Below are 57,518 nucleotides of genomic sequence, written 5' to 3'. Positions count from 1 at the left end.
TCCAGCAACGTGGTGGCCCCGGTGATGGTGCTGTGGGTGCCGTAGGCGGCGATGAAGTTGATCAACGACTCCGGATGCTTCAGGTGCTGTACCAGGTCGACCCAGCTGGTGTACGGCTTGAGCTGGGTATCGCCAGTTTGCGCGTAGATGTCCCGACGCACTGCGTTCAGCGAAGGGATACCGACGTCGCGGCCCCGAGCGATGTTGATCGCCGGCAGGTCCAGCGGCAGGCCGAGCAGGTTGTTGCGCAGCGCCTCGGTGACGAACTCATCGATTTCGTTACCGGCCTGGCGGGTTACCCCGCGCACGATGGCGCTGGTGGCATCCTCGGGGGTGACGCCACTGGCGGCATACGCCAGCGGGTTGAGGAACGCCGCGATCAGGCCCAGTTGCTGGTCGGGGTTGGCGCTGGCCGGGTCACTGATGACGGTGAAGTCGACGTCGAAGCGGTCGACGGTTTCGGTCAGCATCGAGTGGCCGAAGCGGTACACGGTGTGGGCGAATTCGGCCACGATCGACGCATCGAGGTCGACGTCATACACCTGGGTCGGGGCGAAGAACAAGTCGACCCGCGGCTGCACGGTACGGGCGAACTCCTCGAACACCAGGTGCTGGTACTGCATCTCGGTACCGAACTTGGCGGCCTGGAACAGCCGCTCGCCATTCCACACCAGTGCGTCGATCTCGGCCTGGTTGGCCGGCAGCGCGCTCAACGGGTTGAGCAGCCACTCGTTGATGAAGGCCAGGTCACCCGAGTCGAGCACGGTGTCCATGGTCTGCGCCACCAGCCGGTTGTGCTCGGAGTGGAAGATCGCATGCACGGCGGTCAGGCCGATGTTCTCGTTGACCCTGCCGTCGCCGGCGATGTAGTGCGCATCGAGCAGCTCGTTGTCGTAGGCCAGGTTGGCGCCAGTCTGCGGGTTCACCGGCACGGCGTTGCCGACATCGGTATCAGCATCAGGCACCAGCACGCCATTGCTGAACACCGGCACGGCATTGTGGGCGATGTCGGCAAGGAACTGGTGACCGGTGCGCACGGCGTTGGTCAGGTCGATCGGCGCCAGCGGGTTGCCCTCGACCTGCTGGTCGTCGGCCGTGCCGGCAATGCCGTCGGCGCCTTTCATGATCACCATCGGGAAGCCGTTGGGCCCCTTGATGAAGTTGCCGTAGGCATCGGTCGCCAGCAGCGGCACGTTGTCTACGTCTGCATCGGTCAGGTTTATGCCCAGTACGTCACGAGCTTGGGCCTTGACCACCTTCCAGGTCGCCATGCCACCAATTTCGGTGTCGTCGGCGGTACCGTAGCGGCCGTCGGCGCCCAGGTCCCGGTTGGTGATCAACCGGCCGGTGGCAATAGGCCCGTCGTCAGTCAGCACATAGCCGCGCAGGAACACCTGGTGCGAGGGGTGCGAGCTGTAGGTCTGGTTCTGGTCCACGAACGGCGAGGTGGTATTGGTGTGCTCGTGGATGTCGTCGGCCGTGCCAAGCACGCCGTCCGGTCCAGGCTGGTTGGTCGCACGTGTCACCACCATGAAGTTGGTGAAACCGCCCTCCACGTACAGCGGGTCATCCGGTTGCAGCGGGATGTAGATGGTGCCCGAGCCCCCCTTGGTGACCAGGTCCAGGCCATGGTCGAAGAACTGCCCGAAGAAGGTCATCCAGGCGTTGAACGGCGCGGACAGGCCGGCATCGGCGGCGGTGTTCTCGAACAGGTAAACGTCGTGATCGTCGTCGGTGCCGAACTGGCCGTCCAGGCCCGGGCTGGCGACAATGCGCACGCCGTCCTTGAGCACGTCGTCATTGCCCTCGACGCCGAAGTTGAGCACGCCGTCCGCACCCGGATCATACGCGGTGGCATAGGCCGCCGGGTTGTTGGAGGTCTGGTCGACGATCAGGTTACTGATGGTGCGCGGCTGCGAGTCGAATACCGGGCCACTGGTCTGCTCGTACGACGAGCCCGGAATGGCCGGCGAGCCAGGGCCGAAGAAGCCGGCCGGTGCACCTTCGGCCGGGTTGAACACCGGGTCGGTCACGCGCGGGAAGACGTTGTCGGCCGCACCGAACTCGGTGTTGTTGATGCCGTTGAGGTTCATCAGGTTGTTGTTCGAACCATCCACCGCCCGCAGGCCGAGTGGCGCACGAATGTTGGGCAGCAGCGAGAGGATGTCTGCCCCGTTGGCGTCGGCCTCGGCGATCTTGATCTGCTCGAGGATGAAGTTGAGGTCGGAGCGCACCATGTGCAGCCCGGCACCGCCTGCGGTGGCATCCACCACCGGCGTGACTGGCGTCGGTACCACAGGCGCGCCCGGTTGCACCACGGTGGTGGGCTGGGAGAACAGCACTTCGGTGGTGCCATGGGCGTCCTGGTAGATCGCCTTGACCCGCAACGACAACCCGGCCAGGTCCGGCGACACCTTGAACGTGGTGCCGTCGGCGCTCTGGAACGCCAGGTCGCCTGCCGGCAGCAGGATGATGTCTTCGAACACACCGCTGCCCGGGGTGGCCTCGAACTGCCAGTAGTACGACACCGAACGGTCAGCGAGTGTGCCAAGCGGGTTGCCGGCGCTGATGTTGTCGGCATCCCGCACGCCGGCCACGTTTACCGTAAGGAGGTCGCCCACGGTAATCGCGCCGCCGTTGTTATCAGTAACGGCCGGGCTGCCGACAGGCTGCGCATTCTGCCCTTCCACCAGCACCCGCTGGCTGTCGGAGAACTGCAGGCGCTCGATGTGCAGCAGGGTATCGACACCATCGCGGCCGGCCACGTTGTCGGTCACCGTCCAGACATCATCGGAAGTGTCCAGCGTACCTTTGGTGTTCTGCGTCACCGTGTACTCGCTCTGCACCCCCGAGAACACCGCCGTGTCGAACGCCGCCCCACCCGTCGAGGTGCCGGGCAGGATTTCCCGCACGGCCTTGAGCTGGCCAGGGTTGTAGGTGCGGTCGAGCATGAACGGAATCATGTCGACCATGCTGTCGAAGCTGGCGATTTCAGGGCCGGTGTGGTTGACGTCTCCCGGCGCGTACACGGCGATGCGCACGTTGAGCCACTTGTCGCCGTCGATCAGGTCATCACCGCCACGGCCTTCGATCAGGTCGCTGCCGTTGCCGCCGAGCATGATGTTACCGGTGGCAAAGCCGGTGGTCGGCAATCCGGCATCGGCCAGGAACTGCTGCAGGCCACGGATCAGCGCCACGTTGGTCAGCGCACTACCGGTAGCACCACCATGGTTGAGGATGGTCACGGCATCGACATTATCGCCCTTGAGCACATCGGCGAAGTTCGAACCGGACACGCCCTCGACCTCGGCGAAGCGGTCGAGGATTGAGGCCGGCGAGGCGCCGACCGGGTTGAAAATACCGGTGTTCTGGTTCGGTGCGTTGCCATGAGGCTGAGCCAGGGCGGCCAGGGTCAGGTCGACGGTGACGCCGACCTGGTCATTCTTGTTGGTAACCCAGTCGAAACCGGACATGCCATCCATCTTGTCCTGGGCATCGCTGCCGACAAAGATGTCATCGCCGCCCTCGCCGATCATTTCGTCGAAGCCGCCACCACCGACGAAGATGTCGTTGCCGACCACTTCGTCACCCAGCAGCGGCGCAAAGTTGTCGCCGGGCGCACCGTCCTGGGTGCCCTTCTCGATCCAGTCGTCACCCTCGTTGCCGGTCGGTGGCAGGTTGGTCTTGGCGCCGAGAATGAAGTCGTCGCCCTGGCCGCCGAAGGTGGTGCTGATGTCTTCGGTGGTGATGATGAAGTCCTGGCCGTTGCCGCCCAGGATCAGGTTGCCGCCCACCAGCATGCTGCCGGCGACGATCACATCGTTGCCGTCGTTGCCTTCCAGGCGGTTGTCGCCGAACGAGTCGGTGATGATGTCGTCACCGGCGCCGCCCAGTACCGCATCGTTGCCCGCACCGCCTTCCAGGGTGTCGTTGCCGGCGTCACCGTATAGGGTATCGTCGCCCTCACTGGAGATGATGATGTCGTTGCCGGAGGTGCCGCCCAGCACCACGTGGTCTTCGCCGGTGTAATGCAGGAAGTTGGTGTCGGTACCCACGGTATCGGGGTTGTCGCGAATCACCAGCGGCACCACTTCGACACCGTTGATCATGATGCCGCCCGTCGGGTCGGCCCGGCCGTCGGCGCCCAGGCCGGTGAACTGCTTGGTCTGGTCCACTTCCAGGGTGAAGGTGGGCGTGAGGAACACGGTGTTGGACAGGTGGGTGACATCGGAGTTGAGCATGATCAGCTTGGCGAAGGAGTTGTTCTCCAGCTCGGTGCCAAAGTTCATGCCCGCGGTGCGCGACAGGTAGTAGAACCGGTCGCCGTTCTGCAGGGCTTCCAGCTGGGTCTCGAAGACGAAGTTGAAGCTGGAGCCGAGCATGCCGCCGAATGGCATTTTCTGCTCGGCCAGGCCGCCGACCCAGAAGTCGATGGCATCGACACCGGTCACGGTCACCCCGGTGATGTCATCGGCGGTGCCGGCGATGCCGTCGGCACCGGCCAGTGTCACGTTGGCATAGGCGCCGGTGCCGTTGAGGAAGTCCAGGCGGTCCGCTGGCGCGCCGTCACCGCCAAGCACCAGCGCCACGGCAGCGGCGCGCTTGGCCGCTTCGGTGCCCGCCCCGGTGATGGTGGCGTGGGTACCGTAGGCGGCGATGAAGTTGATCAGCGACGCCGGGTGCTTGAGGTGGTCGGCAAAGTCGGCCCAGCTGATGTAGGGCTTGAGCTGGCTGTCGCCGGTCATGGCGTAGAACTCGCGGCGCGCCTCGTTCAGGGTGGGGATGCCGGTGTCACGGCCACGCGCGATGTTCAGCGCAGGCAGGTCCAGCGGCAGGCCGAGCAGGTTGTTGCGCAGCGCTTCGGTGACGAACTCGTCGATTTCGTTGCCCAACTGGCGGGTGACACCGCGGATGATCGCACCGGCCGCTTCATCGGCAGTGGCGCCACTGCCGGCGAATGCCAGCGGGTTGAGGAAGGCAGCGATCAGGCCCAGCTGCGGGTCGTCATTCACCGTGGCGAACGTCGGGTCGTAGCGGTCGACGGTTTCGGTCAGCATCGAGTGGCCGAAGCGGTAAACCACGTGGGCGAACTCGGCGAGGATGGCCGGGTCGATCGAGGTGTCATAGCCGTTGGGGGCGAGAAACTCGTCGATCTGCGGCTGAATGGTGCGGGCGAACTCCTCGAACACCAGGTGCTGGTACTGCATTTCGGTGCCGAACTTGGCAGCCTGGAACAGCCGCTCGCCGTCCCATACCAGCGCGGCGATTTCGGCGGGCGTGGTGGGGATGGCAGCGACATCATCGATCAGCCACTGGTTGAGAAACGCCAGGTCACCGGCGGCCAGCAGGGTGTCCTTGGTCTGCTGCACCAGGCGGTTGTGCTCGGAGTGGAACACATGGTGCACGGCAGTCAGGCCGATGTTCTCGTTCACCCGGCCGTCGCCGGCGATGTAGTGGGCGTCGAGCAGTTCGTTGTCGTAGGTCAGGTTGTTGCCGCCAGGCCCGGTTGGTTGCGCGTTGCCGACGGCAATATCGGCGTCGGCCTGCAGCACACCGTTCACGATCACCGGCGCGGCGTTATGGGCGATGTCGTCAAGGAAACCATGCCCGGTGCTCACGGCATTGGCCAGGCTGATAGGCGCGTCGCGGTTGCCTTCGACCAGCGTGGTGACGTCGTCGGCGGTACCGGCAATGCCGTCGGCACCATTGTTCACGCGCATCACCACCTGTGGCATGCCGTTGGGCCCACGCAGGAAGTTGCCGTAGGGGTCGGTGGCCAGCAGTGGCACGCTGTGCACATCGGCGTCGGTCAGGTTTATGCCGAGCAGGTCGCGGGCCTGGGCCTTGACCACTGCCCAGGTGGCCATGCCACCGCTTTCACCATTGCCATCGTCGGCGGTGCCGAAGCGGCCATCGGCGCCCAGGTCACGGTTGGTGATCAACCGCCCGGTGGCTACCGGGTCGCCTGCGGCATTGAGCGTGTATTCACGCAGGAACACCTGGTGCGAGGGGTGCGAGCTGTAGGTCTGGCTCTGGTCGACAAACGGCGAGGTAGTGTTGGTCTGGCCATCGTCGGCAGTACCCACCACACCATCGGCGCCTGCAGTACGCACGGCGCGCGGCAGCACCATGAAGTTGGTCGGGCTGCCTTCGACGTACAGCGGGTCGTCCGGCTGCAGCGGGATGAACACGACGTCGGTGCTGCTCTTGGTGACCAGGTCCAGGCCGTGGTCGAAAAACTGGCCGAAGAAGGTCATCCAGGCGTTGAAGCCGGCGGTCAGGCCGACGTCGGGCGACACGTTGGGGATGAAGAACACCTCCGTGTCGTCAGCGGTGCCGAATACCCCGTCGATGCCGGGGCTGATCACCGGGGCGGCGCCGCCATTGGCTTCGACCGCTGCCGGGTTGTTCGCCGTCTGGTCGACGATCAGGTTGCTGATGGTGCGTGGTTGCGAGTCGATGACCGTACCGGTGCCGGCGTAGTCGCCGGTGAAGGATGGGCTGAGCAGGCGCAGGAACGAATTGTCGGCGGCGCCGAACTCGCTCTGCCCGGTCACCAGGTTGTTGTAGCTGCCGTCCACGGTACGCAGGCCGAACGGCACCTGGCTGTTGGGCAGCAGGTCGATCAGGCTGGCGCCATCGGCATGCGCTTCGGCGATGAAGATCTGCTGAAGGATGAACTCCAGGTCCGACTTGCTGAAATCTGCCATTTCAATTGCCCTCGATCTGTCGGGAGATGACTCAGGGCAACAGGGTCCTTCCCGCGCCCAGTCAATGTGACGTGCGCAGTTCTGATTTTGGGTTCTGGGGCAGTTGGGCACTACGGTGCTGCGTTATCGCCACTGGCCTCATCGCCGGCAAGCCGGCTCCCACAGGAACGGCGGGAACCTTGTAAATGGTGCGATACAGATTGGTACCGCACACACATCGACCCCAGCTCGCACAGGGTCCGAACACATCAGACTAAAGTCGTAGAAGAAAAGCTTGTCAATATCCCGTCAAAAATTCACGCAACGCCGACAATGCTATACAACTTACTGTTTTCACGGCACTTATGAAAAGTTCAAAGATTTTATAGAGCAAAACGATATTACCGAGTGTTTCACTGCAACCTACGCTCCAGCATGTGGGAGCAACGCAGCGTTTTGGACCATTCGCCCTCAGAGCGACCCGCCTGCGAGCCGACCAGAAGCCACAACTACCGCTGTACGGGCCGCCGCAAGGGCTTCCCGTTTGTGATAAAGGGAGGCCCCGATGCACAAGCCACCACGCACTCGTTCCGAGTTGGCCGACGTGCTGTTCCGCCTGCGCCGCAGCTTTTTTGCCCTGGCCGCCTTCAGCGGCGTCATAAACGTCATGATGTTGACGCCAGCTATTTATATGTTGCAGGTGTACGACCGCGCCCTGGTCAGCCGCAACGTCACCACCCTGACCATGCTCACCTTGCTGGTGATCGGCCTGTTCATGCTGATGTCGGCCCTGGAGATGGTCCGCACCCGCGTACTGATCCGGGTCGGCAACTTCCTCGACATGGATCTGAACCGACGCATCTTCAGCGCTGCCTTCGAACGCAACCTGAGCCGCGCCGGCGGCAACCCGGCCCAGGCCTTGCAGGACCTGGCCCAGGTACGGCAGTTTCTCACCGGCAACGGCCTGTTCGCTTTCTTCGATGCCCCGTGGACACCGATCTACCTGCTGGTCTGCTACCTGATCCACCCACTGCTGGGGCTGGTGACGCTGATCGGTTCGCTGATCCTGGTGGGCCTGGCCTACCTCACCGAGAAGGCCACGCAAAAACCCTTGGCCGAGGCCAACCAGGCGGCCATGTCGTCGGCCAGCTATGCCAACAACAACCTGCGCAACGCCGAAGTGATCGAAGCCATGGGCATGCTGCCAGCGATCGGCAAGCGCTGGTTTCAGGGCCATTTGCGCATCCTGCAGATGCAGACCCTGGCCTCCGACCGCGCGGCGATCATCAGTAGCACCGGGCGCTTCGTGCGCATTACCTTGCAATCGGTGATCCTCGGCGCCGGCGCACTGCTGGCGATCGAAGGCAAGATCACCCCCGGCATGATGATCGCCTGCTCGATCCTCACCGGCCGCGCCCTGGCCCCGGTAGAACAGGTGATCGCCGCGTGGAAGCAACTGCAAGGCAGCCGCTCCGCCTGGGGCCGGCTCAACGATCTGCTGCACGACTATCCGCAGCGGCCACCAAGCATGTCGCTGCAACGGCCAATGGGCATGCTGGCCGTGGAAAACGTGGTCGCCAGTGCTCCCGGCACCAGCAACAGCATCGTGCGCGGGGTCAGCTTCAGCCTGGTCCCGGGTGAAAGCCTGGGCATCATCGGCCCGTCGGCTTCGGGCAAATCCACCCTCGCCCGCCTGCTGGTAGGCGTGTGGCCGACCCAGGCCGGCAAGGTGCGCCTGGACGGCGCCGACATCTTCACCTGGAACAAGGCCGAACTCGGCCCGTGGCTCGGCTACCTGCCGCAGGACGTGGAGTTGTTCGAGGGCACCATCGCCGAAAACATCGCACGCTTTGCCGAAGTGGACAGCGAAGCGGTGATCCGCGCTGCCCGCAGCAGCGGTGTGCACGACATGATCCTGCGCTTCCCGCAGGGCTACGACACCCGACTGGCAGCCGACGGCAGCCCGCTGTCCGGTGGCCAGAAGCAACGCATCGCCCTGGCCCGTGCGCTGTATGGCGAACCGAACCTGGTGGTGCTGGACGAGCCCAACGCCAACCTCGATGACGTTGGCGAAAAGGCCCTGGTCGATGCGCTGGCCGAACTCAAGGCGCGCGGTGCCACGGTAATCCTGATTTCCCACCGGCCCAATGTGCTGTGCGCGGTCGACAAGGTGCTGATGCTGCGTGACGGTGCCGTGCACATGCTCGGCAGCCGTGACGAAGTGTTCGCGGCGCTGCGCAAGGCCAGCGTGATCCCGACGGCGACCGCTGCGCCGCTGGCGTCGGTAAAAGTACGGGAGTGACCGATCATGCAGATGACCCAACACACCGAGTTGATTCCCGCCGAGGCTCGCAACGAGATCGACCTGGACATTCATCGGCCGGCACGCTGGGGCGTGTGGCTGGTCGTCGCCGGCTTTGGCGGTTTCCTGCTGTGGTCGGGCCTGGCGCCGCTGGATGCCGGTGTGGTCGCCACCGGTACCGTCAAGGTCAGCAGCAACCGCAAGGCCGTACAGCACCTGACCGGTGGCACGGTCGAGGCGATCCTGGTGCGTGAAGGCGATGTTGTGAAGAAAGGCCAGGAGGTGGTACGCCTGGACGCCCTGCGCTCGGTGGCCGAACAGGGTGCGGTCAGTGCCCAGTACATCGTCAGCAAGACCGTGGAGAACCGCCTGGAAGCCGAGCGCGATGGCCGCGACCAGGTTACCTTCGACCCTGCCCTGCTCGAGCACTACGGCGACGACCCGCGCCTGCTGGCAGCCATGGACCTGCAACAGCGCCTGCTGGACACCCGCCGCGCAGGCCTTGCCGGCGAACTGAGCATCCTCGAGGAAAACCTGGCTGCCACGGCGGTGCAGCTCAAGGGCCTGCAGCAGGTGTACGGCGCCCGCGCCTCGCAGATCGGCTTCCTCAACCAGGAACTGCAAGGCACACGCGTGCTCGCCGCCGAAGGCTATGTACCACGCAACCGCCTGCTGGAGCTGGAGCGCAACAATGCCGACCTGTCCGCCGGCCAGGCCGAAAACCTCAACAACATTGCCCGGGCGCGCAGCCAGGCCACCGAGATCAAGCTGCGCATCCTGCAACGCCAGCACGACTACCTCAAGGAAGTGGAATCGCAGCTGACCGATACCGCCAAGGAGAACACCACCCTGGCCGATCGCCTGCGCGCGCTGGACTACGAAGTGACCCATACGGTGATCCGCTCGCCGATCGACGGCATGGTCCAGGCCCTGAGCATCGCCACGGTCGGCGGCATCATCCAGCCAGGGGCCAAGATCATGGAGGTGGTACCGCTGGACCAGCCGTTGCAGGTGGACGCGATGATCCCGGTGCAGGCCATCGACAAGATGGTGCCGGGCTTGAACGTGGACCTGGCCTTCCCGGCCTTCAACCATGCGAAGACGCCGAATATCCCGGGGCGGGTCAAGACCATCTCCGCCGACCGCCTGATGGACGAAGAAAGCAAGCAACCGTACTACCTGGCCCAGGTGGAAGTGACGCAGGACGGCATGGCCCTGCTGGGCAGCAACCATATCCGCCCCGGGATGCCGGCCACCGTCACCATCAAGACCGGCGAGCGCAACCTGCTCAGCTACCTGCTCAAGCCGATGCTCGAACGCGTGGACGCCTCGTTCAAGGAGCAATGACATGAATCGCCCGTGCCTGATGTTGTGCCTGTTGGGGTTGTCCGTACAGGCCAGTGCCATGGACCTGAAGCAAGCCTGGGACCTGCTGCAGTACCAGGGCCCGATCTACCGCGCCGCGGTGCACGAGAAGGAAGCCGGCAGTGAGAACCGCGCCATCGGGCAGGCCGGCCTGCTGCCGCAGATCAACGCTGCGGGCTACTTCAACAAGGTCAATGGCAGCCAGCGTCAGAGTGGACGGGATAGCGACCTGGACTATGACTCCAAGGGCGCCAACGTGCGTTTGCGCCAACCGCTGTTCAACAAGCAGAAGATGGCCGAATACCACCAGGGCCAGCAGCGTGCCGACTACAGCGTGGCGGTGTTCGATGCCAAGACCCAGGACGCTGCGGTGCGCCTGGCCGAAGCCTACTTCGACGTGCTGCTGGCCAGCGAAACCATCACCCTGGCCAAGGCCAAGCTGAATGCCTTCGAAGAGCAGCTGGCGTCGGCAAAGCGGCGCATGGAGCTGGGCGCTGGCACCATCACCGACATCGACGAGTCGGTAGCCCGTCGCGACCTGGCCGAGGCCGACCTGATCGAGGCCCAGGACAACCTGGTCAACGCCCGCCGCAAGCTGGAGGAATACATTGGTGAAACACCGGAGTCGCTGACCACCTTGCAGCCGGGCTTCAACACACCGCCGCTGATGCCGGGCAACCTGCAGGACTGGCTGGTCAAGGCCCAGGCCGACAGCCCGTTGATCCATGCGCGCCGGCACAACTACGAGCTGGCCGAAGAAGAAGTGAAACGCGCCCGCGCCGGGCACTGGCCGACCCTTGATTTCGTGGCGGGCTATACCGCCGGCAGCAGCCAGTCGATCTCCGAACTGAACCAGCGCAACCACTACAGCTCGATCGGGCTGGAGCTGAACATTCCGCTATACAGCGGCGGCAGCACCAGCGCCCTCACCCGCCAGGCCAGTGCCAACAGTTCCAAGGCACTGGATGAACTGGATGCCACGCGCCAGGAAGTGATCTCCGACACCACCCGCGAGTACCGCGGCGTACAGAGTGGCGCCTTGCGCATCCAGGCGCTGGAAAAGGCCGTGGCATCCAACGAACGCTCGCTGCTTTCGGCCCGCAAGGGCTTCAGGGAGGGCGGCACCAGCACCAACTCGGATGTGCTCAATGCCGAGGAATTGCTTTTTGACGCCCGGCATGACCTGTTCGAGGCGAAGCTGAACTACCTGATGTCGCGGCTGCGCCTGGCATCGTCGGTGGGCAGCCTGGGAGATGACGATATCCAGCAGATCAACGATTACCTCGGGCCGGAACTGATAGTAAGCAACTGACTATCGGCGGCCCGCTCCCACAGCGGCGCCTACCGCATTTTGTTCCATTTCAGGCTATGATCGGTGACCCCGCCGCGGACGCCATGCCCCATGCCCGTAGACCTGCAATCGTTATACCCCAGGCTGATCCACCTGATGCTGGACACGGTGTTCGTGGTCGACAGGGACAACCAGATCGTTTTCGTCAGCGATGCCTGCGAGGCGCTGCTGGGCTACCAGGCCTGCGAGCTGATCGGCACACCGATCACCGACTACATGCACCCTGACGACCTGGCGATTACCCGCGCGTCGATCGTACGGGTGATGAACGGCCAACCCCATTACGACTTCCGTAACCGCTACATCCGCAAGGATGGCAGTATCGTGCATATCCTGTGGTCGGCCTCCTGGTCCGATGAGGCCAATGCCCGCATTGGTGTAGCGCGGGATATCACCGCCCAACACCAGGCCGAGGAAGAATTGCGTTTCCTGGCCCACCATGACCCGCTGACTCGCCTGGCCAACCGGGCCATGTTCAATGAGCGGCTGGGCACCGCACTTGTCGCGGCCCGGCACCACAACCATCCGCTGGCGTTGCTGTTCATCGATATCAACGACTTCAAGGATATCAACGACAACCACGGCCACAGCGTGGGCGACCGGGTGCTGTGCACCCTGGCGCGGCGCCTGGAAGGCTGCGTTGGGGCGACCGATACAGTGGCGCGGATGGGCGGTGACGAGTTCACCGTGCTGTTGACCGACTACGCCTCACCAGAGGCCATTGTCGAGCAGGTGGCACGTATCCTGGCAGCCATGGCCGAGCCACTCGGCGCCGAGTTTGCAGGCATCGGAGCGCCGTCCTGCAGCATTGGCGTGGCCCGTTTCCCCGAAGACGGCAATGATGCCGACATGCTGCTGCGCCATGCTGATGGCGATATGTACCGGATCAAGCGACAGCGCGCTGCGGCCAGCTGAATACCAAAGGGAAGAAAATGACGGAACACCTGCAAGGCGCCGCCGAGCAAACGCGTGGTCACATCAGCCGGATCGAGGCCTTGCTGTTCTGGCTGAAGCTGGGTTTCATCAGCTTCGGCGGCCCGGCGGGGCAGATAGCGATCATGCATCAGGAACTGGTGGAGCGGCGCCGCTGGATCAGCGAGCGGCGCTTTCTGCATGCCCTCAACTACTGCATGCTGCTGCCTGGCCCCGAGGCCCAGCAACTGGCCACCTACATTGGCTGGCTGATGCACCGCACCTGGGGTGGGGTGATTGCCGGCACCCTGTTCGTAATGCCGTCGCTGTTCATCCTGATCGGCCTGTCGTGGGTCTATCTGGCCTGGGGCGAAGTGCCGGTGGTGGCTGGTATTTTCTACGGGATCAAGCCGGCCGTGACCGCCATCGTCGTGCATGCCGCACATCGCATTGGCACGCGCGCCCTGAAAAACGGCTGGTTGTGGGCCATTGCCGCGGCCTCGTTCGTGGCCATTTTCGCGCTCGACGTTCCCTTCCCGCTGATCGTGCTGGCGGCCGCGCTGCTGGGCCATATCGGCGGGCGGCTGCTACCGGGGCAGTTCGCGCCTGGTGGTGGCCACGGCGCAGCCAGGGCCAGCCATGGCCCGGCCGTGATCGACGACGACACACCGGCGCCAGAGCACGCCCGCTTCAGCTGGGGGCGGCTGCTGGGCCTGCTGCTGGTGGGTGCCGCGCTGTGGCTGCTGCCCATGGGTGTACTGATGGCTACCTTTGGCTGGCAAGGCACCTTGACGCAAATGGGCTGGTTCTTCACCAAGGCGGCATTGCTGACCTTCGGCGGCGCCTACGCGGTGCTGCCCTACGTCTACCAGGGGGCCGTCAGCCATTACGGCTGGCTGTCGCCGACGCAGATGATCGATGGCCTGGCGTTGGGGGAAACCACCCCCGGGCCGCTGATCATGGTGGTGGCCTTCGTCGGCTTCGTCGGTGGCTACCTGCACCCCATGTTCGGCACCGACCAGGCGTTCATGGCCGGCGCGGTAGCGGCGAGCCTGGTGACCTGGTTCACCTTCCTGCCCTCGTTCCTGTTCATCCTGGCCGGTGGCCCGCTGGTGGAATCTACCCACAACGAACTCAAATTCACCGCCCCGCTGACCGGGATAACCGCGGCGGTAGTGGGCGTGATCCTCAACCTCGCGCTGTTCTTCGGCTACCACGTATTGTGGCCGGCCGGTTTCGACGGGCGGTTCGACTGGCCTTCGGCGCTGATTGCGCTGGCGGCGGCGGTGGCGCTGTTCCGTTACAAGCGTGGGGTGATCCAGGTGTTGATAGCCTGTGCCCTGGCGGGGCTTGCCACCCATCTGTCGAGCCCACTGTAGGAGCAGCCTTGTGCTGCGAAGATGCCCGCATGGCTGGCGGAAATCTGTCTGCCATACTGACCTCTTCGCAGCACAAGGCTGCTCCTACAGAGGGTAGTGATAGGTCGCAGGGCCTATCTCCAATCCAACGGAGATGAACATGCGCAACCCTGAAGACGCCTTGCTCGACAGCTGGCAGCACAACGCCCAGGCCTGGATCGATGCGGTGCGCAGCGGCAGTATCGACAGCCGTCGCCAGGTTACCGACCAGGCCATCCTGCTGGCCATTCTTGGCCGCCAGCCCGAACGGGTGCTCGACCTGGGCTGTGGTGAAGGCTGGCTGCTGCGCGCGCTGGGCGACCGGGGTGTCGAGGCGGTAGGTGTGGACGGTGACCGGGCGCTGGTGGATGCCGCGCGTGCTGCGGGTTCCGCCGAGGTACACCTGGCCAGCTATGCCCAGCTGGCCGCTGCGCAGGCCTATGTTGGCAAGGACTATGACCTGATCTGTGCCAACTTCGCCCTGTTGCAGCAGGACATCATCCCGCTGCTGGCAGCGATGAATGCCTTGCTGGCGCCTGGCGGTGCGCTAGTGATCCAGACCCTGCACCCGTGGAGCGTGGCGGATGGCGATTACCAGGATGGCTGGCGGGAAGAGTCGTTTGCCGGGTTCGCCGGGGATTGGCAGGTGATGCCGTGGTACTTCCGCACCCTGGCCAGCTGGCTGAACGCGCTGGACATGGCGGGGTTGCGGCTGGTCAGCCTGCAGGAGCCACAGCACCCCCAGAGTGCGCTGCCACAGTCGCTGCTGTTGGTGGCCGAACGCCCTTGAAGCACACGCGGTCGGTGTAGGAGCGGCCTTGTGTCGCGATGGGCCGCAAAGCGGCCCCAGGATTCATGCGGTGCTGCTGAAATCCTGGGGCCGCTTTGCGGCCCATCGCGACACAAGGCCGCTCCTACAGGGACCGCGCCGGGCTCAGAGGACCGGCTTGCGCACCGCCCCGCTGCGGGCCTTGGCCATGGCTGCCAGGCGCACCGCGACGTTGGCCGCACCGTAACCAGCATAACCCCCCTTGCGCTGGATGATCTCGAAGAAGAAACGCTCTTCGAACGGCTCGGTATACACGTGGAACAGCTCGCCGCCTTGGGCATCGCGGTCGTACAGCACGTTGTAGTAGGCCAGTTCGCTGAGGAACTCGTCGTCGAAATCGAAACGCGCCGCCAGGTCGTCGTAGTAGTTCAGCGGGATCTCCAGCAACGGTACCCCGGCCAGTTTGGCCCGCGCCACTTCGCGGAAGATGTCGTCGCAATCGAAAGCGATGTGGTGCACGCCCGAACCACGATAGCTGGACAGCGCATGGGCTATCGCGGTGTTGCGGTTTTCCGAGATGTTCAGCGGCAGGCGCAGGGTGCCGCATTGGCTACGCAGCGCGCGGCTCTTGACCAGGCCGTACGGGTCCGGCAGCACTACTTCGTCATCGGCTTCGAAATCGAACAGGCTCTTGTAGAACAGCACCCAGCTGTCCAGCGACTCGGCCGGCAGGGCCAGGGCCATGTGGTCGATACGGCGCAGGCCGCCGGTGGCGGTGGCGTTCTTGTCCAGGCTGAAGTCGGTGTCGTACAGGGTCTGGCCGGCAGTGCCCTGCTCCACCAGGTACAGCAGGCTGCCATCTGGCGCACGTACCGCCGGCACTTCGCACTCGTTGGGCCCGACCAGGCCACGGAATGGCTGGCCACGGAAGGCGGTGGCGCGCTTCAGGGCGGCTTGCTGGTCCTTGACCCGCAGCGCGGTGGCGCACAGCGACGGCCCGTGGGCCTCGAAGAAATTGTGGCCGAAGGAATAGGGTTCGGCGTTCAGCACAATGTTGATATCGCCCTGACGCAGCAACTGCACCTCTTTGCTGCGGTGCTTGCCGGCATCGGCAAAGCCCAGGCGCTTCAGCCAGCTGCCCAGGCGCGCGCCGACGGCTTCGTCGACTGCAAACTCGAGGAACTCCACGCCGTCATAAGCACTGGCCGCCGGTGGGGTGAACAGCACACCGGGCTCGATCGAGGTACCTTCCTGCTCCAGGCGCAGGCGGGTGTGCTCTTCGAGATACAGCAGCGAACGCAGGCCGTCGGCGGCATTCTGCCGGGGCGGTGCGGCGCGGAAGCCGTCGTTGAAGATTTCCAGCGACAGCGGCCCACGGTAGCCGGTGGCAAGGATCGGCGCCAGGAAACCGGCCATGTCCATCTCGCCCTGCCCCGGGAAACAGCGGAAGTGGCGGCTCCACTCCAGCACATCCATGGCCAGGATCGGCGCGTCGGCCATTTGCACGAAGAAGATCTTGTCGCCGGGGATATCGCGGATCGCGCTCGGGTCGCCCTTGAGCGACAAGGTGTGGAAGCTGTCGAGGATCACCCCGAGGGCCGGGTGGTCGGCCTGGCGCACCAGGTTCCAGACTTGCTGGTAGGTGTTGACGTGGCGGCCCCAGGCCAGGGCTTCGTAGCCAATGCGCAGGCCGCGTTTGCCGGCGTGCTCGGCCAGCAGGCGCAGGTCGTCGACCAGCAATTGCTCTTCACCCAGGGCATCGGCCTGGACGTTGCTGCATACCAGCACCAGGTCGGTGCCCAGTTCCTGCATCAGGTCGAACTTGCGCTCGGCGCGGTCGAGGTTCTTCTGCAGGCGGTCGCGGCGGCAACCCTCGAAATCGCGGAACGGCTGGAACAGGGTGATGGCAATACCCAGGTCGGCGCACATCTGCCGTACCTGGCGCGGGCTGCCGGCGTAATAGAGCAGGTCGTTTTCGAAGATCTCGACGCCGTCAAAACCGGCGGCGGCGATGGCTTCGAGCTTTTCCGGCAGGGTGCCGCTCAAGGACACGGTAGCGATCGAACGCTGCATGGCGGGAGTTCCTTGTTGTTAGAGGATCAAGGCCAGGGCAGGACCTGGAAAATCAGCGCCACAGTTCCTGGCACGATCGATTATTCGCAGGTAAAGTCGTCGCTTCAATCTCTTTGTACGGAATGGTTAGTTTTGCGTTCGATTATCGAACAAAACCGGTTTTAGCGAATTGCCAGCCCACTGGCCCGTGGTCAACATGAACCACAGACGCAGGCACACCGACCCTCGCCTCCTGCCTTGGCGAATCTCCGGCGGAACCTGTGCAAACAACAATAACAACGGAGACAACGATGGCTCACTCCAGCTCTCAAGCCAAGAAAGCGACTGCCAGTGGATGGATAGGCTCGGCACTCGAGTACTACGACTTCTTCATCTACGCCCAGGCTGCTGCGCTGATTTTCCCGCAGATCTTCTTCCCCAACACCGACCCGAAAATGGCCATCATTGCCTCGCTGGCCACCTACGGCGTGGGTTACCTGGCGCGCCCGGTCGGCGCCTTCGTGCTGGGCCACTGGGGTGACACCCGCGGCCGCAAGAACGTACTGCTGCTGTGCATGTTCCTGATGGGCCTGTCGACCATGGCCGTTGGCCTGCTGCCCACCTACCACGACATCGGCCTGCTCGCCCCGGCGTTGCTGGTGGTGCTGCGCCTGGTCCAGGGCTTTGCCGTGGCCGGGGAAATCTCCGGAGCCAGTTCCATGATCATGGAGCACGCACCGTTCGGTCGACGGGGCTACTACGCCAGTTTCACCTTGCAAGGCGTGCAGGCTGGCCAGGTGCTGGCGGCGGCAGTGTTCCTGCCACTGGCCTACTTCATGCCTAGCGAAGCCTTCAACGACTGGGGCTGGCGCATTCCGTTCCTGCTGAGCGCCTTCGTGCTGATCGCCGGCTTCATCATCCGTAAGGAAGTGCACGAAACCCCGGCGTTCGTGAAGGAAGAGAAGCAGGACAAGGTCGCCAAGTCGCCGATCAGCGAGGCCTTCCGCCACAGCTGGAAGCACATGGTGCTGGTGATGTTCATGGCCTTGATGAACGTGATCCCGGTGGTCGCCACCATCTTCGGTGCGGCCTACGCGGTGCAGCCGGCCTATGGCATCGGCTTCGACAAGAGCGTGTACCTGTGGATTCCGGTAGTCGGCAACATCGTTGCGGTGCTGGTGATTCCGTTTGTCGGCAACCTGTCCGACAAGATTGGCCGTCGCCCGACCATGATCGCCGGTTGCCTGGGCTCTGGCCTGCTGGCCTTCGTCTACCTGTATGCGATCAGCATCCAGAACGTACCGCTGGCGTTCGCCTCGTCGATCGTGATGTGGGGCATGGTGTACCAGGGTTACAACGCGGTGTTCCCAAGCTTCTACCCAGAGCTGTTCCACACCCGCTACCGTGTTTCGGCCATGGCCATCGCGCAGAACATCGGCACCATGCTGACCGCCATGCTGCCGGCGCTGTTCGCCCTGGTTGCCCCGCCTGGTTCGGACAACATCCCGTTGGTGGTTGGTAGCCTGGCGTTCTTCATCACCTGCGTGTGTGCTTTGGCAGCCTACATTGCACCGGAAACCCATCGCCTGGCGATGGAAGACCTGGGTAACCCCGATGCCAAGCCGATGGACAAGACCGCGTATGAAGCTAGCCGTAAAGGGAGCTTTCAGGCGGTGAGCAACTGAGATTGCAGGGGGCTGCTCTGCAGCCCTTTCGCCGGCAAGCCAGCTCCCACCTTGACCGCATAGGCTTCAAGTCTTGTGCGGTCCCTGTGGGAGCGGGCTTGCCCGCGAATGGGCCGCAACGCGGCCCCGGCAGTTTCAGCCCTTGACCACTTCCTGCAAGCGCGCCCAGAGCTGTTCGACATGCTCCCGCTCGGTCGGCAATGCGCCAATCGACACCCGCACCATCCACCGCCCATCCAGCGTCGCCGGCGTCACATAGGCATCCCCGGACGCATTCAGCCGTTCGGCCCAGCCCTTGGTATGCGCATCCAGCGCCTCCCCTTCCAGCCCCGCCGGCCGATGGCGAATGCACAACGTCTGCAACTGCACCGGCGCCAGCACCTCCCACTCCGCCGCCGCGCCGATTTGCCCGGCCAGCCACTGGGCATTGTCCAGGTCACGCCGCAGCCGCGCCTGCAACGCCTCGACCCCCTCGCTGCGCAGCATGAACCACAGCTTCAACGCGCGGAACCGGCGGCCCAGCGGGATACCCCAGTCACGCAGGTTCTTCACCTCGCCGTCCACCGCCGACTGCAGGTAGCTGGGGTTGGTGCTCATCACCCGGATCAGGTGCTGTGGGTCGCGCACGTAGTAGATCGAGCAATCGAAGGCCACGCCCAGCCACTTGTGCGCGTTGACCACCAGCGAATCGGCCAGCTCGATGCCGTCCCACATCCAGCGGCATTCCGGCAGGATCATCGCCGAGCCGGCCATGGCCGAGTCCACATGCAGCCACAGGCCATGGGCCTGGGCGATCTCGCCGATCGGCCGCAGTGGGTCGAGGGCTGTGGTGGCGGTGGTGCCGGTGGTCGCGACCACCGCGCAAGGCTGGTTGCCAGCGGCCAGATCCTGCTCGATCGCAGCCTGCAGGGCCTCCGGGCGCAGAGCGTAGCGTTCGTCGGTCGGGATCAGGCGTATGTTGTCGCGGCCAAAACCGGCCAGCAATGCGGCTTTGTCCACCGAGCTGTGGGCATGGGCGCTGACATAGACGATCAGCGGCTTGGCCTGGGCTTGCAGGCCGCCGCGTACCAGTGCGTAGTCGCTGGCGCGTTCCCGTGCGCAGATCAGCGCCACCAGGGTGCTGGTGGATGCGGTGTCCTGGATCACCCCGCTCCATTGGCCAGACAGGCCGAGCAGCTGACGCAGCCAGTCGAGGGTGGTTTCCTCCAGCTCGCTCAGGGCCGGGCTGGACTGCCAGGAAAGGCCCAGCACGCCCAGGCCAGTGCTGAGGAAGTCACCGAGGACCGACGACAGGGTGCCATTGGAGGGGAAGTAGCCGTAGAAGTCCGGGTGCTGCCAATGGGACAGGCCGGGCATGACCAACTGGTTGACGTCGTCGAGGATCGCGGCGAAAGGTTCGCCTTGCCGGGGGGCCTGTGCAGGCAACGCAGCCTTGAGATAGCCGGGCTCAACCTGGGCCATGACCGGGCGCTCGCCGACGGATTGGCGGTAGTCGGCGATCAGGTCGATCAGTTGGTGGCCGTACTGGCGGAATTGTTCGGGGGTCACCTGGGTTCTCCTGTGGGTGGTTCGCCGCCTGTACCCGCGAAGAGGCCGGTACAGGCAACACAATGCCCCAGTCTAGGCACCTATCCCGAAGTGAATAACCCCGCCTCGCGCATACCTGCTATGGCAAACCCGCATGCCCACCCTGCACACCGAACTGCGACTGGCGCCACAACTCGAACACCCGGTTGCGCAACCAGCGGTGTTCGGCCGAGGCCTGCAGGCGCTGGTGCCACACCACCCAGTAGCGCTGGCTGTGGTCGATGAAACCCAGCGGCCGCCAGGCCAGGTCATGCAGGCGGCACAGCTGCCGGGCGATGTGCTCGGGCACGGTGGCCAGCGCCTGGCTGTTGGCAATCACCTGCACGGTGGCCGAGAAGAACGGCACTTCCAGGCTGACCTGCCGTTGCAGGCCCTGGGCGCGCAAGTGGCGGTCGATGAAGCTGTCCTTGTCGCCTCCGCCGGAAATACGCACATGCTTGTGCGCCAGGTAGTCGGCCTGGCTGAGCGCACCGTGGGCAGCCAGCGGGTGGTCGTGGCGCATCAGGCACACTGCCCGGTCCTCGCCCAACAGCCGACCGTGCAGGTTGGGTGGCGACTCGTCGAACAAGGTGGTGGCCAGGTCGATCTCGCCGCTGGCCAGCAAGGCGTACTGGCCGGCCTGCCAGGTGCGGTACTCCAGCGATACTCCCGGCGCTTCGCGCTCCAGCGCCGCCACCAGCAGCGGCAGCATGTGCTCGGCCACATAGTCCGACGCGGCCAGACAGAAGCGCCGCTCGCAACGCGCCGGGTCGAACACCGCGGGCTGGCGCAGGGCGTGCAGCTCCTCGAGAACCTGGCGCAGGGGTTCGACCAGGGCTTCGGCGTGTTCGCTGAGTACGTAACCGCGGCCCTGGCGTACCAACAAGGGGTCGTCGAAGGCTTCGCGCAGGTGGGCCAGCTGGCGGCTAAGTGCGGACTGGCTGACGCCGAGGCGCTCGGCGGCGTGGCTGAGGTTCTTCAGCTGCAGCAGGTGGTCGAGGGTGCGCAGGTGGGCGAGGCTGAGGGAGGCGAAAGCGGGGTTCATCGGGGTTCGGCTCCAGACCGCTGGCGAGGGCTTTTCCCTCGTTTCGCGGCACAAGGCCGCTCCTACATGGGTCATGCGTTCCCCTGTAGGAGCGGCCTTGTGTCGCGATGGGCCGCAAAGCGGCCCCAGAGAAGCAGATCAGTCAGTCAGACCAACATAAACGTTCTGCACGTCATCGTTCTCGTCGATGGCTTCGAGGAACGCTTCCACCTCGGCCAGCGCTTCGGCACTCAGGCTGGCCGCGCTCACCGGGTTCTTCGGGGTGTAGCCGATCTTCGCCGAGGTCACGGTGAAGCCGTGCTCCGGCAGGGCCTTCTGCACGGCGTCAAGGTCGGTGGTGTCGGTGATGAACAGGGTCGAACCCTCTTCGTCACCTTCCTCGAAGTCCTGGGCGCCGGCTTCGATGGCCGCCATTTCCGGGTCGGCGTCGCCGTTCGGGGTGGCTTCGATCAGGCCGACATGGTTGAAGTCCCAGGCCACCGAACCGCTGGCACCCAGCTGGCCCTTGCGGAACAGCACGCGGATTTGCGCGACGGTGCGGTTGACGTTGTCGGTCAGGCACTCGACGATCAGCGGCACCTGGTGCGGGGCGAAACCTTCGTAGCTTACCGCCGAGTACTGCACGGCATCGCCGTCCAGGCCCGCGCCCTTGCGGATTGCGCGCTCCAGGGTCTCGCGGGTCATCGAGGCCTTCTTGGCCTGCTCGATGGCCAGGCGCAGGCGTGGGTTCATGTCCGGGTCGGCGCCGGACTTGGCGGCGATCTGGATCTCTTTGGACAGCTTGCCCATGATCTTGCCTTTGGCGTTGGCCGCGGCTTCTTTATGTTTGGCTTTCCACTGTGCGCCCATGTCGACTCTCTTGTTTCAGCGGCCGGTTCAGGAAGCGACCGGCCAAAAGTGGGTGCAGTTTATACGCCCTCTGGCCTGTATTCGACAAGAAATCTCATCAGCCTTTATCGGCTTTGCCCGCCGCCGCCGCGAACCGCGCCAACCGCACATCCAGCCTCCGCGGCCGCTGCCCGCGGTCCTCTGCCCGCTCCTTGCGGCGGATGGCATTGCGCACCATCAGCGAGCCCAGGTAGCGAATCGGCTCGGGCGGGAACAGCCCCAGCGGCCCCTTGACCAGCGGCGAACGGGTCCATGGGTTATCCAGCCCCAGTGCCAGCGACGACAGAATCTGCCCGCCCATGTGGCACGGCCCGACGCCGCTGCCGGAGTAACCAAAGCCGTAGAACACGTTGCCCTGCCCGTTCAGCCGGCCAAAGAACGGCAAACCGGTCACCGAGCGGTCGGACGGCCCGTTCCAGCTGGCCGCCAGCGGCACTTGCGCCAGTGCCGGGAAGAACCCGCCCAGGCTTTCACGCAGCAGCGGCCGGTACGGCGACGGCTGGTCGAACACCGGCAACATGCGCCCGCCATAGGCGAAGGTATTGCCGCCCTTGCCGAGCATCAGCCGACCATCGGAGGTGTTGTGGTAGTAATGCACGAAAATCCGCGAATCGAGCACGCTGATGCCGCTGTCCAGGCCGATCTGGTGCAGCAGCTCAGGGCAAGGTTCGGTGATCACCATGTCGCTGGAAACAATCGCCACACTGCGCTCGAACTGCGGGAAAGCCCGCGCCATCCAGGCATTCAGGCCCAATACCACGCGGTCGGCGCGCACCGTGCCATGCGCCGTGCGCACCTGCACCGGGGCGCCGTGCTCCAGCCCGGTCATGGCGGTGCCCTCATGGATGCGCACGCCGCGCTGCAAGGCCACCCGGCGCAGGCCGCGCACCAGCTTGCCCGGCTGCACCGTGGCCGCGGCCGGCGAGAACCAGCCTTCCAGGTGCCGCGCCGAACCCGCCAGGCGCTGCAGCTGCTGCAGCGGCAGGCGGCGAAACGAATTGATCCCCTTTTGCTCCAGCGCGGCGATCACCGCGTCGGTGGCGCCGACCTGCGCAGCGTTGGTGGCGGTGTACAGCGTGCCGTCCAGGCGGTAGTCGCAGTCGATGCCATTGGCCGCGCAGAACGCGCCGATCTCACCGATGCTGCGCTCCGACTCACGCACCAGGCGCACCGCCTCGGCCACCCCGAACAGCCGCTCGAGGGTGAAGTACTTGGCCGACCAGGACAACGCACAGCCACCATTGCGGCCACTGGCACCGGCACCGCAGATATCGGCCTCGATCAGCACGATATCCAGGGCCGGCACCGCTTCCTTGAGCATCAGTGCGGTCCACAGGCCGGTATAGCCGCCGCCGACGATGCATACATCGCAACGGGCATCGCCTTGCAGCGGCGGGCACACCGCCTCTTGCGCCGAATCCAGGGCCTGTTGCAGCCAGAAGGGTCTCATTCGCTCGCTTTCCTTTCAGGTACGCAGTGGCTTGATTGCCATGCTGGTATTCGGTGCCACGTCGGTGCTTTGCGCAGCGCTGGCCGGGCGGCTGTTCCAGTGCGGCAGCAGCACCAGCGCCGAGAACAGCGCGCAGCCGGCAAACACGATGAACACCGTGACGCCATCGAAGTACCCCGGCAGCAGCCCGCCCAGCACCGCCCCCACCGAGCCGCAGCCGTTGACGAAGCCTGCTGCGGTGGCACCGGCCTTGGCGGTGCCGAAGTCGATGGCCGCGGCACCGCTGATCATCGAATCCGGCCCGTACAGGGTCAGGCCCATGACGAACAGCAGGGCCACCACCAGGATCACGCTGCCGGTGTGCATGGCCGCCATGAATGCCGCCAGCGCCACGGTCAGCAGCACCAGGCTGATGACACAGGCCGGCATGCGCCGGGCGCCGAACAGCTTGTCGGAGGCCAGGCCGATGATGATCGGGCCGAGCAGCCCGGCCAGTTCGAAGGCTGTCGGGATGATCGCTGCCCCCACCTTGCCCACCGAGGGCATCTGCTCGAAGACGATCACCGGCCCCCACAGCAGGATGGCGTAGCGCGCCGGTTTCAACAGGAAGTACGCCAGCCCCAGGGTCAGCACCGTTCGGTTGCGCATGATCTCCTTCAGTGGCGCCCACACGCTGCACAGGTTGCCGGCCGGGGCCATGCTCTGCGGCTCGGGCTCCACCGCCGGCAGGCCGACGTCTTCAGGCTTGTTGCGCTGCAGGAAGAAGAACAGCACGGCCACCAGTGCCACCACCGCGGCACTGGAGAAGAACGCCGCGTGCCAGGTACCGACCAGGGTGTAGGCCCACCAGCCGGCGAACGGCGAGGCCACCAGGCCGCCGAAGGCATAGCAGGAACTCCACAGGCCCAGCACCCGCCCACGCTGCGACGCCGGGAAGAAGCTGCCGATGTTCTTGCACAACCCGGCCCAGCCGGTGGATTGCGCCAGGCCCTGTACCAGCATGCAGGTGGCGAAGATCGGGAATGTGGCGTAGCTGCCCATCACCACCGCCGCAACAGCAGAAATCAGCAGGCCGCCGAGCACCACCACGCGTGGGCCAAAGCGGTCGGCAAGCATGCCCCAGGTGAACTGGCCCACGGCGTAGGCGGCCAGGTAGATGGCGTCGAGGTTGGCCATGGCGGCCTTGTCGAGCATGAAGTCGGGGTCTTCACCGATGCCCAGCTTGGCCACCGAGAAGGCCTTGCGGGTGAAGTAGAAGGCGGCGTAGGCCAGCCAGGTAATGGCGAAAATCTGGATACGCCAGCGTTTGAACGCGGCTAGGGATTGGTTCATGTAAGTCTGACCTCTTGCTTGAGTGTGCCGGCAGAATGTGAAGAAACGCCTGTCTTGTTCTTGTGTTACGCACAGCGATGACGAGGCTGTCATCGGGTCAGATGGCGCCGTTTGGGTGCCATGGCCCTGGCGGCACTTGTGGTGCCAGCGTCGGGCTGACATGCATGGAAACAGTTGCGCTAAGATAAATAAAATCGATTTATCGTATTTCACACATAAGCCCAGCTTGTTACTGAGGTCGTCATGTCGGTTTCCCACGCACAACTCAAGGCCTTCCACGCCGTGGCGGTGCACGGCAGCTTTACCCGCGCCGCCGAAAAGCTGTTTCTTACCCAGCCCGCGGTGTCGGACCAGGTGCGCAAACTGGAGGAGCGCTTCGGCGTCTTGCTGTTCCACCGCAACAAGCGTTCGGTGCAGCTCACCGACCTCGGCGAACGCCTGCTGGGCATCAGCCAGCGCCTGTTCGCCTGCGAGGCCGAGGCCCATGAACTGCTGCAGGATTCGCGTGCGCTGCACACCGGCAGCCTGGTGCTGGCGGTGGACGCGCCGGTGCACGTGCTGCCGCAGATCGCCCGCTTCTGCCAGCGCTACCCGGGCATCCAGGTCAAGATCGAGACCGGCAACACCGACGAGTCGCTGGCCCGGCTGTTCAGCTACCAGGCCGACCTGGCCCTGCTGGGGCGGGACGTCGACGATGAGCGGCTGCACTGCCTGCCGCTGCGCCGCGACCCGATGGTGGCGTTTGTCTCGCACCAGCACCCCTGGGCCAGCCGCGGCGCGATCAGCCTGGCGGATCTGGACGATACGCCGCTGGTGCTGCGCGAGCCCGGGTCGGTCACGCGGCAGACGCTGGAAGAAGAAATGCAACGGGCCGGGCTGCGGATTCGCCCGGCGATCCAGGTGGAAGGCCGGGAAGCGGCGCGGGAAGCGGTGGTGGTGGGGATTGGTGTGGGGGTGGTGTCGGCGGCGGAGTTTGGTGCGGATGCGCGGGTGTGCGCGTTGCCGATCGTCGATTGCCAGCGGCACCTGACCGAGACACTGGTGTGCCTGAGCGAGCAGCGCACGCGGCGGGTGGTGGCGACCTTCCTGCAGATGGTGGAGGAAGGGTTGTAACCCTGTGCCGGCCCTTTCGCAGCACAAGGCTGCTCCTACAGGATTATCGCACTCCCCCTGTAGGAGCAGCCTTGTGCTGCGAAGAGGCCCGTACAGGCAACCCAACTATGCTGGGATAACCTCAACCCTCGACACACAACCCATGCTCTACCGCCTTGCTGCCGACACCCTGGTCCTGTTGCACCTGCTCTTCATCCTGCTGGTGCTGTTCGGCGGCCTGCTGGTACTGCGCTGGCGCCCTGCCCTGCTGCTGCACCTGCCGGCGATGGCCTGGGGCCTGGCGGTGGAATGCCTGCACCTGGGCTGCCCGTTGACCACCTGGGAAAACCGCATGCGCAGCGCGGCTGGTGACGCGGGCTATCAGGGCGGCTTCATCGAACACTATATCTGGCCGTTGATCTACCCCGCCGGGCTGACACCGCACATCCAGCTGCTGCTGGGCACGTTCGTGCTGCTGCTCAACCTCGGCGTCTACGGTTACGTGGCCTGGCGCTGGCGCCGCCCTAGCGGGTAGCGATCACGAACAGCCGCGGGAACGGCAACAGCACCTTGCCATCGGTGGCCGGCGGGTAGTCGCGTTGCATCGCCTGCAGGTACATCTGCAGGAAATCCGTCTGCTCCTGGGGATCCAACCGCGCCAGGTACGGTCGCAAGGCCGAACCCTTGAACCATTCCACCACGGCTTCGGCACCGCCGGCCAAAGGGTGATGATAGGTGGTACGCCACACATCCACCCGCGCGCACAACGGGCTGAGCAGATCGTAATAGAACGCCGCGTTGTGCCGTGGCGGCAGCTGGAAATCAGCGAACTTCGCCGCCCATGGGCCCTGGCTGGCGATTTCGCGCAGTTGCCGGTGGGCCGGCTCATCGAGGTTGTCCGGGGTCTGCACGGCCAGGCTGGCACCTTCGCTCAGCTGGCGCACCAAGTGCGGGTACAGCGAGGCGTGGTCGGGAACCCACTGTAACGAAGCATTGGCCAGGATCAGGTCCTGCGGCTCGGGGGCGGACCAGCCGGCAATGTCAGCGATGACCGTGCGCACGCGGGGGATGCACAGCCGTTTGCGCTCGCGGGCCTTGTCGATCATGTCCGGGTCGCTGTCCAGGGCCGTCACCTGGGCATCCGGGTAACGTTGCAGCAGCACCTCGGTGGAATTGCCAGGGCCACAGCCCAGGTCGGTGGCGTGGCGTACCGGGCGTGCCGGTACAGCGGCCAGCAGGTCACGCACCGCGCGGGTACGCTCGTCTTCGAATTGCGAATACTGGGTGGCGGACCAGGCCATGTGAAGCTCCTTTGGGCGGGCAATGTGTTCAGCATATGCCATGTAACAGGCGGCCATATACCCCTGGCCCAATAACGCAAAACGGCCGGGTCCCCCAGGGAGCCGGCCGTTTCGAGAAGCAGTGACGCTTAGTGCTGCTTGCCAGTACGGATCTGGTGCACCACACCCATCGCCACCACGATTGCCGCGGCGATACCGGTGGAGATCACCAGGATCTGGTAGTCAGGCATGAAGGCCATGGTTACCAGGGCGGCCACGATGAACGCGATTACCAGGTAGGTCAGCCATGGGAACAGCCACATCTTCAGGCGTACTTCCTTGCCTTCGGCAACCAGCTTGCGGCGCATGCGCAGCTGCGAGAAAGCAATCACCAGGTACACCAGCAGGGCAATCATGCCGGTGGTGTTCATCAGGGTTTCCAGCACGTCTTTCGGGCGCAGGGTCTCGCTGAAGTTGATCAGCGCACACACCACGGCCACGGCGCACGAACCCATGATCGCGTACACCGGTACACCGGTGCCGGCGCGGGTGATCTTGAAGAACGACGGCGCGTCGCCACGCTGGGCCAGGGAGAACAGCATGCGCGAAGCGGTGTAGTGGCCCGAGATCAGGCAACTGCTCACCGAGGTCAGCACCACGAAGTTCATCAGCAGCTCGGCATATGGCACGCCCAACAGCTCCAGGGTGCGGCGGTAGGCGCCATAGCCGGAAACGCCCAGGTGCGGATCGTTCCACGGTACCAGGCAGACGATCAGGAAGATCGAACCCACGTAGAACAGGCACACACGCCAGACCACCGAGTTGGTCGCCTTGACGATCTGTGCAGCCGGGTCCTTGGCTTCGGAAGCGGCGATGGTGACGATTTCCGCACCGAGGAAGGCGAACATCACCCCTAGCAGGGCACCGATCACGGTGGTGATGCCATTGGGCATGAAGCCTTCGGCGGTGAGGTGGCTGATGCCACGCACTTCACCGAACTGCCAGATGTTCAGCACGGCAGCGGTACACACGATCAGGAAGCAGACAATCGCGATCACCTTGATCAAGGCGAACCAGAACTCGAACTCACCGTAGTGCTTGACGTTGAAGAAGTTGACGGTGATCAGCAACAGGGTCGTGGCCAGCACGAACACGTTGACGCTGACGTCGGGGAAGAAACCATGCAGGATCTTGCCCGCCACATAAGCTTCCCAGGCCATAAGGATGACCCAGTACCACCAGTACAGCCAGCCGATGGTGAAACCGGCCCAACGGCCGATGGCGCGATCGGCGTAGGTGGAGAACGAACCGGTGTCTGGCGAGGAAGTCGCCATTTCACCCAGCATGCGCATGATCAGTACCACCAGGATGCCGCCTGCCAGGTAGGCCAGCACAGCAGCTGGGCCGGCGCTGTGAATCACGCTGCCGGAACCGACGAACAAGGCGCCGCCGATAACCCCGGCGATCGACATCATCGTCAGGTGGCGCGACTTGAGCGAGGCACTGAGCTTGCTCTCATGCCCGCTTTTCGCGGTGGTGGTTGTGGATGTTGCGTCCATCAGTTGTGTACCCCGTGCTTCTTTTTATCCAAGGAAAACTGTGAAACCCCGATGGCTGGCGGTTTCACGTACATCAGTGCTAATGCGCGCAGGATGGTGTGAGCGAACACACGCAGGCCTTCCATGGCGGCCTGCTGACGCGCCCCAGGGCAGGCGCCTGGGGCGAACTGAACATGCTTTAGGTGGCGATATCTGACACCTAATGTAAAAATGTCCGACGCAGAGAGCCATGCACAGTGGCATGAAACTCGCACTGCACTGTACAGGTCGCCCTTGCAATACACCTTGCAAACGCCGGGCGATACGCAACCTGAAGGCCCAAATGTTCGAATTACATCCAGACTCCTCGACCCCGCTGGTGAACCAGATCATCGACGGGCTGCGCGAGCTGATCGACAACCAGACCCTCAAGCCAGGCGCCAAGGTCCCCTCGATCCGCGCCTTTGCCGCGAGCTATTCGGTGAGTACCTTCACCGTGGTCGAGGCCTACGACCGTCTGGTCGCCCAGGGCCTGCTGGTGAGCCGGGGCAATGCGGGGTTCTTCGTCAACCGCGCGGCGGGCGAATTGCTCGACCCGCACAACGCCGAGGCCGACACCAGTCGACCAACGTTCAACTCCGAGTGGTACCTGCAGCAGATCTTCGAAATCCGCCAATTGCCGTTCAAGCCCGGGTGCGGCTGGCTGCCCAACGACTGGATGTATGAAGACGGCCTGCGCCGCGGCCTGCGCCAGGTGGCCGGCAGCCCGCTGGAGCTGTCGGGCTACGGCGACCCCATGGGCCTGATGGAGCTGCGTGCACTGACCGCACAGAACCTGCAGCAGGAACTGTCGATCGTTGCCAACCCGGCGCAGCTGATGCTTACCCATGGCGCCAGCCAGGCCCTGGACCTGGCCGCGCGCACCCTGGTGCGCCCGGGCGACGTGGTGCTGGTGGACGACCCCGGTTACCCCAACCTGATGAGCATCCTGCGTACCCAGGGCGCGACCCTGGTCGGCGTGCCGCGCACACCGGCCGGCTACGACCTGAACCAGCTGGAACAGTTGCTCACCCACCACCGCCCCACTGCATTCTTCACCCAGCCGCACCTGCACAGCCCGACCTGCTCGCGCACGCCGCTACCGCAGCTGCACCGCCTGCTGCAACTGGCCAGCCAGCACGGCTTCCGCCTGGTGGAGAACAACCTGTACGCCGACATGGTCGCCGAACCGCAGCCGTGCCTGGCCAGCCTCGACCACCTGCAGCAGGTGGTGTACGTGGGCAGCTACTCCAAGAGCATTTCGCCCAATGTGCGGGTCGGCTACATGCTGGCCAACCCCGAGCTGATGCAGAAGCTGCTGCACCTGAAGATGCGCTCTGGCCTGACCACTTCGCAGGTGATGGAGCGCGTGGTGTATGCCGCGATCATCGACGGGCGTTGGCGCAAGCACCTCAAGCGCCTGCGCCAGCGGCTGGCCGAGGCGCACCAGGAAGTTGGCCGGCATCTGCATCGGCTGGGCTTCGAGCTGTTCATCGAGTCGGATGAAGGGATGTATATCTGGACCCGCCACCCGGCGATTCCGGACAGCGCGGCGTTGCTGGATGATGCGCTGGAGAAAGGCATCATGCTCGGGCCTGGGCAGTTGTTCATGGTCGATGCCAAAGCGACCGGGTGGATGCGGTTCAACGTGGCGTTCAGTACCGAGCCGGCGATGTGGGAGTTGCTGGAGAAGGTGTTGGTGAAGCATGTGCGGCGGGGTGGGATGTAACGGATTGCGGGGTGTTCGCCACAACACTTTCAGCGCCTGAGAGATCGAGCGCCGCCCGCGCGGCGCTTCGCAGCACAAGGCTGCTCCTACATCTGTTTCGGGCCAGTCACTCCTGTGAGGTCACCTCTGCCCGCCTTGTTTGTTCCATTCGATATCGAAGGTTGCTTTGCTGCTTTTCATCCATCTCCAGTCATGCACCAAGGCTGCAACCCACCAGGCACAGGAATAATTGGCCTGAAACAGATGTAGGAGCAGCCTTGTGCTGCGAAGCGCCGCGCGGGCGGCGCTCGATCTCATAGGCGCTGAAACTGTCATGGCAAGCACCTGTCAGCCCCGCCCCTCCTTATCGCCAGTCCGCCTTGTCGGCAAAAAACGCCTGCGCGTTCGCCTCCAGGCTTTCCAGGTGATACCCCCCTTCCTGCACGATCAGGCACGGCAAGCGCATCGCCCGAATCCGCTCGCCCAATACCGCAAACCCTTCAGTCGTCACCGCCACCTTGCTCTGCGGGTCGAGTTCGTAGATATCGAACCCCAGCGACAACAACAGCACCTCGGCGCCAAAGTCCTTCACCGCCGCCAGCGCGATCTCCAGCTGGCCCATGAAGTCCGCTTCGCTAGCCCCATGCGCCATCGGCAAGTTGAGGTTGTACCCCTCCCCCGCACCGCTGCCACGCTCGTCCGCGAACCCGGCCACACCCGGGTAGAAATTGGTGGGGTCGCCATGTACCGACACATACAGCACATCCCGGCGGTCGTAGAAAATTTCCTGAATCCCCTGCCCGTGGTGCATGTCGGTATCGAGGATGGCCACGCGGCTGTAGCGGCTGCGCAAGGCCTGGGCAGCGACAGCGGCGTTGTTGAGGTAGCAGAAACCACCGGCCGCATCGAAGCGCGCATGGTGGCCTGGCGGCCGGCACAGGGCATAGGCCGCCGGCTCGCCGTCGAGAATGGCCTTGGCACCGGCCACTGCGCTTTGCGCAGACCAATAGGCCGAGCGCCAGGTGTGTTCGCCTACAGGGCAGCTGCCGTCAGCCAGGTAGCGCCCGGCCTGGGCGAGGATGCCGCGCAAGGCGTTGGGTTCACGCACGAAGATGTTGGACATGACCTCGTCGCCCCAGTCCTCGGGCACTTCCTTCCAGCGCGCATGGGCCTCTTCGAGGAAGGCCAGGTAGGCCTCGCCGTGCACTGCCTTGAGCGGTTCGAGGCCGGCGTCCTCCGGCTGACGGATGTCGAAGCCCAGATCCTTGGCCGCCTGCAGCAGGCGCTGGGCGCGTTCGGGGACTTCCTGCGGGGTGCGCATGGCGCCGCGCGAGTAGTAGCTGCGTGGGTGGTGCAGCAGTTGTTCGGGGTGGAAGTAGCAACGCATCAGGCTTCTCCTTGTTCGACAATGCCCGCGCGGGCCAGCACGGCATTGAGCAGTACATCGGCACCCTGGCGGGCGTCGTCGGGCAACACGTCTTCGGCTTCGTTGTGGCTCAAGCCGCCGACACAGGGGATGAACACCATGGCGGTCGGGCAGTAGCGGGCCAGCAGGATGGCGTCGTGGCCGGCGCCGCTGACGATCGACTGCTGGGCATAGCCGAGGCCATCCACCGCCTGCTGCACGGCGGCTACGCAATCGGCATCGAATGGCGTGGCCGGGCTTGTCCAGTGGCGCTCGATACGCACCTGCAACCCGCGTTGATTGGCGATGGCTTGCAGCTTCAAAGTCAGCTCGCGTTCCATCGCCTCGATGGCTTCGTCCCGGTGATGACGCAAGTCGACTGTGAACTGCAGCAGCCCCGGAATGGTGTTGCGCGAGGACTTGGCGATGGACAGTTCACCCACCGTGGTCAGGCCTTCAGGGGCAAAATCGGCAGCCAGTTGCTCGACTGCCTGGATCATCCGCGCGGTGCCATACAGGGCATCCTTGCGCAGTGGCATCGGCGTGGTACCGGCGTGCGCGGCCATGCCTTCGACCGTGACGTCGAGCCATCGGATAGCCTGCCCGCCGCTGACCACGCCGATGGCCTTGGCGTTGTCTTCAAGGATCGGGCCTTGCTCGATGTGGGCCTCGAAATAGGCATCGACCTGGCCACCCAGCGGGCGCCGGCCGGCGTAACCGGTGCGCTGCAGTTCGTCGGCGACGCTGATGCCATCGGCATCGCGAATGGCCAGCGCTTCGTCCAGCGCCAGGGTACCGGTGAACACCGCCGAACCGAACATGGCCGGGGTGAAGCGGGCGCCCTCCTCGTTGGTCCATACGGCGATTTCCAGCGGCTTGCGCGTCTGGATGTTCAGGTCATTGAGCCGGCGCACCACTTCAAGGCCTGCCAGCACACCGTAGACGCCATCGAAACGGCCGCCCTCAGGTTGGGTGTCGAGGTGGCTGCCCATCATCACCGGCGCTGCATCGGGGTCGCTGCCAGCGCGGCGGGCGAACAGGTTGCCGATGGCATCCACAGTCAGCGTCAGGCCGGCTTCGCGGCACCAGTGGCTGAACAGTTCACGGCCAGCCTTGTCCTCGTCGCTCAGGGCCAGGCGGCAGCTGCCGCCACGGGCGGTAGCGCCTATTTCGGCCATGGCCATCAGGCTCGCCCACAGGCGTTCGCCATTGCTTTTCAACATGTGCGGGTACTCCAGAAAAAAGCGGTTCGATCAGGCCAGTTCCAGGCGCTGGCTACGGGCGTACTGGCGCGCCAGGGCGAGCACGCAGACCAGCGAAATAGTGGCGATCAGGGTGTAGAACACCGCCATCGGCCACCATTGGCCGGTGAAGGTGTGGGCCAGCCAGGTACCGATCAGCGGGGTCAGGCCGCCCGCGATGGCGCCGCAGATCTGGTAGGCCAGGGAAATGGCGGTGTAGCGCACGCGGGTGTCGAACATGCCGCTGACATAGCCGGCGATCACCGCGTAGAACGACGCCATGCACGTGGCGGCCAGGGCGATGCCGAGTACGATCAACGGGCCCTGGCCCGAGCTGACCAGCACGAACATCGGGTACGGCGAGGCCATCGCCAGCAGCGCGACCAGGGCCAGGAAGCGGGTGGCGCCGATATTTTCCGATAGCCAGGCGGCCAACGGCTGCACGCAGAACTGGATGATCGCCACGAAGAACAGGCACTCCAGGATCAACGAACGCTCCAGCTGCAACTGCTGGGTGGTGTAGCTGATCATGAAGGTGTTGGTGAAGTAGACACCGGCAATACCCAGGGTATTGGCACCGATGCACAGCAACAGCGGGCGCCAGGCCGTGCGCAGCACTTCGAATACCGGGGCCTGCTCCTTGCGCCGGGCCTTTTCCGCCTGCTCGCGGCTGGCGATGAACTCGGGCGACTCATTCACCCCCAGGCGAATCGCCAGGCCCACCAGCAGCAACAGCGCGCTGGCCAGGAACGGCACGCGCCAGCCCCAGTTCATCAGGTCTTCTTCCGGCAGGCGGGTGACCGCGCCGAAGGCCAGCAGCGACAGGATCAGGCCCGCCGGGCTGCCCAGTTGGGCGAACGAGGCAAAGAAGTTGCGCCGGCCCTTGGGTGCATGTTCACCGGCCATCAGCACCGCCCCGCCCCACTCGCCGCCCACGGCAATGCCCTGGACGATGCGCAGCAGGATCAGCAGTACCGGCGCGGTGGCGCCGATTTGTGCGTAGGTCGGCAGCAGGCCGATGCCCACGGTGACGATGCCCATCATCAGCAAGGTGATGACCAGCGACTTCTTACGGCCGATACGGTCGCCCACATGGCCGAAGACGATGCCCCCCAGCGGCCGGGCGAAGAAGCCGACGGCGAAGGTGCCGAACGCTGCCATGGTGCTGAACAGGCTGTTGTCGGAGGGGAAGAACAGCGCGCCGAACACCAGGGCGGCGGCGGTGGCGTAGATGTAGAAGTCGTACCACTCGATCATGGTACCGATGAACGCGGCGGCGGCGGCACGGCGTGGCTGGGGGGAAGCGGTGGGCTTCATGGGGGCTCCTTTGCTTGTTGTTCTGGCAGGAGTTGTCAGGGGCACGGTGGCGCTCTTGTGGCGCTTGGCCTGTTGGTCTGGTGTCAGCTTCTTCGCGGGTAAACCCGCTCCCACAGGGATTGCACAAGGTCTGCAAGCGCTGCAGTACCTGTGGGAGCGGGTTTACCCGCGAAGAAGCCAACACCGATTCGGCAGGCCTCGATATCTGCGATTTATCGGCCCGGGGCTATGATTAGTCAATTTTCTATTTATTATTCGAAATATTAGCCTTGCTTATTATCGAGCCCTGCCATGCCCGACCGTCTGCTCAACGACCGCCTCGACTGGAACCTGCTGCGCACCTTCCGGGTCATCGGCCAGGAGCTGTCCATCAGCCGTGCTGCCGCCCGCCTGCACCTCACCCAGCCGGCAGTGAGCCAGGCGCTCAAGCGCCTTGAAGAACAGCTTGGCCGCCAACTGATCGCCCGCCGCGGGCCGCGCTTCGTGCTGACGGAAATGGGCGAGCAGCTGTTCCAGCTGGCTGGCGAGGTCTATGGGCAGATGTCGCAGATCGGCGGCTTGTTGGAGCAGCCGGCGGACGAACTGGTGGGCAAGGTACGCCTGCTGATGATCAGCCGTATCGTCAACGAACACTTCGACGACTTCCTCGCCGACTTCCACCGCCAGCACCCGCGGGTGGAGCTGGAGATCGACGTGATGCGCAGCTCCGACATCGTTGCCGCCCTGCAGGAGAAAACCGCCACGGCGGGCCTCAGCCTTAACCGGCGTGCGCAGCCACGGCTGGAGCAACGGTTGTTCCTGCGCCAGCGCTATGCGTTCTTCTGTGGCAAGCACCACGCATTATTTGGCCAGGACGAGGGCGATCTGCAGCGCGAGAACTTCGTCAGTTTCACCAGTGACCAGATTGGCGGCATGCTGTCGCCACTGACCATTTTCCGCGACCAGCAGGGGTTTGCCGGGCGGATCGTGGCCTCGTCACCAAGCCTTGAGGAGGTACGCCGGCTGGTGATTGCCGGGTTTGGCATAGGTTGCCTGCCCGAGCATGTGGTAGCGCCGGATGTAGACGCCGGGTTGCTGTGGAAGCTGCCGCCGCAGGAAGGGATTGCCGATGTGGATATCCACCTGTTGTGGAACAGGGAGCAGCGCTTCAGCCGCGCGGAAGAGGTGTTTATCGAGGCGTTGCAGCACAGCCTTGACTGAACGCAGAGCTGGGGTCGACGAGCACTGGACACGATAGTGGCCAATTAGTAGCATCCAGGCCAACTGAACATTACGGACAATCTCAGTCATGGATCGAGCTACCGGGGTCATTCGACGCCCTATTCATCACCCCATCCGCCCCTTGATCACTTGGGAAGAAGCATGGAAGGGGCCCGACGAGGGCTTGATCCGCTGCTGGGAGATTGGCCGTGAGCGGGCTCTGGCCCAGCCAGAACTTGCCCGGCACTGCGCCGATGGCGCGCTCCCGGTGCTAGGTTGGAAAGGTGGCCATGATCGCGCATTGAAGAAACCGATGAAGTACGGTTCGTTCAAGTACCTGGCGCAATGGCAGGGCCTTCGCGGCGAGGATCTGTTCATCGATACGCGAACAGAGCTTACCCTGACCTGTAATCACACCGGCATGCTGACAACGTTCACACCGGACCAGGAAAAATACGCCAACGCTGTGATGCTGATGGAATAGCAACGTGGAACAGAGGGATGGCTACACCGTTGATGATGTTTACCGCTTCTGAGCGGATCGATACACCTCGCTACGCTCGCGCTTGCCAACCGATACCACCACTACAACGATACGCTCGTCCTCGACTCGATAGACGAGGCGATATCCAGAGGCCTTGAGCTTGATTTTGTAGTGGTTCGGCAGGTCACGCAGCGCGTCGGCCTGTACCTTGGGTGACTGCAGGCGCTCGGCGAGTTTTTTCTTGATCTGTTCGCGCACGGTGTGGCCTAGCTTGCCCCACTCTTTCAGTGCCGAAGGCAGGAATTCGAGTTTATAGGTCATCCAGGGATACCGGTACGCCTTTTTCACCCAACCTCGACTTGGCCAGTTCGCTCAATTCGAGATCTTCCAAGCGTTCCATCATGGCCTCGTACAGTTCGGCCGGCACCATGTAACCCATCACGCGGTTGTGATTGAGCACAGCGACGGGCATACCCGCAGCGCCGGTCATCACCGCGGATGGGTTCTTTTTCAGTTCCGACACGCTTACGGCCACGTCAGCGAATATGTTTTGCATGTTTGCACCCTCAATAGAGAGCCATATTTTGGTCCATATATAGGACACAAACAAGTCGTCACTGCTCAAGCACAGAGGTGAGACACGTCAGGCGAAATGCCGTGTTTGGGGGAGATCGCCCAGCCCTTTGAATCCACCGCGGCGCATGGCACCGGCTGCGCCGGTGTTCGTGGCTAAAGCCGCTCCCACAGGGTCCCTGCTAACTCAATGAGTCACTTGCAGTTCCATGAGGAGCGATCGGGGTCAGGCTGTTGCCAGTGCCGGGTAGTCGGTCAGGCCATGGGCATCACCACCGAACAGCGTGGCCCGTTCGTGCTCGGCCAGGGGCGCATTCAGCTTCAGCCGCGCCGGCAGGTCCGGGTTGGCCACGAATGGCCGGCCGAAGCCGATCAGGTCAGCCCAGCCCTCCTCCAGCGCGCGCCGTGCACGTTCGCCGGTGTATTTGCCGGCATACACCATCACCCCGGGGAACACCGCCCGCAGCTGTTGCTTGAAGTCCACCGGCATGTCCGGCGCGTCATCCCAGTCGGCTTCGGCAATGTGCAGGTAGCCGATGCCGATTTCGCCCAGGCGCTTGGCCGCTGCGGTATAGGTGGTCACCGGGTCGGCGTCGACACAGCCATTGAGCGTGGTCAGCGGCGCCAGGCGTACGCCTACGCGCTGGGCGTCGCCGGTGCCTTCGACCAGCGCACGGGTGACCAGGTCGAGGAAACGCAGGCGGTTTTCCAGCGAACCGCCGAAGCGGTCGGTGCGGTCGTTGGCGCCGGAATCGAGGAACTGGTTGACCAGGTAACCGTTGGCCGCGTGCAACTCGACACCATCAAAACCGGCGGCCATGGCGTTGCGCGCAGCCTGGCGGTATTGCTCGATGATCTCGGCAATTTCCGCTTCGCTCAACGCGCGTGGCTTGGAAGCCTGGACAAAGCCTGGCGTGCCGTCGGCATTGTCGATGAACACATTCACGCCTTCGGCCTGCATCGCCGAGGACGACACCGGTGCCTGGCCACCAAGCAGGCTGCTGTGGCTGAGGCGGCCGACGTGCCAGAGCTGGGCGAAGATGCGCCCGCCCGCGGCATGCACAGCCTCGGTGACCAGGCGCCAGCCGTCGATCTGCGCCTGGGTGTGGATACCCGGGGTGCGGGCGTAACCCTTGCCCAGTGGCGAGATCCAGGTGCCTTCACTGACGATCAGCCCGGCACTGGCGCGTTGTGCGTAGTACTCGGCCATCAGCGCGGTCGGTACATCGCCAGGCTGGGCAGCGCGGGAGCGGGTCATCGGCGGCATCAGCACGCGGTTGGGCAGGTTAAGGGCGCCGAATTGCAGGGGTTGGAACAGTGGATCTTGAGCCATTGCGAGCATCTCCGTAAGGCGAATCAGGGGTCAGGCGCGGCTGACGACAGGTTGTGACTGGGCAGGTACGCGGCGGTCGAGGCGGCCGCTGTACAGGGTCAGGGCCAGGGCACCGAGGGTGACCAGCGCGGCAATCCATGGGGTGTGGCCGAGGCCGAGTTGTTGCACCACCTGGGCACCGCCCCAGGAGCCACCGGCCACACCCAGGTTGAAGGCGGCGATGTTGAAACCGGCCGCCACGTCGACTGCGTCGGGGGCGACCTTTTCCGCCTGCTGCACCACGTACACCTGCAGGCCCGGCACATTGCCGAAGGCCACCGCGCCCCAGGCCAGTACGGTGATTACCACCAGTACCGGATGCGGCGCGGTGAAGGTCAGCGCCAGCAGCACCACGGCCAGCAGCAGGAAGATGATCGACAGTGCCTTGACCGGGCCTTTGCGGTCGGCCAGGCGGCCGCCCCAGATGTTGCCCAGGGCAACCGAAAAGCCGTAGGCGAGCAGCACCAGGGCGACGCTGTTGGCGCCGAAGCCGGCGATGTCCTGCAGGATCGGGGCAAGGAAGGTAAAGGCGATCAGCGAGCCGCCGTAACCCACGGCAGTCATGGCATACACCAGCAGCAGGCGCGGTTGCAGCATCACCCGCAGTTGGCGCAGCAGCGGTGCCGGCTGGCTGTGCTGGATGCGCTTGGGCACGAACACCAGTGCGCCGAGCAGCGCTACCAGGCCGAAGGCAGCCACCACCAGGAAGGTCACGCGCCAGCCGAAGTGCTGGCCGATGAAGCTACCCAGCGGGATACCGGTGACGAAGGCCACGGTCATGCCACTGAACATGGTGGCGATGGCGCTGGCGGCTTTTTCTTTCGGCACCAGGCTGGTGGCGATGATCGAGCCCACCGAGAAGAACACCCCGTGGGCCAGGCCGGTGAGGATGCGCGCCATGATCAGCGATTCGTAGCTGGGCGCCTGCCAGGCCACCAGGTTACCGGCTGTGAACAGCGCCATCAGGCCGACCAGCAGCAGCTTGCGCGGGACGCGGCCGGTCATGGCGGTGAGCAGGGGCGCGCCGATGGCGACGCTGAGGGCGTAAAGGCTTACCAGCAGGCCGGCCGAAGGCAGTGTCACTGCCAGGTCATTGGCGATGGTCGGGATGAGGCCGACGATCACGAACTCCGTGGTGCCGATGGCGAAAGCCGCCAGGGTCAGGGCTAACAAGGCGAGAGGCATTTGAGAATCACCTGTGGAAGGTTGGGATGGGTGGATTCTCGGGGGGACGTGGGGACGGGAAAAAGATGGGCGCGGGACAATGAGTTTTGATCTGAAAGCAAAGGTTGCGATTGGGCTGTTGCGAAAGGGTCAATCTTTTGTGTTGCCCGCGAATGGAGGGCGAAGCACTGCCCGAAGGGCACGCTTGAAAATAAATTTCTAAAGACAGTTGCTCCCACCGGAATTGCACAGGCTCCGGGCTGGTGCTGTACCTGTAGGAGCTGGCTTGCCTGCGATGGGCCGCCCAGCGGCCCCGCTTTTTTGTCCTCCAGTCAAAACACCTTGCCCTCACCGCACCTTTTTCCCACGCCCGATCCCCGCTAGCCTGCCGCCCACACCCGTCTCGTAAGGACCCGCACCATGCCAACCGATCATCAAGCCTGGGCCTGGACCCCGAACGCCGGCCTCGACGGCCTGCAACTGCTGCGTAAACCCCTGCCACAACCCGGCCCCGGTGAGGTGCTGGTGGCCAACCGCGCCATTGCCCTCAACCCGGTGGACTGGAAAATCTGCGAGTGGGGCCACCCGGCCTGGCAGCAGGGCACGGTCCCGGGCGTGGATGGCGCCGGTGTGGTAGTCGCGGTTGGCGCAGGCGTCGACATGCCGTTGGGCAGCCGCGTCGCCTACCACCAATCGCTGGCGCGTGACGGCAGTTTTGCCGAGCACTGCCTGCTCGATGCAAGCCTGGTCATGCATATCCCCAGCGCGCTCGGCGACACCGCCGCGGCCGCCGTGCCCTGCCCCGCCCTGACCGCCTGGCAGGCCCTGGCCAAGGTACCCGAAGGTGCCAGCCGCGACGTGCTGGTGATCGGCGCCGGTGGCGCGGTGGGCTTCTACCTCGCGCAGCTGGCCGCGCAGCGTGGCCTGCGCGTGTGGGCCAGTGCCGGCCAACACCACCACGCCTCGCTCAAGGCCCTCGGTGTGAGCGGGGTGTTCGACTATCACGACGCCGACTGGCAGAACCAACTGCAGGCCGCCCTGGGCGAGCGCCCGCTGCATGCCCTGTTCGACACCGTCAGCGGCGCCCATGCCGGCAGCCTGGCCCACCTGCTCGGCTACAACGGCCACCTCGTGTGCATCCAGGACCGCCAGGAAACCGCACCAACGCCCGCTTTCAGCACGGCGATCTCGCTGCATGAAGTGGCGCTCAACAGCATTCATGCCTACGGCCAATTGGCAGACCGCCAAGCCCTGCGCGTGGCCGGTGAAAAATTGCTGCAGGCCATTGCCGATGGTCGCCTGATCGCTCCACAGCGCCGCGAGTTCACCTTCTCTGCTTTGCCACAGGCTCTGCGGCAGCTGAAAGAGGGCCAAGGCACAGGCAAATGGGTGACGCGCCTGGACTGAACGCCAAATGCGAAAACTTGGATCCCATTCTGCTACAAGGTATGCTGAGCAATAGCTAAACGCCACTACTTAGGCAGGCTTCGTGCCTGCCTTCAAGGACGAGCCCTTTGCCCAGCCACCCTACCCGCCACACCATCGCCCGCCAGTGGCAGCTGCTAAAGCTGCTGCCAGGCCGTCACCCGGGGATGAGTTCCACCCAGTTGCAGGCCGCCCTGACCACCGTTGGCTATATCACCAGCAAACGCACGGTCGAACGCGACCTGGTCGAACTCGCGGCACTGTTCCCGCTGCAGTGCAACAGCAAAGGCATGCCCTACGGCTGGTACTGGCAAGCGGGCCTGAGCCCTGGCGAAGCGCAACAGCTGCAGCCCGATGCGCTCACACCTGCGGAACAGGTCGAGTTGCACGCCTGGGTCGATGATGCCCTTGCCCGGCGCCTTGAGGCGTCGCCACTGTCGGCAGATATGCAACTGACGCTGCAGGCGGAAGGTGGTGCCACCCTGGTAGCTACCGTCGACGACAACCGCTCGCTGATGGGCTGGCTGCTATCCCAGGCCGGCTCGATCCGCGTGCAGGCGCCGCAGGCATTGCGACAGGCCATGCTCGTGCAGTTGCGCCAGAGCCTGGCGCTGCACGAGGGTGGTTGTTGACCGGCAAGAACACCAACCCCGTGGCGAGTCACTGACCTGTAGGAGCAGCCTTGTGCTGCGAAGAGGCCGGTACTGACCAAAAATGTGTATCGCTCGTACCGGCCTCTTCGCAGCACAAGGCTGCTCCTACAAATGTGTATGACTGAAAAAACGGGTAACGATCTGCCAACGTCGGTTGCGTCTGGGATCTCTATTGTAGGTATCCCACACGGAACGGATGCGAGGAAGATTACATGGATCGTGCTGAGGCCAACCGGCTACGTCGGGGGCGTTTTTCAGAGCCTGGCAGGCTGTACCTGCTGACCACTGTCACCCATGCACGCAAGCCACTGTTTCAGGATCTTCGCACAGCTCGCCTGGTCATCAGGGAGCTGAGGCAGTCGGAACGGCTTGGCGCTTGCCGCTCACTCGCCTGGGTGCTGATGCCTGACCACTTGCATTGGCTGGTGGAGCTGCGTGTCGTCACATTAAGTAGCCTGATGCGACAGTTCAAATCGCGATCTGGTACGGCATTGTGCAAGGCGGGCGTGAGCCCGGGCCCAGTCTGGCAACGCGGGTTTCATGACCGAGCGCTGCGCCAGGAAGATGATGTGCGCAAGGTAGCCCGATACATCGTTGCCAATCCTCTGCGGGCTGGCCTGGTAGCAGAGATTGGCGATTATCCACACTGGGACGCAGTATGGCTCACTGACAGCCTGCACAACTCCTTGTAGGAGCAGCCTTGTGCTGCGAAGAGGCCGGTACAGGTGGTACACATGTTCAGTCAGTACCGGCCTCTTCGCAGCACAAGGCTGCTCCTACAGGTGAGGCGTTCAGTGCGGGTTACGGCGCGACAGGCAGGCATACGCCAGGCCCAGCACGCTGGCCGCCAATACGCCGAGCAGCACCATCAGCTCGCGGCTGTAGCGGGCCACCCAGGCCGGGAAACCGATGACCTCGCGGTAAACCTGTATGTCAGCCTTGCCATCGGCGTGACTGATGCTGACCCCGCCCTGGCGGATCTGCGAATAGTCTGCATCGAAATACACCCATACCTTGCATACGCCACCCGGCTCGATGGTGGGGATATCCGCTTGCATGGTGGAGGTTTCCACGATGGTGTCATTGCCAGTTGCATCGCGCACCTGCACCAGGCCTTTCGCCGGCAGGCGGATTTTCACCTGGCGCACCTGCGCATCACCACGGTTGCGCAGCTCGATGAGCAGACCGGTACGGTGGTCGACCAACCCGGCCTCGAAGGGCTTGGCGAACAGCTGGGCATACGGCGCCTGGGCCATTTCGATCAGCCGCTCGACCTGATCGTGGCTCAGCCCGCCCTCGCTGATGGCATTGATACGCCCCTGCAACTGCTCGTACTTGAGCTGTTCGCTGGCTTTGGTGATGCGTTCGCTGAACTGGCTGGGATAGGTGAGATAGGCATAGGTCAGCGATGCCTCCAGGCGCGGGTTGCCCCTGAGCAACCCATAGGCGGCCAGCAGGACCATCAGGCCAAGCAGCACGGCTACGAGGAGTTTCCCCACCTTGTCCCAGCTCAATGCGAACTTCCTTCTGTCGTGATACAGAGATTCAAACTGACCAAGGGTGCCAAGTTCATGGTCCCCAGGCAAGCCTGACTAAGGCTCCTGCTCGCCTCCCCGAGCCTGGCGCAACTGCTGCAACTGGCCGTCGATCAGCGCCTTGGCCATGCCTGCCAGGTAGTACGTGGCCTGCATCATCGCCTTGCGGTCACCGGGCCGGTCGATGGCCTTGCGGGTGAGTTCGGTAATGCAGCCCATGATGCTCGAGGCCTCCATCAATGCCGTGCGCATCGGCAACTGCGCGTTCATCTGCACCAGTTCGGCACCGCCGTTGCCAAAACGACCCGCTGCACGCACGACATTGAGATTGCCGTTTTCTTTCGGAGTGTCTTTGTCCATGTCCATTTCCTCGGGTTACGAGGGTGCCGAGACTAGGGCGCTGCCTGCCCCGCCACAATAACCTTGGGGGTGGAAAGGCTTACTTTCGGAAATGGACTACAAGAACCCTACAAAGAGGACGCTCCGCCACCACGCTGGCTCTTGACCGGCAAGCGGCAGTGACGGACGATCAATCCCCCCTCACAAGGATGAACACCATGCTACGGATATTGGGCAGAGCCTCCTCCATCAATGTACGAAAAGTCCTGTGGGCATGTGCCGAGTTCGAGGTCGCGTTCGAGCGCGAAGACTGGGGGGCGGGCTTCAAGCCCACGGACAGCGCCGAATTCCTTGCGTTGAACCCGAACGCCATGATCCCGGTGATCCAGGATGGCGATTTCACCCTGTGGGAATCCAACAGCATCATCCGCTACCTGGCCACGCGCTATGGCGCCACTGGGTTCTACCCGGGCGAGGCGCAGGCGCGGGCCAGGATCGACCAGTGGATCGACTGGCAGGCCTCGGACCTCAACCGTTCCTGGAGCTACGCGTTCATGTCGCTGGTCAGGCACTCGCCGGCCCACCAGGACCCACAGGCCCTGGCCGCCGGCTGCGCGGACTGGGCGCGCTACATGCATATTCTCGACCGCCAGCTGTCAAGTACCGGTGCCTATGTGGCCGGCAGCCAGTTCACCTTGGCCGACATCCCCATTGGCCTGTCGGTCAACCGCTGGTTCGAAACGCCGTTAGAGCACCCGCACCTGCCGGCAGTGCGCGATTATTACGAGCGGCTGAGCGAGCGCCCGGCCTATCACCTGCATGGCCGTAACGGTACGCCGTAATGGGCAAGACTGTGGGGCTGCCTTGCAGCCCATCGCACCTTGTGTCGCGATGGGGCGCAAAGCGCCCCCAGGGATCTCCACCTGTTACACAGCAACCTGACTCGCCGCAGCCCCCGCCCGCCCCCGCCAAGCGAACAGCAGCACCATCACCAGGCCCAAAACCGCCATCGCCGCCCCCGCCAGGGAAACCGCCGAATACCCAAGCCCCGCATTGATCACCGCCCCACCCAGCGCCGCACCAATCGCGTTACCCAGGTTGAACGCCCCGATATTCACCGCCGACGCCAGGTTGGGCGCATCCTTGGCCGCCTCCATCACCCGCATCTGCAGCGGCGGCACCAGGGCAAAGCTGGCAGCGCCCCACACCAGGATCGCCAGCGCAGTCGGCAGCGGCCAGTCCATCACCAGCGGGAACACCAGCAACACCGCAATCAGCACGGCCAGCGACAGCATCAGGGTACGGTCGATAGAGCGGTCCGCCGCCTTGCCACCCCACACGTTGCCCAAGGTCAGGCCGACACCGAACAACACCAGCATGGCCGTGACGAAGGTAGTCGACGCTGCCGCCTCGCTCTGCAGGATCGGCGCGATGTAGGTAAATACCGTGAACATCGCACTGGAGCCCACCACGGTCAGCAGCAATGCCGCCAGCACCGGCCCGCGGCCGAGCACGCGGATTTCGGCCATGGCCCCGCCACCCTTGGGCGACGGCACATTGGGCAGTGCGTACCAGAGGGTTGTCATTGCCACCAGGCCGAGCCCGGCGATGCCCCAGAACGCCGTACGCCAGCCCAGCATTTCACCGAACCAGGTCGCCAGCGGCACACCGCCGATGGTGGCCAGGGTCAACCCCATGAACATGGCGGCCACGGCCCCGGCGCGCTTCTCTGGCGGCACCACGCTGGCCGCGACGATCGAACCGATGCCGAAGAACGCACCGTGGTTCAGCGAGGTGACCACACGGGCGACCAGCAGGCTGGCATAGTCGCAGGCCAGGGCCGACATCAGGTTGCCGAGGGTGAAGATGGCCATCAACCCGATCAGCAGGTAACGCCGGGGGATCTTCACCGTGGCCAGGGTCATCAGCGGTGCACCGATCAGCACACCGATCGCATAGGCACTGACCAACAGCCCGGCTGCGGGGATGGAGACGCCCAGGTCGGTGGCGATGCTGGGTAACATGCCCATGGGGGCGAACTCGGTGACACCGATGCCGAAGGCACCGATGGCGAGCGCGACAAGAGGTGGATTGATACGCATGGCAAGCTCCTTATCTGTGCTGCAAATGCTACGATCCGAAGCTGAGCCGCACTAGACTGCATTTTTGCGAACCACCTTTGCTCAAGAGGCACAAATGGACTTCAGTGGAAGATCCGGAGAGATGGAAATCTTTGCCAAGGTGGCCCAGGAGGGCAGCCTGTCCGCCGCCGCCCGCGCGCTGGGCCTGACGCCGTCGGCGGTGAGCCGCATCCTCGCGCGGACCGAACAGCGCCTGGGCACCCGCCTGCTGCTGCGTACCACCCGGGCGATCACCCTCACGCCTGAGGGCGAAGCGTATCTGCACGGCGGGTGCTCGCCGACATGCTAGAAGTGGAAGAGGCCATCACCGACCAGGGTGTGCCCCGCGGGCGCTTGCGGGTCAGCGCAGCGCTGGGCCATGGCCGGCTGACCGTGGTGCCGCTGCTGGCGGCGTTCAGCGCGCGCTACCCGCAGGTGCTGGTCGACCTTACCCTCAGCGACGAAGTGGCCGACATTCTCGGCGGCCAGGCCGATGTGGCGCTGCGCTTCGGCCACCTGCCGGACAGCTCGTTGAGCGCCCGTGCCATTGGCGAAACCGGCCAGGTGATCGTCGCCTCGCCCGAGTACCTGGCGCGCTGCGGTACGCCGCTTGTGCCAGAGGACCTGGCCCGGCACAACTGCCTGCGTTTCAACTTCCGCCGCGCCGCACCCGACTGGCCGTTCCGTCGCGACGGGCAGGCGTTTTCATTGAAGGTGACGGGCAATATCGAATGCAGCAGCGGCGAGGCCCTGGCGCAGTTGGCAAGGCTTGGCGCCGGCGTGGCGCGCATCGGTACCTTTACCGTGGCCGATGACCTGGCCAACGGGCAGCTGGTGCCGTTGCTGGAGGCGTACAACCCCGGTGATCGCGAGCCGATCCATGCGGTGTTCGTCGGCGGCCCGGCGATGGCGGCGCGGGTGCGGGTGTTCGTGGATTTTCTGGTGGAGCAACTGTCAGGCCTGCCCAACGCCTTGTAGGAGCAGCCTTGCGCTGCGAAGAGGTCCGTACTGACAATGCATAGCTGTTGCCTGGACCGGCCTCTTCGCAGCACGAGGCTGCTCCTACAGAATCCTGCTGTAGAGGAACCCTTGCCCTCGGCTCATGTTCAGGAGTTGTTTCATGCCCTACCCCATCGAACAGAAACTGGTCATCGGCGTTGCTTCGAGTGCGCTGTTCGACCTCACCGTCTCGGACGACATCTACCAGACCGAGGGCGTCGAGGCTTACCGTCAGCACCAGCAGCAGAACCTGGACGAACCCTTCCCCAAGGGCGTGGCGTTCCCGTTCATTCGCCGCTTCCTGAGCATCAACCAGGCCTTCCCCGAGCAGTTGCCGGTGGAGGTGGTGCTGCTGTCGCGCAATTCGCCGGAGACCGGCCTGCGGGTGTTTCGCTCGATCAACCACTACCAGCTGGACATCACCCGCGCGGCATTCATGTCGGGCCGCTCGCCCTACGAGTACATCCCGGCGTTCAATGCCTCGCTGTTCCTAAGTGCCAACGAGGAAGATGTACAGAAAGCCATCGACGCCAACTACCCCGCCGGGCGGGTGCTGCCGACACGCATCTACGATGACGAGATCGACACCGAATTGCGGGTGGCCTTCGACTTTGACGGGGTGATTGCCGATGACGAGGCCGAGCGCGTGTACAAGCGCGACGACAACCTGGACGAGTTTCAGGAGCATGAACGTGTGCGCAAGGGGATCCCGCATTCGCCGGGGCCCTTGGCGGACCTGTACCGCAAGCTTTCGCTGATTCGCATGCTCGAGGACCGCAAGTTGGCCGAAGACCCGGCGTACAAGCGCATCTTGCGGATTGCCATCGTGACGGCGCGCAATGCCCCTTCGCATGAGCGGGTAGTGACGACGCTGAAGGACTGGGGCGTATCGCCGGACGAGTGCTTCTTTCTGGGCGGGATGGAAAAACCCAGGGTGCTGTCGATACTGAAGCCACATGTGTTCTTTGATGACCAGCGCAGCCACCTGCAGTCACCGGCGGGGGACTTGCCGATGGTGCATGTGCCGTTCGGGGTGGCGAATCGCGAGCGCTCGGCGGCGGACTCTGCGCTCGACGTGCCAGCTCCCACTTCGAGAGCACCGGTTTGATCTGATGCGCAACCTGTGGGAGCGGGCACGCCCGCGAAGGGCCGCAAAGCGGCCCCAATCTGTTTAGCTGACAGGCACCAGGGCCTGCCAACACCGGCAGCACCAGCCCGCTTTACTCAGCTCGCCCAGCAGGACTGCCGAATGACGCTGCAGAAATTCCCAGGCCGGAATGCAGGGTCCTTGTCCGCGATCACATCCGCCTTCACGTTGCCAAAAGTGGTCTGCGGCTTGTGCCGGATGCCGTCGTAAAACGCCTGGATGATCGCCTCCTTGAACCTTTCCCCGCGCGGGTGCGCCTGGACCACGGCATCCCGCGCGGCAATTTCCAGCCCATCGTGGTGCAACCCCAGCACATCAGTCTCTACCCCCGCCGTGACCAGGGCGATCAGCGGGTGCATATGCTCTGGAATACCCGGCGTGGTATGCAGCGCGATCGCTGTCCACACACGCTCGACATCGCGCTCGTCCACGCCGTGGCGCTGGAGGAAATCGCGCGCCGCATTGGCACCGTCCACCTCGAAGCGGCAGCAATCGCTGCTGTGCTGATGGGTCAGGCCCATGTCATGGAACATGCAGCCTGCGTACAACAGTTCACTGTCGTAACGCAGCCCCAGCCGCTGCCCGGCAAGGGCCGCGAAGTAGAAGACCCGGCTGGAGTGGTGGAACAGCAAAGGGGAAGCCGTGTCACGGACGAGCTCGGTGATTTCCCGAGCCATGGCGCTGTCGGGCACCTGGATACCGGCGATGGATGAGGACATGGTCGCTCCTGGGTGGGTTGATGATGAGCCCAGTCTGCGGTCGTGGGCCAATGTCCTCAATTGACTTGTGGCGCCAGATACTGCCATTGTCAGCGGATTACGGACTTGCGGTGCAACGCCCGGAGCCACCATGCCCTCTGCCCCCATCACGGTCGCCATCCTGGCCATGCCCGGCGTACAACTGCTGGATGCCTGCGGCCCGCTCGATGTATTCGCCGAAGCCAACCGCCAGGCCGGCCGTGAAGCCTATCGCCTGCTGTTGCTGGCCTGCGAACCGGGGCCGCTGGTGAGCTCTTCCGGTACGCGCCTGGTCGCCGACGGCTGGATCGGCGAAGACCTGGAAGCCATCGACACCTTGCTGGTCGCCGGCACGCCGCAGGCTGCCGAGCAATACCTGCGCCCCGGCATTCTCGACTGGCTGCGGCAACGCGCGGGCGCTTGCCGGCGTTACGGTTCGGTGTGCACGGGGGCGTTTGCCCTGGCGGCTGCCGGGTTGCTGGATGAACGGCGTGTGACCACCCATTGGGCCGTGGCGCAGCCGTTGGCCGAGCGTTATCCGCGGGTGCAGGTGGATGCCGACGCCATTCAGGTGCATGACGGCAACCTGCGCACCGCTGCGGGGGTAACGGCCGGGTTGGACCTGGCACTGACGTTGGTCGAAGAGGATCTGGGGCGCGACATTGCCAGGCAGGTTGCCGGGCATCTGGTGATGTACTTCAAGCGGCCTGGCGGGCAGCTGCAGTTCAGCCGGCAAGGTGGGACATCACCGGTCGGGCGTTCGGCATTGCAGGGGTTGCAGCGTTACGTGGCCGCCAACCCTGCACTGGACCACGGGGTTGCCAGCCTGGCCGCGCGGGTTGGGCTGAGCCCGAGGCATTTTGCACGGGTGTTTCAGGGTGATGTGGGCATGACCCCGGCCGCATGGGTGGAGCTGGCGCGGGTGAATGCTGCGCGGGCGCGGCTGGAGGCTGGGCGAGAGGCACCGAAGCAGGTGGCGGCGCTGTGCGGGTTTGCCAATGCAGATACGTTGCGGCGGGCGTTCGTGAAGCATGTGGGGGTTACGCCGGCGGAGTATCGCAAGCGGTTTGGGCAGTCGGGGTGAGCTGAACCGTGTTATGTGCGCTCGCGCCGGGTACGCTTTAGCGTCCCGGCCGAGGCTGTGCGCTCCATCGCTAGGTCAGCTTAGCGAGGGCCACCGCCCTGATGGCCGCCAAAGCCACCGCCGCCACCGTGGCCACCACCATGACCACCGCCACCACCCGGCGGCATGAACATCCAGCAGCCTGACAAGGCCGATACCAGCGCCGCAACCAGGGCTGCGCGGAAAAGGTGTTTCGACTTCATTGGAACGCTCCACAAGGCTAGATCTGCTGCCTGCCATTACCAGGTTCGGCAGCGGGCGGATTCTAGAGTGACAGCGTGATGGCCTAGGGAAACTTTTCATATCTTTACAGTCGTACTGGCAATCGGGGAGGACCGTTGCCTGTGATTGCGGCTTGCATGCCTGTAGAGCAGGCTAGCCCAACCGCCAATCATCGCCCGGCATGATACGCCGCATGAACTCATCGAAAAGCGGCACAGTGAACGCCGTATCACCGTGGTTCGGGCTGTAGATCATCCCTTTCTCGATCAATGCACTGCGCAGTGGTGCGAGCGTGGAAACCTTCCGCGCCAGGCTGGCCGCGATATCACCAGAACGATGAGGGCCGGCCCCCAGATCCGCCATGCCACGCAGGTATTTCTTTTCCGCAAGCGTAAGGCGGTCAAAGCGCACCCGGAAGAAGCTCTCATCCAGTGTGGCAATCGCCTGCTCTGAAGCGGTTTCGACATCAGCGCTGGTGATGGGGCTCTGCGAGGCTACATCCCATGAGTGCTTGCCCCACTCCTGCAGGAAGTACGGATAGCCCTGTGAATGTGCCAGCACACTTTCCAGCGCCGCCTCTTCGAATTCCACGCCTTCATCTTCTGCAGGCCGCACTACCGCAAACCTTGCGGCCTCAGGAGCAAGCGGGCCGATCTCAGGGAAATCGAACAGTCGCTCCGCATAGGATTTCGCGTTGCCACAACGGCCGCGCAATTGAGGCAGGCCAGCCCCAACCAGCGTGACAGGTAACTGGCCCTGGGCACAGCGATGCAAGGCTGTAATCAACGCGGCCAACTGATCTTCGGCAACGTACTGCAACTCGTCGATGAACATCACCAGCGCCGTGTCGGCGCGCTGTGCGGCCTTGCCGGCCTCCTCCAGCAAGGTCGCCAGGTCACCTTCCAGGTCACCGTTATCAGCCAAGCCAGGTTCCGGCTCCAGGTCCAGGCCTACTTCTATGTCCGCGTAGGCAACCTTCAACGACTTTGCAAAACCGGCAAGGGCTCGCAACCCCCGTTGAGCCAGGTCCCGAGCCGCTTCCACCCGGCTCAGGCGAAGCAGCGCCAAGCGCAGTTGAGGCGCCAACAACGCGGGTAGCGAACGGTTTTCCGGCGCCTCCATGCGTATGGCATGAACGCCCTCGGCTTCGGCTTCAATGCGCATTTTTTCCAGCAGTACAGTCTTACCCACGCCGCGCAAGCCGACCATCAGCACGCTCTTCGCCGCTCGGCCCCGGCGAATGCGGGCGATTGCGATGCTTACCTGCTTGAGCAATGCGTCGCGACCAGCCAATGCCGGCGGCGGCGCGCCTGCTCCCGGGGAATAGGGATTAGCGATCGGGTCCATGACTTATACCGAGTTTAGGAAAGTTATCGAATTTAGATAACTTAACTAATCTCTCTTGATTCGGCAATGTCAGCAAAAGCAAGCCCCTGTGCACAGCACTTTTCTTGAGACCCGACGGTGTTGCCGCTAGCACTTCCGGGCTATTGCCGGACACCTTTCACAACCAGAAGCGACAGTGAACCTTTGTGGCAGCAGTGGCTCAGTTGTGCAAAGCGCGCTTACCACTCCGACAAGGGATTGCCATGAGACCTGCCCCCTCCACCGCCCTTCCCCAGGCTCGCATCGAACGTGAACTGAGCCCGCGGGCGGTGCTCACCGGTGTAGCGCTGGGCATTCTGCTGACGCCCTCGAATGTATACGCGGGCCTTCGGATCGGCTGGTCGTTCAACATGTCGATCATCGCCTTGCTGGTCGGTTTCACCCTGTGGCAGGGCCTGGCGGGGCGCAGCAAGGGCCGGCCCACATGGACGTTGCACGAAAGCAACATCAACCAGACCGTGGCCTCGGCCGCCGCTTCCATCGTTTCTGGCGGGCTGGTCGCGCCGATCCCCGCCTATACCCTGCTCACCGGTCACCAGCTGGACCCGGTGCCGATGATGGCCTGGGTGTTCTCCGTGAGCTTCCTGGGCATCTGGATCGCCTGGTATCTGCGCCCCGCCCTGCTCGATGACCATGGCCTGAAGTTCCCTGAGGGCATGGCGACCCTGGAGACATTGCAGCAGATCTACCGCCACGGCCACGAAGCCATGATGCGGATAAAGGTGCTGTGCAGCGCCGCGTTGCTGTCGGGGCTGGTGAAGTGGATTGACGGGTTTGTCTGGACGATACCGCGCTGGGCACCCTCGCCTGTGCTCGAGCGCCTGACCTTCACGTTCGACCCTTCGCTGATGCTGGTCGGCTTCGGCGGCATCATCGGTATCCGCGTGGGCCTGACGCTGCTGTTCGGCGCCGCGCTGGCCTGGGGCGGGCTGGCACCGTGGCTGATAGACCATGCCCTGGTGGTATTGGCCCCGAACGCCAGCGGCCCACAGTTCGCCGCCCTGGTGGAATGGCTGTTGTGGCCGGGCGTCAGCCTGATGGTATGCGCGACCCTGACGTCATTGTCGGTTCGCCTGTTGCAAATGCCCCGGCAGAGGCCCACCGCCCCGCTGGCAAGTCGGGCAGCGCACGCCCGTGGGCGGTTTCCCCTGGCACCTGCGTGCGGCTGCTATTGTCCATTGCGCTTGTGGTGGCGTTACAGGCGTTGCTGTTCGGCATCGACTGGTGGATGGCGCTGTTGAGCATTCCCTTGGCGATATGCCTTGCGGTGGTCGCCGCGCGCGTGGTCGGCGCCACCGGTATTGCGCCGATCGGCGCCATCGGCAAGCTGTCGCAGCTGAGCTTTGGCTTGATTGCCCCGGGCCAGGTGGCCATCAACCTGATGAGCGCCAACACTGCCGGTGGCGCGGCCGGGCAAGCCACCGACCTGATGAACGACTTCAAGGTTGGCCAGGCGATCGGCGCGACGCCACACAAACAACTGATTGCACAGTGCCTGGGCATCCTCATCGGCAGCGTGGCGGGCGTGCTGGTGTACCTGGTGCTGATTCCCGATCCGCAGACCCTGCTGCTCACCGAGCAATGGCCCGCACCGGCCGTGGCAACCTGGAAGGCCGTGGCCCAGACCCTGATGCAGGGGCTGGGGGCGCTGTCGCCGGAGCTGCGCTGGGCGATTGTGGCCGGCAGCGCGGCAGGCGTAATACTGGGCACGCTGGACAGCCTGCTGCCGCAATGGGTGGCGCGTTGGCTGCCGAGTACCGGCGCACTGGGGCTGGCGTTCATACTGCCGGCATCGATCAGCATGATGATGGGGTTCGGCGCGGTGGTCACCTGGCTGGTCGGTTGCCGTTGGCCGAGCGTTACAGAGCGGTTTGCGATCACGGCCGCAGCGGGGCTGATTGCCGGGGAAAGCATTACCGGGGTGGCGGCATCGTTCTGGGAGATGGTGAGAATGCTGTAGCGGTTGGCATGGCACGTGCCATGCTGCACCTGCGCGCCATTTACAACGTTCTAACGCGCCCTTGAATGCAATGGGCTGCTGCCGGGCAGCCCATCGCGCGTTCACCCTTGACCCACACCCTCCCGCCACCACATGCTCAATCGCTCCACCCACGCTCAAGGAACGATTGCATGAAGCTGGAAACCCTCGCCATCCACGCAGGCTTCAGCCCCGACCCGACCACCCGGGCAGTGGCCGTACCGATCTACCAGACCACCTCCTTCGCCTTCGACGACACCCAGCACGGCGCCGACCTGTTCGACCTGAAGGTGGCCGGTAACATCTACTCGCGCATCATGAACCCCACCAACGACGTGCTAGAGCAGCGCATGGCCGCCCTGGAGGGCGGGGTTGGCGCGCTGGCGGTGGCCTCGGGCATGGCGGCCATCACCTACGCCATCCAGACCGTCGCCGAGGCCGGCGACAACATTGTCTCGGTGGCCAAGCTGTACGGCGGCACCTACAACCTGCTGGCCCACACCCTGCCACGCATGGGTATCCATACCCGCTTCGCCGCCCACGACGACATCGACGCCCTCGAGGCATTGATCGATTCGCGCACCAAGGCGGTGTTCTGCGAGTCCATCGGCAACCCTGCCGGCAATATCGTCGACATCGCCGCGCTGGCCGAGGCTGCCCACCGCCATGGTGTGCCGCTGATCGTCGACAACACCGTGGCCACCCCGGTGCTGTGCCGGCCGTTCGAGCACGGTGCCGATATCGTCGTGCACTCGCTGACCAAGTACATCGGCGGCCACGGCACCAGCATCGGCGGCATCGTCATCGACTCCGGCAAGTTCCCCTGGGCGGACAACAAGGAGCGCTTCGCCCTGCTCAACACCCCCGACCCGTCCTACCATGGTGTCACTTACACCGAAGCCTTCGGCCCCGCCGCCTTCATCGGCCGCTGCCGCGTGGTGCCATTGCGCAATACTGGCGCGGCGCTGTCGCCGTTCAACGCCTTCCTGATCCTGCAAGGCCTGGAAACCTTGGCCTTGCGCATGGAGCGCCACACCGAGAACGCGCTGAAGGTCGCCCGTTACCTGCAAGCCCACGAGCAGGTAGCGTGGGTGAAATATGCAGGGCTGCCTGACCACCCCGAGCATGAACTGGCCCAGCGCTACACCGGCGGCAAACCAGCGTCGATCCTGTCGTTCGGCATCAAGGGCGGCCAGGCGGCCGGTGCGCGCTTCATCGATGCGTTGCAGCTGGTGGTGCGCCTGGTGAACATCGGCGACGCCAAGTCGCTGGCCTGCCACCCCGCCTCCACTACCCACCGCCAGCTCAACGACGAGGAGCTGGAAAAGGCCGGCGTGCCACGGGACATGGTGCGCCTGTCGATCGGCATCGAGCACAGCGACGATATCATCGCCGACCTGGCCCAGGCGCTGGAGGCCAGCCGCGGTTGATTCATCTGCGCCCTACCCAATGCCTACGGCGGGCGCACCTTCCGCACATCTGGATAGCCCTGCGATGACCCTGTTCTACCTCAAGCTGATCGTCACCCCGCTCCTTATGTGGGCCATCTCCCTCGCCTCGCGTCGCTGGGGCGGCCTGCTCGGTGGGTTGCTGTCCGGCCTGCCGATCACTTCGGCCTTGGTAATGACCTTCCTGTGCCTGGAGCAGGGCACGGCCTTTGCCCTGGGTGCGGTGCCCGGCGCGCTGGGCGGCCTGGCGGCGGTGCAGGCCACGTACACCTTCTACCTGTTCGCCACACGCAGGCTCGGCATCGGCTGGGCAGTATTGCTGGCGATGCTGTTCTATGGCGTCGCGGCCTACGCGTTTACCCACGGGGGCAACCTGTACCTGTCGATTGCCGTGGCGCTGGTGCTGATCGGCGTGCTGATACGCGCCAGCGGCCGCGAGCCCAGGCCGGACACCCTGGTCCGGCCCCGGCATCGATTTTGGGAAATCCCTCTGCGCATGGTGTCTGCAACTTCGTTGCTGATGGTCACCACAAGCCTGGCCAATTGGCTGGGCCCGGCGACCAGCGGGATGCTGGCGCCGATCCCGGTGATTGCCTGGCCGCTGGTGGTGTTCGCCCATGTGCAGACTGGCCGTGCCGGAATGGCGGCGATGGTGCGGGGCAATGCGATCGGGGCGGTGGGGGTGATTGCGTTTTATCTGGTATTGGCGGGGCTGCTCGATGCCTGGGGTGTCGCAATTGCCATCAGCCTGGCAATGCTTTGTGCCGTGATCCTGACAGTGGGGCTGGCGGCTGCGTTGCGACGGGGGTGATACACCGGCGCGCATGCCAGGGCTGTGTCCATCGGGGCTGCTGCGCAGCCCATCGCAGGCAAGCCAGCTCCTACAGGATCACTACAGCCTTCAAGGCAGATGCAGTACCTGTGGGAGCGGGTTCACCCGCGAACACCGGCGTAGCCGGTGCCATGCACTGCGTTGGATTCTTCGCGGGCATGCCCGCTCCTACAGGATTACCACAACCTTCAAGGCAGCCGCAGTACCTGTGGGAGCGGGTTCACCCGCGAACACCGGCGCAGCCGGTGCCATGCACTGTGTCGGATTTTTCGCGGGTAAACCCGCTCCCACAGGGCCCCGCCCTATCAATGGTCACTCCCTGCGCTGATCCAGGTCTACCGCAGGCTGCTCCACGCTCTGCCTGCCGTCATCAGCCAAGCTGTCTTCCTCCTGCCAATCACCACCCTCTTCTTCGTTCATGAGCGGGTCGTCGTCAGGGTCGGGTATGGTCGGGCGGTCGGGGTCAACGGCCAGGTCAGGTGAAGTGGGCACGTCCAGGTTCGTGCCGCCTTGTGCATTCGGATCGGGGCTCATCGCTGCATACCTCGCAAGAAAAGGTGTGAACCGCATTCGTTCCGGGCAATTCCGTCAGCGAGGCTGCGGGTGCTCGGCAGAAACCGAATTGTTGGCCTGCACGTCCTCCATCTCCTCCTCGATCGGGCCTTCGTCATCCGAAGGTAGCGGGATCTCTCCGTCACCGCTGCCGGGCTGGGATTCGGTTTGCTCGAGGCCGGGGTCATTCTGATCGTTTGCCATGGAAGTTCTCCTGGGTTTGCGCATTGATCGCGCATACAGATCGGACGGAAAACGGCCAGCAGCAGTGCCTTGGGTTCGACAGGTGGCGCAAAAGGCCGGGGTACCGATCATGGCCCCATATAGAGCTAAACCATTATTCAGAGACGTTTCCTACAAGCTTTTAGGAAGCCCAATGCCTCTCTAGAAAGCGATTCCCCGTTAGTGTTCAGAGGTCGACAAGGACCTGTCCAACACGAGGATCGCTCATGACCATCAGCCAACGTATTGCCCTCGCGATTGCCGAAGCCGGGCTGCCGCACGACCAGTGCATGTTCTGCGAGCGCCAGGGCCTGCCGATCCTGCCGCTGCGCCGCGCCCTGGTGCCCGATACCCGCCCCGAGTGTGTTTCCACCGTGGCGGATAACCGGCATATCACGGCGAAGATCGGCTTGCGCACCTTGCGCAGGGGCTTCCTGTATGTGCTGCTCGACCAGCAGGTCTGGCATGCCTATGCCGTCAGCGAGCAAGGTCATCTGCGCCGCTTCAACCCTTACGAGCCGCCAGATGGCCCGCCTTCGCCGCTGCCCGAAAAATGCGTGAACGCAGATCACGACATTCCTTCGGCCTTTCTCAACCTCGATACCGACAGGTACACCAGCGCCTGGCTGGCCTTCTCCAGTGACGCCTGGCCGGTGAGCGTGCTGAACGCCTACAAGAGCGGCGCGTCGCCTGCGCATCGCTTCGAGGGCCTGGACCTGATTCAGGCGCGCAACAATCCCGAACTGCTGGGCATCGCCATGACGCCCGATAAGCTTGGGGTCGACCAGCAGGTGTTCGAGTACGCCCAGCATGGCTGTGCCCCCTTCGACAGTGCGCATGGCTTCCACAGCCGCTGGTTGCGCCGGTTCGCCCTGCGAGGGTATCTGGTCAATGCGATCAACCGGCACCAGCTGGAAAACGGCGTGCTGGCAGTGGTGCTCGACGACACTGTCGGGCTGATTCAGGAGTACAACCATCAGCGCCTGAACTGGGTAGTGAAGCGTCAGGCCTGGCGTGAAGACCCGATGCGCGCCTATCAGCTGCAGACCTCGCAGATCCTGCAGATCATTCGCGCCACGCACAGGGAATGGGCGGCGCAGAAGGTGCCGTCGCTGGAACCGATGACGGGTGATGGGCCGCCGGTGTTCACCGACCCGGCAGTCGAGCGGCAGCTGTTGGTCGAGCGTGCGCAGCAGGAGAGTGACGAGCGGCTTGAAGAGCGCTACCACGAACCGCAGCGGGCCGCGTTCCAGACTGAATATGAGCAGCAGGAACGTGAGTTTCAGCGTTACATCGACAAGGACGCGCAGGCGTACGTTGCCTTGTTCGATACGCCCATGTTCAAGGTGGCCGAGGCGTACGACTACGACGGTAATGATCGTGAGTCCGGGGTGGCCTACGCCAAGACCATGGCCCTGTGCCTGGGCGGTGGGGTTACGGAAGCTGTCGTCCCCCGCCTTGAACCGCATGTTCCCGCTTCCGGCACCAGCGAACTGCTCTGGCTGAAATGGCTGCAGGACCCTGACAGCCCGCCCTACCGTGCCTTGCTGATGCGCGACCAGGCACTGCTGGCCGGGCTGCTGC

Annotated in this window: 46 protein-coding genes and 2 pseudogenes (1 of these 48 running past the window's edge); 23 read left to right on the top strand and 25 right to left on the bottom strand. The window is 64.2% G+C overall.

Translation table 11 applies throughout. The features are described 5' to 3' along the window. Positions 1-6,710, bottom strand: partial view of a peroxidase family protein gene (locus tag WM94_RS08395; RefSeq protein WP_061550943.1) — the 5' portion only. It extends 4,048 nt beyond the left edge of the window; the window shows 6,710 of its 10,758 coding nt (coding positions 1-6,710); the start codon lies at positions 6,708-6,710; its stop codon lies beyond the left edge, outside the window. Positions 6,711-7,254: 544 nt separating this feature from the next. Here WM94_RS08395 and WM94_RS08390 point away from each other — a divergent pair. The 6 genes from WM94_RS08390 (at position 7,255) to WM94_RS08365 (ending at position 14,806) form a co-directional block, all read left to right on the top strand. Next, the gene (locus tag WM94_RS08390) at positions 7,255-8,991 is read left to right on the top strand and encodes a type I secretion system permease/ATPase (protein WP_061550942.1); all 1,737 of its coding nucleotides are present in this window, start codon (positions 7,255-7,257) and stop codon (positions 8,989-8,991) included. A gap of 6 nt (positions 8,992-8,997) precedes the next feature. Further along, positions 8,998-10,338 (top strand): HlyD family type I secretion periplasmic adaptor subunit, encoded by a 1,341-nt coding sequence (locus WM94_RS08385; protein WP_061550941.1) that lies wholly within the window; start codon positions 8,998-9,000, stop codon positions 10,336-10,338. A 1-nt stretch (position 10,339) separates the two neighbouring features. Further along, positions 10,340-11,668 carry a TolC family outer membrane protein gene (locus WM94_RS08380; RefSeq protein WP_061550940.1) on the top strand — a complete coding sequence of 443 codons (1,329 nt, stop codon included), beginning with the start codon at positions 10,340-10,342 and terminating at the stop codon, positions 11,666-11,668. 90 nt (positions 11,669-11,758) lie between these two features. Beyond that, complete coding sequence (locus WM94_RS08375; RefSeq protein ID WP_043935540.1) at positions 11,759-12,622, top strand: sensor domain-containing diguanylate cyclase; 864 nt, start codon at positions 11,759-11,761, stop codon at positions 12,620-12,622. A gap of 17 nt (positions 12,623-12,639) precedes the next feature. Next, positions 12,640-13,998 carry a chromate efflux transporter gene (chrA, locus tag WM94_RS08370; RefSeq protein ID WP_061550939.1) on the top strand — a complete coding sequence of 453 codons (1,359 nt, stop codon included), beginning with the start codon at positions 12,640-12,642 and terminating at the stop codon, positions 13,996-13,998. 139 nt (positions 13,999-14,137) lie between these two features. Continuing rightward, positions 14,138-14,806, top strand: coding sequence for a bifunctional 2-polyprenyl-6-hydroxyphenol methylase/3-demethylubiquinol 3-O-methyltransferase UbiG (locus WM94_RS08365; protein ID WP_061550938.1), 669 nt, complete (start codon positions 14,138-14,140; stop codon positions 14,804-14,806). A gap of 144 nt (positions 14,807-14,950) precedes the next feature. Here the strand turns inward: WM94_RS08365 and quiC are convergent, their stop codons facing one another. Then, complete coding sequence (gene quiC, locus WM94_RS08360; protein WP_061550937.1) at positions 14,951-16,858, bottom strand: 3-dehydroshikimate dehydratase QuiC; 1,908 nt, start codon at positions 16,856-16,858, stop codon at positions 14,951-14,953. 290 nt (positions 16,859-17,148) lie between these two features. Here quiC and WM94_RS08355 point away from each other — a divergent pair, with 290 nt between their 5' ends. Further along, a complete protein-coding gene (locus WM94_RS08355) occupies positions 17,149-18,522 on the top strand; it encodes an MFS transporter (protein WP_013972058.1) in 1,374 nt (457 codons plus the stop codon). A 135-nt stretch (positions 18,523-18,657) separates the two neighbouring features. Here WM94_RS08355 and WM94_RS08350 read toward each other — a convergent pair whose 3' ends face one another. The 5 genes from WM94_RS08350 to WM94_RS08330 all read right to left on the bottom strand — a co-directional run bounded on the left by WM94_RS08350 (position 18,658) and on the right by WM94_RS08330 (position 24,803). Beyond that, complete coding sequence (locus tag WM94_RS08350; protein ID WP_039613361.1) at positions 18,658-20,070, bottom strand: DOPA decarboxylase; 1,413 nt, start codon at positions 20,068-20,070, stop codon at positions 18,658-18,660. Positions 20,071-20,188: 118 nt separating this feature from the next. Beyond that, on the bottom strand, positions 20,189-21,133 hold the full coding sequence (locus tag WM94_RS08345) for a LysR family transcriptional regulator (protein WP_015269948.1): 945 nt from the start codon (positions 21,131-21,133) through the stop codon (positions 20,189-20,191). Between the two features lie 138 nt (positions 21,134-21,271). Beyond that, the gene (locus WM94_RS08340; protein ID WP_013972055.1) at positions 21,272-21,982 is read right to left on the bottom strand and encodes a YebC/PmpR family DNA-binding transcriptional regulator; all 711 of its coding nucleotides are present in this window, start codon (positions 21,980-21,982) and stop codon (positions 21,272-21,274) included. Between the two features lie 97 nt (positions 21,983-22,079). Next, entirely contained in the window at positions 22,080-23,471 is a 1,392-nt protein-coding gene (locus WM94_RS08335; RefSeq protein ID WP_024086771.1) for an FAD-dependent oxidoreductase, read from the bottom strand. 15 nt (positions 23,472-23,486) lie between these two features. After that, positions 23,487-24,803, bottom strand: a complete 1,317-nt coding sequence (locus tag WM94_RS08330) for an MFS transporter (protein ID WP_003259277.1) — start codon at positions 24,801-24,803, stop codon at positions 23,487-23,489. A 243-nt stretch (positions 24,804-25,046) separates the two neighbouring features. On the opposite strand from WM94_RS08330, the gene WM94_RS08325 reads away from it, so the two are divergent. Next, positions 25,047-25,916 carry a LysR substrate-binding domain-containing protein gene (locus WM94_RS08325; RefSeq protein ID WP_013972053.1) on the top strand — a complete coding sequence of 290 codons (870 nt, stop codon included), beginning with the start codon at positions 25,047-25,049 and terminating at the stop codon, positions 25,914-25,916. A gap of 142 nt (positions 25,917-26,058) precedes the next feature. Beyond that, on the top strand, positions 26,059-26,430 hold the full coding sequence (locus tag WM94_RS08320) for a DUF2784 domain-containing protein (RefSeq protein ID WP_061550936.1): 372 nt from the start codon (positions 26,059-26,061) through the stop codon (positions 26,428-26,430). Here WM94_RS08320 and tam read toward each other — a convergent pair. From tam to WM94_RS30730, 3 genes are all read right to left on the bottom strand, one after another. Then, complete coding sequence (gene tam, locus WM94_RS08315) at positions 26,420-27,196, bottom strand: trans-aconitate 2-methyltransferase (protein ID WP_082810535.1); 777 nt, start codon at positions 27,194-27,196, stop codon at positions 26,420-26,422. The two genes, WM94_RS08320 and tam, sit on opposite strands and share 11 nt — an antisense overlap. Before the next feature lie 128 nt (positions 27,197-27,324). Then, positions 27,325-28,734 (bottom strand): amino acid permease, encoded by a 1,410-nt coding sequence (locus WM94_RS08310; protein ID WP_013972050.1) that lies wholly within the window; start codon positions 28,732-28,734, stop codon positions 27,325-27,327. After that, positions 28,734-28,859, bottom strand: coding sequence for a hypothetical protein (locus WM94_RS30730; protein WP_023661944.1), 126 nt, complete (start codon positions 28,857-28,859; stop codon positions 28,734-28,736). Before WM94_RS30730 ends, WM94_RS08310 begins: the two co-directional genes overlap by 1 nt. 197 nt (positions 28,860-29,056) lie before the next feature. Here WM94_RS30730 and WM94_RS08305 point away from each other — a divergent pair, with 197 nt between their 5' ends. Further along, on the top strand, positions 29,057-30,481 hold the full coding sequence (locus tag WM94_RS08305) for a PLP-dependent aminotransferase family protein (RefSeq protein ID WP_039613366.1): 1,425 nt from the start codon (positions 29,057-29,059) through the stop codon (positions 30,479-30,481). Between the two features lie 343 nt (positions 30,482-30,824). On the opposite strand, the gene WM94_RS08300 is transcribed toward WM94_RS08305, so the two are convergent. The 3 genes from WM94_RS08300 to WM94_RS08290 are packed head-to-tail and all read right to left on the bottom strand — an operon-like array spanning position 30,825 to position 34,423. After that, positions 30,825-31,847 (bottom strand): histone deacetylase family protein, encoded by a 1,023-nt coding sequence (locus WM94_RS08300; RefSeq protein WP_061550935.1) that lies wholly within the window; start codon positions 31,845-31,847, stop codon positions 30,825-30,827. Beyond that, positions 31,847-33,088 (bottom strand): Zn-dependent hydrolase, encoded by a 1,242-nt coding sequence (locus tag WM94_RS08295; protein WP_015269941.1) that lies wholly within the window; start codon positions 33,086-33,088, stop codon positions 31,847-31,849. The genes WM94_RS08300 and WM94_RS08295 overlap by 1 nt, the downstream gene beginning before the upstream one ends. Positions 33,089-33,118: 30 nt before the next feature. After that, a complete protein-coding gene (locus tag WM94_RS08290) occupies positions 33,119-34,423 on the bottom strand; it encodes an MFS transporter (protein ID WP_061550934.1) in 1,305 nt (434 codons plus the stop codon). A 291-nt stretch (positions 34,424-34,714) separates the two neighbouring features. Between WM94_RS08290 and WM94_RS08285 the strand changes: the two genes are divergently transcribed. Together WM94_RS08285 and WM94_RS08280 are read left to right on the top strand one after the other, a co-directional pair. Further along, on the top strand, positions 34,715-35,623 hold the full coding sequence (locus WM94_RS08285; RefSeq protein ID WP_013972045.1) for a LysR family transcriptional regulator: 909 nt from the start codon (positions 34,715-34,717) through the stop codon (positions 35,621-35,623). Positions 35,624-35,711: 88 nt separating this feature from the next. Then, on the top strand, positions 35,712-36,107 hold the full coding sequence (locus WM94_RS08280) for a hypothetical protein (RefSeq protein ID WP_023662326.1): 396 nt from the start codon (positions 35,712-35,714) through the stop codon (positions 36,105-36,107). Positions 36,108-36,146: 39 nt separating this feature from the next. Here WM94_RS08280 and WM94_RS08275 read toward each other — a convergent pair whose 3' ends face one another. The 4 genes from WM94_RS08275 to WM94_RS08260 all read right to left on the bottom strand — a co-directional run bounded on the left by WM94_RS08275 (position 36,147) and on the right by WM94_RS08260 (position 39,237). Next, positions 36,147-36,428 carry a type II toxin-antitoxin system RelE/ParE family toxin gene (locus WM94_RS08275; RefSeq protein WP_003259987.1) on the bottom strand — a complete coding sequence of 94 codons (282 nt, stop codon included), beginning with the start codon at positions 36,426-36,428 and terminating at the stop codon, positions 36,147-36,149. After that, positions 36,418-36,663, bottom strand: a complete 246-nt coding sequence (locus tag WM94_RS08270) for a type II toxin-antitoxin system Phd/YefM family antitoxin (protein WP_013972043.1) — start codon at positions 36,661-36,663, stop codon at positions 36,418-36,420. The genes WM94_RS08275 and WM94_RS08270 overlap by 11 nt, the downstream gene beginning before the upstream one ends. Positions 36,664-36,906: 243 nt before the next feature. Continuing rightward, on the bottom strand, positions 36,907-38,013 hold the full coding sequence (locus WM94_RS08265; protein WP_061550933.1) for an alkene reductase: 1,107 nt from the start codon (positions 38,011-38,013) through the stop codon (positions 36,907-36,909). Between the two features lie 30 nt (positions 38,014-38,043). Next, a complete protein-coding gene (locus tag WM94_RS08260) occupies positions 38,044-39,237 on the bottom strand; it encodes an MFS transporter (RefSeq protein ID WP_061550932.1) in 1,194 nt (397 codons plus the stop codon). 399 nt (positions 39,238-39,636) lie between these two features. On the opposite strand from WM94_RS08260, the gene WM94_RS08255 reads away from it, so the two are divergent. The 3 genes from WM94_RS08255 (at position 39,637) to WM94_RS08245 (ending at position 41,986) form a co-directional block, all read left to right on the top strand. Beyond that, positions 39,637-40,623 carry a zinc-binding dehydrogenase gene (locus tag WM94_RS08255; RefSeq protein ID WP_061550931.1) on the top strand — a complete coding sequence of 329 codons (987 nt, stop codon included), beginning with the start codon at positions 39,637-39,639 and terminating at the stop codon, positions 40,621-40,623. Between the two features lie 107 nt (positions 40,624-40,730). After that, positions 40,731-41,273 carry a WYL domain-containing protein gene (locus WM94_RS08250; RefSeq protein ID WP_061550930.1) on the top strand — a complete coding sequence of 181 codons (543 nt, stop codon included), beginning with the start codon at positions 40,731-40,733 and terminating at the stop codon, positions 41,271-41,273. A gap of 233 nt (positions 41,274-41,506) precedes the next feature. After that, entirely contained in the window at positions 41,507-41,986 is a 480-nt protein-coding gene (locus WM94_RS08245; protein ID WP_061550929.1) for a transposase, read from the top strand. A 99-nt stretch (positions 41,987-42,085) separates the two neighbouring features. Here WM94_RS08245 and WM94_RS08240 read toward each other — a convergent pair whose 3' ends face one another. Then, complete coding sequence (locus WM94_RS08240) at positions 42,086-42,808, bottom strand: hypothetical protein (RefSeq protein WP_061550928.1); 723 nt, start codon at positions 42,806-42,808, stop codon at positions 42,086-42,088. 78 nt (positions 42,809-42,886) lie between these two features. Continuing rightward, entirely contained in the window at positions 42,887-43,189 is a 303-nt protein-coding gene (locus WM94_RS08235; RefSeq protein ID WP_047934529.1) for a DUF3077 domain-containing protein, read from the bottom strand. Between the two features lie 197 nt (positions 43,190-43,386). Here WM94_RS08235 and WM94_RS08230 point away from each other — a divergent pair, with 197 nt between their 5' ends. Beyond that, positions 43,387-44,010: a glutathione S-transferase family protein gene (locus tag WM94_RS08230; protein WP_061550927.1), complete on the top strand. Its 624-nt coding sequence runs from the start codon at positions 43,387-43,389 to the stop codon at positions 44,008-44,010. Positions 44,011-44,094: 84 nt separating this feature from the next. Here WM94_RS08230 and WM94_RS08225 read toward each other — a convergent pair whose 3' ends face one another. Beyond that, entirely contained in the window at positions 44,095-45,270 is a 1,176-nt protein-coding gene (locus WM94_RS08225; RefSeq protein ID WP_061550926.1) for an MFS transporter, read from the bottom strand. Between the two features lie 94 nt (positions 45,271-45,364). On the opposite strand from WM94_RS08225, the pseudogene WM94_RS08220 reads away from it, so the two are divergent. Then, positions 45,365-46,266, top strand: a pseudogene (locus WM94_RS08220) (LysR substrate-binding domain-containing protein). Between the two features lie 142 nt (positions 46,267-46,408). Then, on the top strand, positions 46,409-47,395 hold the full coding sequence (locus tag WM94_RS08215; protein WP_013972027.1) for a 5'-nucleotidase: 987 nt from the start codon (positions 46,409-46,411) through the stop codon (positions 47,393-47,395). 116 nt (positions 47,396-47,511) lie between these two features. On the opposite strand, the gene WM94_RS08210 is transcribed toward WM94_RS08215, so the two are convergent. Further along, positions 47,512-48,153, bottom strand: coding sequence for an HD domain-containing protein (locus WM94_RS08210; RefSeq protein ID WP_061550925.1), 642 nt, complete (start codon positions 48,151-48,153; stop codon positions 47,512-47,514). A 130-nt stretch (positions 48,154-48,283) separates the two neighbouring features. On the opposite strand from WM94_RS08210, the gene WM94_RS08205 reads away from it, so the two are divergent. Then, positions 48,284-49,255: a GlxA family transcriptional regulator gene (locus WM94_RS08205; RefSeq protein WP_061550924.1), complete on the top strand. Its 972-nt coding sequence runs from the start codon at positions 48,284-48,286 to the stop codon at positions 49,253-49,255. 80 nt (positions 49,256-49,335) lie between these two features. Here WM94_RS08205 and WM94_RS30420 read toward each other — a convergent pair whose 3' ends face one another. Together WM94_RS30420 and WM94_RS08200 are read right to left on the bottom strand one after the other, a co-directional pair. Continuing rightward, positions 49,336-49,497, bottom strand: coding sequence for a hypothetical protein (locus tag WM94_RS30420; protein WP_024086757.1), 162 nt, complete (start codon positions 49,495-49,497; stop codon positions 49,336-49,338). 172 nt (positions 49,498-49,669) lie between these two features. After that, the gene (locus tag WM94_RS08200) at positions 49,670-50,863 is read right to left on the bottom strand and encodes an ATP-binding protein (RefSeq protein WP_061550923.1); all 1,194 of its coding nucleotides are present in this window, start codon (positions 50,861-50,863) and stop codon (positions 49,670-49,672) included. 242 nt (positions 50,864-51,105) lie between these two features. Here WM94_RS08200 and WM94_RS08195 point away from each other — a divergent pair. The 3 genes and pseudogenes from WM94_RS08195 (at position 51,106) to WM94_RS08185 (ending at position 55,139) form a co-directional block, all read left to right on the top strand. Next, positions 51,106-52,862: pseudogene (locus WM94_RS08195) on the top strand (OPT family oligopeptide transporter). Positions 52,863-53,032: 170 nt separating this feature from the next. Next, on the top strand, positions 53,033-54,310 hold the full coding sequence (locus WM94_RS08190) for a bifunctional O-acetylhomoserine aminocarboxypropyltransferase/cysteine synthase (RefSeq protein WP_024086755.1): 1,278 nt from the start codon (positions 53,033-53,035) through the stop codon (positions 54,308-54,310). 64 nt (positions 54,311-54,374) lie between these two features. Continuing rightward, positions 54,375-55,139, top strand: coding sequence for a hypothetical protein (locus WM94_RS08185; protein WP_054572963.1), 765 nt, complete (start codon positions 54,375-54,377; stop codon positions 55,137-55,139). A 333-nt stretch (positions 55,140-55,472) separates the two neighbouring features. Here the strand turns inward: WM94_RS08185 and WM94_RS08180 are convergent, their stop codons facing one another. Next, positions 55,473-55,694 (bottom strand): hypothetical protein, encoded by a 222-nt coding sequence (locus WM94_RS08180; RefSeq protein ID WP_061550976.1) that lies wholly within the window; start codon positions 55,692-55,694, stop codon positions 55,473-55,475. A 54-nt stretch (positions 55,695-55,748) separates the two neighbouring features. Further along, on the bottom strand, positions 55,749-55,916 hold the full coding sequence (locus WM94_RS30415; protein ID WP_167506594.1) for a hypothetical protein: 168 nt from the start codon (positions 55,914-55,916) through the stop codon (positions 55,749-55,751). 245 nt (positions 55,917-56,161) lie between these two features. Between WM94_RS30415 and WM94_RS08175 the strand changes: the two genes are divergently transcribed. Continuing rightward, a partial coding sequence (locus WM94_RS08175) for a T6SS effector BTH_I2691 family protein (RefSeq protein WP_305728127.1) occupies positions 56,162-57,518 on the top strand: 1,357 nt, incomplete at its 3' end.

It is taken from the genome of Pseudomonas sp. ABFPK (genome assembly GCF_001586765.1).
GTDB lineage: Bacteria > Pseudomonadota > Gammaproteobacteria > Pseudomonadales > Pseudomonadaceae > Aquipseudomonas > Aquipseudomonas asiatica.
Note: the sequence above shows the minus strand (reverse complement) of the source record. Positions and strands in the feature narration are given on the sequence as shown.

What these genes read in the sequence shown, in the direction of transcription:
- WM94_RS08390 (WP_061550942.1), top strand. Translation starts at nt 7,255, where the DNA reads ATGCACAAGCCACCACGCACTCGTTCCGAGTTGGCCGACGTGCTGTTC.
- WM94_RS08385 (WP_061550941.1), top strand. Translation starts at nt 8,998, where the DNA reads ATGCAGATGACCCAACACACCGAGTTGATTCCCGCCGAGGCTCGCAAC.
- WM94_RS08380 (WP_061550940.1), top strand. Translation starts at nt 10,340, where the DNA reads ATGAATCGCCCGTGCCTGATGTTGTGCCTGTTGGGGTTGTCCGTACAG.
- WM94_RS08375 (WP_043935540.1), top strand. Translation starts at nt 11,759, where the DNA reads ATGCCCGTAGACCTGCAATCGTTATACCCCAGGCTGATCCACCTGATG.
- chrA (WP_061550939.1), top strand. Translation starts at nt 12,640, where the DNA reads ATGACGGAACACCTGCAAGGCGCCGCCGAGCAAACGCGTGGTCACATC.
- WM94_RS08365 (WP_061550938.1), top strand. Translation starts at nt 14,138, where the DNA reads ATGCGCAACCCTGAAGACGCCTTGCTCGACAGCTGGCAGCACAACGCC.
- quiC (WP_061550937.1), bottom strand. Translation starts at nt 16,858, where the DNA reads ATGCAGCGTTCGATCGCTACCGTGTCCTTGAGCGGCACCCTGCCGGAA.
- WM94_RS08355 (WP_013972058.1), top strand. Translation starts at nt 17,149, where the DNA reads ATGGCTCACTCCAGCTCTCAAGCCAAGAAAGCGACTGCCAGTGGATGG.
- WM94_RS08345 (WP_015269948.1), bottom strand. Translation starts at nt 21,133, where the DNA reads ATGAACCCCGCTTTCGCCTCCCTCAGCCTCGCCCACCTGCGCACCCTC.
- WM94_RS08340 (WP_013972055.1), bottom strand. Translation starts at nt 21,982, where the DNA reads ATGGGCGCACAGTGGAAAGCCAAACATAAAGAAGCCGCGGCCAACGCC.
- WM94_RS08335 (WP_024086771.1), bottom strand. Translation starts at nt 23,471, where the DNA reads ATGAGACCCTTCTGGCTGCAACAGGCCCTGGATTCGGCGCAAGAGGCG.
- WM94_RS08330 (WP_003259277.1), bottom strand. Translation starts at nt 24,803, where the DNA reads ATGAACCAATCCCTAGCCGCGTTCAAACGCTGGCGTATCCAGATTTTC.
- WM94_RS08325 (WP_013972053.1), top strand. Translation starts at nt 25,047, where the DNA reads ATGTCGGTTTCCCACGCACAACTCAAGGCCTTCCACGCCGTGGCGGTG.
- WM94_RS08320 (WP_061550936.1), top strand. Translation starts at nt 26,059, where the DNA reads ATGCTCTACCGCCTTGCTGCCGACACCCTGGTCCTGTTGCACCTGCTC.
- tam (WP_082810535.1), bottom strand. Translation starts at nt 27,196, where the DNA reads ATGGCCTGGTCCGCCACCCAGTATTCGCAATTCGAAGACGAGCGTACC.
- WM94_RS08310 (WP_013972050.1), bottom strand. Translation starts at nt 28,734, where the DNA reads ATGGACGCAACATCCACAACCACCACCGCGAAAAGCGGGCATGAGAGC.
- WM94_RS30730 (WP_023661944.1), bottom strand. Translation starts at nt 28,859, where the DNA reads ATGGAAGGCCTGCGTGTGTTCGCTCACACCATCCTGCGCGCATTAGCA.
- WM94_RS08305 (WP_039613366.1), top strand. Translation starts at nt 29,057, where the DNA reads ATGTTCGAATTACATCCAGACTCCTCGACCCCGCTGGTGAACCAGATC.
- WM94_RS08300 (WP_061550935.1), bottom strand. Translation starts at nt 31,847, where the DNA reads ATGCGTTGCTACTTCCACCCCGAACAACTGCTGCACCACCCACGCAGC.
- WM94_RS08295 (WP_015269941.1), bottom strand. Translation starts at nt 33,088, where the DNA reads ATGTTGAAAAGCAATGGCGAACGCCTGTGGGCGAGCCTGATGGCCATG.
- WM94_RS08290 (WP_061550934.1), bottom strand. Translation starts at nt 34,423, where the DNA reads ATGAAGCCCACCGCTTCCCCCCAGCCACGCCGTGCCGCCGCCGCCGCG.
- WM94_RS08285 (WP_013972045.1), top strand. Translation starts at nt 34,715, where the DNA reads ATGCCCGACCGTCTGCTCAACGACCGCCTCGACTGGAACCTGCTGCGC.
- WM94_RS08280 (WP_023662326.1), top strand. Translation starts at nt 35,712, where the DNA reads ATGGATCGAGCTACCGGGGTCATTCGACGCCCTATTCATCACCCCATC.
- WM94_RS08275 (WP_003259987.1), bottom strand. Translation starts at nt 36,428, where the DNA reads ATGACCTATAAACTCGAATTCCTGCCTTCGGCACTGAAAGAGTGGGGC.
- WM94_RS08270 (WP_013972043.1), bottom strand. Translation starts at nt 36,663, where the DNA reads ATGCAAAACATATTCGCTGACGTGGCCGTAAGCGTGTCGGAACTGAAA.
- WM94_RS08265 (WP_061550933.1), bottom strand. Translation starts at nt 38,013, where the DNA reads ATGGCTCAAGATCCACTGTTCCAACCCCTGCAATTCGGCGCCCTTAAC.
- WM94_RS08260 (WP_061550932.1), bottom strand. Translation starts at nt 39,237, where the DNA reads ATGCCTCTCGCCTTGTTAGCCCTGACCCTGGCGGCTTTCGCCATCGGC.
- WM94_RS08255 (WP_061550931.1), top strand. Translation starts at nt 39,637, where the DNA reads ATGCCAACCGATCATCAAGCCTGGGCCTGGACCCCGAACGCCGGCCTC.
- WM94_RS08245 (WP_061550929.1), top strand. Translation starts at nt 41,507, where the DNA reads ATGGATCGTGCTGAGGCCAACCGGCTACGTCGGGGGCGTTTTTCAGAG.
- WM94_RS08235 (WP_047934529.1), bottom strand. Translation starts at nt 43,189, where the DNA reads ATGGACAAAGACACTCCGAAAGAAAACGGCAATCTCAATGTCGTGCGT.
- WM94_RS08230 (WP_061550927.1), top strand. Translation starts at nt 43,387, where the DNA reads ATGCTACGGATATTGGGCAGAGCCTCCTCCATCAATGTACGAAAAGTC.
- WM94_RS08225 (WP_061550926.1), bottom strand. Translation starts at nt 45,270, where the DNA reads ATGCGTATCAATCCACCTCTTGTCGCGCTCGCCATCGGTGCCTTCGGC.
- WM94_RS08215 (WP_013972027.1), top strand. Translation starts at nt 46,409, where the DNA reads ATGCCCTACCCCATCGAACAGAAACTGGTCATCGGCGTTGCTTCGAGT.
- WM94_RS08210 (WP_061550925.1), bottom strand. Translation starts at nt 48,153, where the DNA reads ATGTCCTCATCCATCGCCGGTATCCAGGTGCCCGACAGCGCCATGGCT.
- WM94_RS08205 (WP_061550924.1), top strand. Translation starts at nt 48,284, where the DNA reads ATGCCCTCTGCCCCCATCACGGTCGCCATCCTGGCCATGCCCGGCGTA.
- WM94_RS30420 (WP_024086757.1), bottom strand. Translation starts at nt 49,497, where the DNA reads ATGAAGTCGAAACACCTTTTCCGCGCAGCCCTGGTTGCGGCGCTGGTA.
- WM94_RS08200 (WP_061550923.1), bottom strand. Translation starts at nt 50,863, where the DNA reads ATGGACCCGATCGCTAATCCCTATTCCCCGGGAGCAGGCGCGCCGCCG.
- WM94_RS08190 (WP_024086755.1), top strand. Translation starts at nt 53,033, where the DNA reads ATGAAGCTGGAAACCCTCGCCATCCACGCAGGCTTCAGCCCCGACCCG.
- WM94_RS08185 (WP_054572963.1), top strand. Translation starts at nt 54,375, where the DNA reads ATGACCCTGTTCTACCTCAAGCTGATCGTCACCCCGCTCCTTATGTGG.
- WM94_RS08180 (WP_061550976.1), bottom strand. Translation starts at nt 55,694, where the DNA reads ATGAGCCCCGATCCGAATGCACAAGGCGGCACGAACCTGGACGTGCCC.
- WM94_RS30415 (WP_167506594.1), bottom strand. Translation starts at nt 55,916, where the DNA reads ATGGCAAACGATCAGAATGACCCCGGCCTCGAGCAAACCGAATCCCAG.